The sequence below is a fragment of the Paenibacillus macerans genome, assembly GCF_050565405.1.
Classification (GTDB): domain Bacteria; phylum Bacillota; class Bacilli; order Paenibacillales; family Paenibacillaceae; genus Fontibacillus; species Fontibacillus macerans_B.
Genome location: NZ_JBNYYG010000013.1, coordinates 57,672 through 110,121 on the forward strand (window position 1 = coordinate 57,672; position 52,450 = coordinate 110,121).

The 52,450-nt window shown below is 55.2% G+C and carries 42 protein-coding genes, 1 pseudogene and 1 riboswitch (1 of these 44 running past the window's edge); of the genes and pseudogenes, 9 read left to right on the top strand and 34 right to left on the bottom strand.

Annotation, left to right across the window (positions count from 1 at the left end):
• Positions 1-570, top strand: partial view of a GH36-type glycosyl hydrolase domain-containing protein gene (locus tag ACQ4N8_RS10820; RefSeq protein ID WP_430704364.1) — the end only. The gene continues 1,872 nt to the left of window position 1, outside the view; only the last 570 of its 2,442 coding nucleotides appear in the window; its start codon lies beyond the left edge, outside the window; its stop codon occupies positions 568-570.
• 276 nt (positions 571-846) lie between these two features.
• On the opposite strand, the gene ACQ4N8_RS10825 is transcribed toward ACQ4N8_RS10820, so the two are convergent.
• A complete protein-coding gene (locus ACQ4N8_RS10825) occupies positions 847-2,364 on the bottom strand; it encodes a DHA2 family efflux MFS transporter permease subunit (RefSeq protein WP_430704365.1) in 1,518 nt (505 codons plus the stop codon).
• On the bottom strand, positions 2,357-2,773 hold the full coding sequence (locus tag ACQ4N8_RS10830) for a MarR family winged helix-turn-helix transcriptional regulator (RefSeq protein WP_430704366.1): 417 nt from the start codon (positions 2,771-2,773) through the stop codon (positions 2,357-2,359). The genes ACQ4N8_RS10825 and ACQ4N8_RS10830 overlap by 8 nt, the downstream gene beginning before the upstream one ends.
• A 316-nt stretch (positions 2,774-3,089) precedes the next feature.
• On the opposite strand from ACQ4N8_RS10830, the gene ACQ4N8_RS10835 reads away from it, so the two are divergent.
• The 3 genes from ACQ4N8_RS10835 to ACQ4N8_RS10845 all read left to right on the top strand — a co-directional run bounded on the left by ACQ4N8_RS10835 (position 3,090) and on the right by ACQ4N8_RS10845 (position 5,878).
• The gene (locus ACQ4N8_RS10835) at positions 3,090-4,340 is read left to right on the top strand and encodes a methyl-accepting chemotaxis protein (RefSeq protein ID WP_430704367.1); all 1,251 of its coding nucleotides are present in this window, start codon (positions 3,090-3,092) and stop codon (positions 4,338-4,340) included.
• 107 nt (positions 4,341-4,447) lie between these two features.
• Positions 4,448-5,329, top strand: a complete 882-nt coding sequence (sigJ, locus tag ACQ4N8_RS10840; protein WP_430704368.1) for an RNA polymerase sigma factor SigJ — start codon at positions 4,448-4,450, stop codon at positions 5,327-5,329.
• Positions 5,330-5,419: 90 nt separating this feature from the next.
• Positions 5,420-5,878, top strand: a complete 459-nt coding sequence (locus ACQ4N8_RS10845) for a carboxymuconolactone decarboxylase family protein (protein WP_430704369.1) — start codon at positions 5,420-5,422, stop codon at positions 5,876-5,878.
• A 139-nt stretch (positions 5,879-6,017) separates the two neighbouring features.
• On the opposite strand, the gene ACQ4N8_RS10850 is transcribed toward ACQ4N8_RS10845, so the two are convergent.
• From ACQ4N8_RS10850 to ACQ4N8_RS10895, 10 genes are all read right to left on the bottom strand, one after another.
• Positions 6,018-8,210 (bottom strand): alpha-galactosidase, encoded by a 2,193-nt coding sequence (locus ACQ4N8_RS10850; RefSeq protein WP_430704370.1) that lies wholly within the window; start codon positions 8,208-8,210, stop codon positions 6,018-6,020.
• Between the two features lie 101 nt (positions 8,211-8,311).
• Positions 8,312-8,998, bottom strand: coding sequence for a class D sortase (locus ACQ4N8_RS10855; RefSeq protein WP_430704371.1), 687 nt, complete (start codon positions 8,996-8,998; stop codon positions 8,312-8,314).
• A gap of 42 nt (positions 8,999-9,040) precedes the next feature.
• Positions 9,041-10,801, bottom strand: coding sequence for a polysaccharide deacetylase (locus tag ACQ4N8_RS10860; RefSeq protein WP_430704372.1), 1,761 nt, complete (start codon positions 10,799-10,801; stop codon positions 9,041-9,043).
• Positions 10,802-10,835: 34 nt separating this feature from the next.
• Entirely contained in the window at positions 10,836-12,647 is a 1,812-nt protein-coding gene (locus ACQ4N8_RS10865) for a glycosyltransferase (protein ID WP_430704406.1), read from the bottom strand.
• Positions 12,648-12,706: 59 nt separating this feature from the next.
• The gene (locus ACQ4N8_RS10870; RefSeq protein WP_430704373.1) at positions 12,707-14,020 is read right to left on the bottom strand and encodes a nucleotide sugar dehydrogenase; all 1,314 of its coding nucleotides are present in this window, start codon (positions 14,018-14,020) and stop codon (positions 12,707-12,709) included.
• Position 14,021: 1 nt separating this feature from the next.
• Complete coding sequence (locus ACQ4N8_RS10875; RefSeq protein ID WP_430704374.1) at positions 14,022-15,491, bottom strand: polysaccharide deacetylase family protein; 1,470 nt, start codon at positions 15,489-15,491, stop codon at positions 14,022-14,024.
• A gap of 176 nt (positions 15,492-15,667) precedes the next feature.
• On the bottom strand, positions 15,668-20,050 hold the full coding sequence (locus ACQ4N8_RS10880; RefSeq protein ID WP_430704375.1) for a SpaA isopeptide-forming pilin-related protein: 4,383 nt from the start codon (positions 20,048-20,050) through the stop codon (positions 15,668-15,670).
• A 172-nt stretch (positions 20,051-20,222) separates the two neighbouring features.
• A complete protein-coding gene (locus ACQ4N8_RS10885) occupies positions 20,223-20,636 on the bottom strand; it encodes a hypothetical protein (RefSeq protein WP_430704376.1) in 414 nt (137 codons plus the stop codon).
• Positions 20,637-20,848: 212 nt separating this feature from the next.
• Complete coding sequence (locus ACQ4N8_RS10890; protein WP_430704377.1) at positions 20,849-21,655, bottom strand: transglutaminase-like domain-containing protein; 807 nt, start codon at positions 21,653-21,655, stop codon at positions 20,849-20,851.
• Positions 21,656-21,671: 16 nt separating this feature from the next.
• Positions 21,672-21,750: riboswitch (cyclic di-GMP riboswitch) on the bottom strand.
• 98 nt (positions 21,751-21,848) lie between these two features.
• A complete protein-coding gene (locus tag ACQ4N8_RS10895; RefSeq protein ID WP_430704378.1) occupies positions 21,849-23,231 on the bottom strand; it encodes an MFS transporter in 1,383 nt (460 codons plus the stop codon).
• Between the two features lie 128 nt (positions 23,232-23,359).
• Between ACQ4N8_RS10895 and ACQ4N8_RS10900 the strand changes: the two genes are divergently transcribed.
• Positions 23,360-24,241: a LysR family transcriptional regulator gene (locus tag ACQ4N8_RS10900; protein ID WP_430704379.1), complete on the top strand. Its 882-nt coding sequence runs from the start codon at positions 23,360-23,362 to the stop codon at positions 24,239-24,241.
• Positions 24,242-24,356: 115 nt separating this feature from the next.
• Complete coding sequence (locus ACQ4N8_RS10905; RefSeq protein ID WP_430704380.1) at positions 24,357-24,812, top strand: sensor histidine kinase; 456 nt, start codon at positions 24,357-24,359, stop codon at positions 24,810-24,812.
• Positions 24,813-24,822: 10 nt separating this feature from the next.
• Here the strand turns inward: ACQ4N8_RS10905 and ACQ4N8_RS10910 are convergent, their stop codons facing one another.
• From ACQ4N8_RS10910 to fabF, 3 genes are all read right to left on the bottom strand, one after another.
• The gene (locus ACQ4N8_RS10910) at positions 24,823-26,016 is read right to left on the bottom strand and encodes a VanZ family protein (RefSeq protein ID WP_430704381.1); all 1,194 of its coding nucleotides are present in this window, start codon (positions 26,014-26,016) and stop codon (positions 24,823-24,825) included.
• 204 nt (positions 26,017-26,220) lie between these two features.
• Positions 26,221-27,333 carry a DUF4349 domain-containing protein gene (locus tag ACQ4N8_RS10915; protein ID WP_430704382.1) on the bottom strand — a complete coding sequence of 371 codons (1,113 nt, stop codon included), beginning with the start codon at positions 27,331-27,333 and terminating at the stop codon, positions 26,221-26,223.
• 203 nt (positions 27,334-27,536) lie between these two features.
• Complete coding sequence (gene fabF, locus ACQ4N8_RS10920) at positions 27,537-28,775, bottom strand: beta-ketoacyl-ACP synthase II (protein WP_430704383.1); 1,239 nt, start codon at positions 28,773-28,775, stop codon at positions 27,537-27,539.
• A 160-nt stretch (positions 28,776-28,935) separates the two neighbouring features.
• Between fabF and ACQ4N8_RS10925 the strand changes: the two genes are divergently transcribed.
• A complete protein-coding gene (locus ACQ4N8_RS10925) occupies positions 28,936-29,784 on the top strand; it encodes a helix-turn-helix transcriptional regulator (RefSeq protein WP_430704384.1) in 849 nt (282 codons plus the stop codon).
• An 89-nt stretch (positions 29,785-29,873) separates the two neighbouring features.
• Entirely contained in the window at positions 29,874-30,848 is a 975-nt protein-coding gene (locus ACQ4N8_RS10930) for an iron-hydroxamate ABC transporter substrate-binding protein (protein ID WP_430704385.1), read from the top strand.
• Between the two features lie 85 nt (positions 30,849-30,933).
• Here ACQ4N8_RS10930 and ACQ4N8_RS10935 read toward each other — a convergent pair whose 3' ends face one another.
• From ACQ4N8_RS10935 to ACQ4N8_RS10965, 7 genes are all read right to left on the bottom strand, one after another.
• Positions 30,934-33,735, bottom strand: coding sequence for a glycoside hydrolase family 3 N-terminal domain-containing protein (locus ACQ4N8_RS10935; protein ID WP_430704386.1), 2,802 nt, complete (start codon positions 33,733-33,735; stop codon positions 30,934-30,936).
• Positions 33,736-34,115: 380 nt separating this feature from the next.
• The gene (locus ACQ4N8_RS10940; protein WP_430704387.1) at positions 34,116-34,556 is read right to left on the bottom strand and encodes a VOC family protein; all 441 of its coding nucleotides are present in this window, start codon (positions 34,554-34,556) and stop codon (positions 34,116-34,118) included.
• A gap of 32 nt (positions 34,557-34,588) precedes the next feature.
• Positions 34,589-34,900, bottom strand: a complete 312-nt coding sequence (locus ACQ4N8_RS10945) for a hypothetical protein (RefSeq protein WP_430704388.1) — start codon at positions 34,898-34,900, stop codon at positions 34,589-34,591.
• A 35-nt stretch (positions 34,901-34,935) separates the two neighbouring features.
• Complete coding sequence (locus tag ACQ4N8_RS10950) at positions 34,936-35,562, bottom strand: NUDIX hydrolase (protein ID WP_430704389.1); 627 nt, start codon at positions 35,560-35,562, stop codon at positions 34,936-34,938.
• Positions 35,563-35,589: 27 nt separating this feature from the next.
• Complete coding sequence (locus tag ACQ4N8_RS10955; protein ID WP_430704390.1) at positions 35,590-36,048, bottom strand: YdeI/OmpD-associated family protein; 459 nt, start codon at positions 36,046-36,048, stop codon at positions 35,590-35,592.
• A 209-nt stretch (positions 36,049-36,257) separates the two neighbouring features.
• On the bottom strand, positions 36,258-36,761 hold the full coding sequence (locus ACQ4N8_RS10960) for an N-acetyltransferase family protein (RefSeq protein WP_430704391.1): 504 nt from the start codon (positions 36,759-36,761) through the stop codon (positions 36,258-36,260).
• A 150-nt stretch (positions 36,762-36,911) separates the two neighbouring features.
• Complete coding sequence (locus tag ACQ4N8_RS10965) at positions 36,912-37,532, bottom strand: class I SAM-dependent methyltransferase (protein WP_430704392.1); 621 nt, start codon at positions 37,530-37,532, stop codon at positions 36,912-36,914.
• A 291-nt stretch (positions 37,533-37,823) separates the two neighbouring features.
• Between ACQ4N8_RS10965 and ACQ4N8_RS10970 the strand changes: the two genes are divergently transcribed.
• Entirely contained in the window at positions 37,824-38,534 is a 711-nt protein-coding gene (locus tag ACQ4N8_RS10970; RefSeq protein WP_430704393.1) for a hypothetical protein, read from the top strand.
• Positions 38,535-38,613: 79 nt separating this feature from the next.
• Here the strand turns inward: ACQ4N8_RS10970 and ACQ4N8_RS10975 are convergent, their stop codons facing one another.
• From ACQ4N8_RS10975 to ACQ4N8_RS11030, 12 genes and pseudogenes are all read right to left on the bottom strand, one after another.
• On the bottom strand, positions 38,614-39,612 hold the full coding sequence (locus ACQ4N8_RS10975; protein WP_430704394.1) for a hypothetical protein: 999 nt from the start codon (positions 39,610-39,612) through the stop codon (positions 38,614-38,616).
• Between the two features lie 128 nt (positions 39,613-39,740).
• Positions 39,741-40,334, bottom strand: coding sequence for an HAD family hydrolase (locus tag ACQ4N8_RS10980; protein WP_430704395.1), 594 nt, complete (start codon positions 40,332-40,334; stop codon positions 39,741-39,743).
• Entirely contained in the window at positions 40,331-41,350 is a 1,020-nt protein-coding gene (locus tag ACQ4N8_RS10985) for an ABC transporter ATP-binding protein (RefSeq protein WP_430704396.1), read from the bottom strand. Before ACQ4N8_RS10985 ends, ACQ4N8_RS10980 begins: the two co-directional genes overlap by 4 nt.
• Positions 41,343-42,407 (bottom strand): ABC transporter ATP-binding protein, encoded by a 1,065-nt coding sequence (locus tag ACQ4N8_RS10990; protein ID WP_430704397.1) that lies wholly within the window; start codon positions 42,405-42,407, stop codon positions 41,343-41,345. The genes ACQ4N8_RS10985 and ACQ4N8_RS10990 overlap by 8 nt, the downstream gene beginning before the upstream one ends.
• A gap of 53 nt (positions 42,408-42,460) precedes the next feature.
• On the bottom strand, positions 42,461-43,687 hold the full coding sequence (locus ACQ4N8_RS10995) for an ABC transporter permease (protein ID WP_430704398.1): 1,227 nt from the start codon (positions 43,685-43,687) through the stop codon (positions 42,461-42,463).
• A 4-nt stretch (positions 43,688-43,691) separates the two neighbouring features.
• Complete coding sequence (locus ACQ4N8_RS11000) at positions 43,692-44,690, bottom strand: ABC transporter permease (protein WP_430704399.1); 999 nt, start codon at positions 44,688-44,690, stop codon at positions 43,692-43,694.
• A gap of 149 nt (positions 44,691-44,839) precedes the next feature.
• On the bottom strand, positions 44,840-46,822 hold the full coding sequence (locus ACQ4N8_RS11005) for an ABC transporter substrate-binding protein (protein WP_430704400.1): 1,983 nt from the start codon (positions 46,820-46,822) through the stop codon (positions 44,840-44,842).
• A 108-nt stretch (positions 46,823-46,930) separates the two neighbouring features.
• Entirely contained in the window at positions 46,931-47,962 is a 1,032-nt protein-coding gene (locus tag ACQ4N8_RS11010) for a LacI family DNA-binding transcriptional regulator (RefSeq protein ID WP_430704401.1), read from the bottom strand.
• Between the two features lie 282 nt (positions 47,963-48,244).
• Positions 48,245-48,769, bottom strand: coding sequence for an HXXEE domain-containing protein (locus ACQ4N8_RS11015; protein ID WP_430704402.1), 525 nt, complete (start codon positions 48,767-48,769; stop codon positions 48,245-48,247).
• 171 nt (positions 48,770-48,940) lie between these two features.
• A complete protein-coding gene (locus tag ACQ4N8_RS11020; RefSeq protein WP_430704403.1) occupies positions 48,941-49,678 on the bottom strand; it encodes a sulfite exporter TauE/SafE family protein in 738 nt (245 codons plus the stop codon).
• 120 nt (positions 49,679-49,798) lie between these two features.
• Positions 49,799-51,802, bottom strand: coding sequence for an alpha/beta hydrolase family protein (locus tag ACQ4N8_RS11025; RefSeq protein WP_430704404.1), 2,004 nt, complete (start codon positions 51,800-51,802; stop codon positions 49,799-49,801).
• Between the two features lie 424 nt (positions 51,803-52,226).
• Positions 52,227-52,450 (bottom strand): annotated as a pseudogene (locus tag ACQ4N8_RS11030) (hypothetical protein); the annotation flags it as partial.

Here is a 52,450-nt window from a genome sequence, read left to right on the forward strand (position 1 = left end):
CAACAGCCGCCGTATTCGAAATACTATTTGAACCTCGGCGAAATTTCGACTTATCCGCCGGGCTACAAAGAAAACGCCGGCATCTTCTGCCACAACAACCCGTGGATCATGATCGGCGAAACCGTGCTGGGACATGGAGACCGGGCGTTTGAAGTTTACAGTAAAATCGCGCCGGCTTACCTCGAGGATATCAGCGAGATCCACCGGATGGAGCCTTACGTGTACTCGCAAATGATCGCCGGCAAAGACGCGGTGCGCCACGGCGAAGCGAAAAACTCCTGGCTGACCGGGACGGCCGCCTGGAACTACGTGGCGATTACGCAGGCGATCCTCGGCATTCAGGCTGACTTCGGCGGCCTGAAGGTAGACCCTTGCATTCCGTCGGCATGGGACGGTTATGAGATCACCCGCGTATTCCGCGGCGATACGTACGTGATCCGGATCAGCAATCCGAACCACGTGGAAAAAGGCGTCGCCGGCATCACGGTCGACGGCCGGCCGATCCAAGGCAACGTCATAGCCCCTGTCGGCGACGGCGGCGTGCATCAAGTCGAAGTCGTGCTGGGGTAACACCTCGATTTACGATCAAAACAATGGCTGTCCCAAATACTTACCTTTGGGCCAGCCTTTTTGTTTCCTTATTCGGTATCAAACCGGATGCCAATCCATTCCTCGCTGAACTTCCAAAGCCGGGCCGCCGAGTCCGGATCGGTCGCCCGTGGACGAACGCCATCCGAAAGCTTGATCACTGCGATGAACTTATCGCAGAACGCAAATAGAAGGCCAGACGAAAAAAACCGGCGCCGATATCGGCGCCGGTCTGTCTCTGAACATGAGGCCTTCCATCTATGCCTTGGCGGGCTTCATGCCGTTTTCCTGTTGATTTTGATTATGCCCGTCTTTGTTGATCTGGACTTTACGGATAAAGAACGCCAGGACAAAGGCGACCAGCGTAATGCCCGTAGCCACGACGAAGGCGAAATCGATGCCGTTGATCGTCGCTTGCTTGGTGATCTCGGCCACCTGCTGCGCGTTGGCCGGGTCCTGCGGATTGATTCCGGCCGACACGATCAGCTCCGCAGCCCGTTCTTTGGTCCGCGACGACATGATTGTCACCAGCAGCGCGGTACCCAGCGCCCCGGATATCGTCCGCAGCGTATTGGACATCGCCGTGCCGTGCGCATTCAGTCGGGCCGGCAACTGGTTAAGGCCGGCCGTCTGGATCGGCATCATCAACATCGACATTCCGAACATCCGGGCCGTATACATCAGGATCAGATGCGTATATGTGGTGTTATCGGTAAGATTGCTGAACTCCCAGGTCGTGACTGCGGTAATGGCCAACCCGACGACCGCCAGCCAGCGGGCCCCGATTTTGTCGAAGATCATCCCGGTGATCGGCGACATGATCCCCATCAGGATCGCTCCCGGCATCAACAGCAGACCGGATTCGAGGGGCGAGAAGCCGCGGATTTTTTGCAGATATATCGGCAGCAGGATCATAGCCGCATACATGGCCATCGTGACCACCACATTGATGATCGTCGTCAGCGAAAATATGTCGTATTTGAACACGCGGAACTCGAGCAGCGGTTTCTCCGCTTTGAATTGGCGCCACAGGAACAATGCCAGCGACACGACGCCCACGACCAGGCTAACGATCACTTCCGTTTCGCCCCAGCTGGTGCTCCCGGCTTCGCTGAAACCATATAGCACGCCGCCGAAACCCAGCGTCGATAAGATGATCGACGCCATGTCCAGCTTCGGCTTAGCGACCTGTGTGACGTTTTTCATAAAAATAATGCCCAGAAAAATAGACAATACCGCAAACGGCAAAATGATCCAGAACAGCACGTTCCATGGATGATGCTCAATCACCCAGCCGGAGAGCGTTGGCCCGACCGCGGGAGCGAAGATCATCGCGATCCCCATCATCCCCATGGCCTGGCCGCGTTTCTCGATCGGGAAGATCGTCAGAAACACGACGGTCATCAGCGGCATAAGTACGCCCGCCCCGGCGGCTTGCACCAACCGGCCGATCAGCACCAGTCCGAAGCTGGTGCCGATGCCGCATACGAGCGTTCCCGCAGAAAACAGGATCATTGCCAAAATAAACAGCATTCTCGTCGTAAACCGTTCCATCAAATAGGCGCTGATCGGAATCAGCACCCCGTTCACCAGCATAAATCCGGTCGTTAACCACTGGATCGTCGTGGCTCCCACGCCCAGGTCATCCATCATTTGCGGCAAGGCGACATTCATCAGGGTTTGGTTCAGGATCGCCACGAACGCTCCGATCAGAAGCGCCATGACGATCGGCCATCTTTTTAAATTCGCTGCCGGTACAGTGGCTTCATTATTCATAGGTTTCCTCTCTCACTTTCTCTAAAGATGCGATGATTTTTCGATGAGTCAGCAGCAGATGATCGATATCCTCCTCCGCCTCGAGGACAATCGAGATCACCTTCGTATACCGGATATCGATTAGGCGATAGATCTCTCGCCCTTGGTCCGTGATTTTCAGAATCACGTTCCTCCGGTCCGTGTCCAAGCGCTTTCGCTCCACCAACCCGGCTTTGACCAGCCTGTCGACGATGCCGCTCACCGTGCTGTTTCCCATGCGCAGCAAGTCCGCGAGCTCGGTCACGCCGGTCTGCGGATTAGCCTCGATCGTTTTAAGCGCCATAAACTGGATGCCGGTAATGCCAAACCCTTCGGCTTGTTTGGATAATAACCGATAGAAAGCTCTCTTTACCTCACGGAATGATTCCACGACATCGTGCATCCTTTGCTTTTGATCCAAACGGCCCTCATCCTTAAAATTTTTATTATATCTTTTAATATTTCGTATACGAAATATTTCATAGTATATGAAACAACGATTCCGCTTATTTGTCAACCGGTATATCTTCTCTGCACAAAGTCAACATTTTTCTGTATATTTAATGAATTAACTCCTCATTTCGGGCCGATCGCATAAATTTCAACTTTAAGCATTTCTCGGAATAATTCGTCCTATACCCGCTGCGGGCGGGGTGATATAATCAATGGTATAAATCACCTATTTTATGAAGGAGGGCATGATTCCTATGTCATGGTTCAACAAGCTTCCCTTATCCGGAAAAATTACCGCCGCTTGTTATCTCGTGGCTGCGCTGTTCGCCATTCCCGTACTGCTGGTATTCGTACTTCTGGGACATATACTCATCGGCGTCCTATTAACCGCAGTTTTGGCAGCGCTTACTTTCCCGCTTTCGCGTTATCTTCGCAAGGCGCTTACCGACTCTTTTGCCGATATCTCCAGCGCCTCCGCCAAAATCGCCAAAGGGGATTTCACCAGCCGGATCATCGAATCGGGCGGCATGGACGATCTCAGCCGCTCCTTTAACAGCATGGTGGACAAGCTGCGGAAAATTTTGCAGGAGACGTCGGACATTACCCGCAAAGTTATGGATTCCAGCCGGAGCATCTCCGACCGGAACCAGGAATTGATCGAGGTCATGACCCAGGTCACCCATTCGTCGGGCGAGCTGGCGCTGGGGGCAAACGCGATTTCCGAGGACGTCAGCGGCATGAAGGATGCCATCGGTGAGATCGAGCTCAAAGTAAGCAATTACACCGAATCGACCCGTGAAATGAACCATCGTTCCGCCGAAACGCTGCAGTTGGTGCAGCGTGGGCGTGAATCCGTATCGCGGCAGGCCGACGGCATGCGAAAAAATATCGAAGCGACGGAAAAAGTGGCCGATTCCATCGAAGCTCTGGCCAAAAACGCGCAGGGGATTACCAAAATCACCGCCACCATCTCGGAAATTGCCGAACAAACCAACCTGCTCTCGCTGAATGCCTCGATCGAAGCGGCGCGGGCCGGCGAGCATGGCGCCGGATTTGCGGTGGTCGCCCACGAGGTTCGCAAGCTCGCCGAGGAGTCGACCTTATCCACCAAAGAAGTATTCAATCTGGTGCGCAGCATCGAACAAAACGTGAAGCAGGCCGGGCAAAACATCAAAATTAACGAAGAGGTCGTCCGCCTTCAAAGCGGGATGATTCGGGAAGCCGAGCACATCTTCCAGGATATCGTCCAAAGCGTTCAGTACATTTCCGATGAGATCGCCGCATTCTCGAAAGAAAGCGAAGCGATGCTGGAGAGCGCGCAGAACATCTCCTCGTCCATCCAGAACATTTCGGCGATTACCGAACAGTCCGCGGCCGGCACCGAGCAGGTTTCGGCATCCATGAACGAGCAAATCACCTCGATCCGGGCGATGGCCGACGATGCCGAAGCGATGAAAAATGCGGTGTTCCAGCTGCAAAAGACGATACATATCTTCAAGTTTTAGCGTTGTCTATCAAAAACCCGGCCCTTTCTTGATTCTGGGGCTGGGTTTTTGACGTTTTTACTATATGATAGAACTATCATTTGCATTCGTAAGGAGGACGTGCCGCTATGCCCCCATCCCTGCTGGAGCAATATTACCAGGAGCATCGAAATTTGCTCACCGCGCTCTCCTACCGATTGACCGGTTCATGGTCCGATGCGGAGGATATCGTGCAGGAAATATTCGTCGACTTGCAGCAAAACGCCAAGGAGGATGAAATCCGGTATCCGAAATCGTACTTCATGCGCGCCGTCGCGAACCGCAGCCTGAATGCGCTGAAGTCGCCGCGCCATTCCCGGGAGCTATACACGGGTTCTTGGCTTCCGGAGCCTGTTTTCGAACCGTCTCCGGAAACTCAACTGGATACGCTCTTGAAGGAGGAACAGGTTTCCTACGCTTTTATGGTCATGCTGGAACGCTTAACCCCTGATGAACGGGCCGTATTTGTCCTTAGAGAATCCTTTGCTCTTGAATATGCGGACATTGCCGAGATCATAGGAAAAAGCGAGGTAGCTTGTCGCAAGCTGCTGAGCCGCGCGCGAAAAAAGGTGAACACGGAAATGCCTAGCCAGCAACCAAGCGAAGCGGTCGTGGCCAAGTGGGTCAGCGTGTTCATCAAGGCATCGCGAACCGGGGAATTCAGTCCCTTGCTGGAACTGCTCCGCGAAGACGCCGTGATGCTCTCCGATGGAGGCGGCAAAGTCAAAGCGGCCATCAATCCGATCGTATCCAAGGTACGAATCGTCGCCTTTTGGCAAGGCATTGCCGCCAAGGGCTCGCTGCTGGGTGAACTGGTGCCGATCCGAATCAACGGGGAAATCGGGCTGGTTCATTACCGGGATGGCATTGCGCTACGCATCATCCTGTTTGAAGGGGATTCGCAAGGCCGCATTCGGCGCATCTATTTTATCGCCAATCCGGACAAAATCGAAAAAGCACCGCCCCAATAATCAACTTTTTTGCCGTTCCGCGTCACAAAATCCCCCCTTCACTTGTCTTACTTGCGTAAAACCAAATTACCTAGTGGAGGGATTCTTCTCATGAGAACCAGAATGGATCATTACAAGGCCAACCCGGACATCTACCGGGCCATGAGCCAAATGGAACGCCAGGTGCAGAACAGCGGCCTGGACCGTATCTTGTACGAGCTGATCAAAATCCGGGCCTCGCAAATCAACGGCTGCGCCTTTTGCCTGGATATGCACACTTCCGAATTGCGCCAACTGGGCGAAAGCGAACAACGTATCGCTTTAGTTAGCGTATGGAGGGAGTCCCCCTGCTATACCGACCGGGAACGAGCCGTGCTGGAGTTGACCGAGTCCGTGACGCGTATCGCCGATCGCGGCGTGCCGCAGGAGATATACGATCGGGTTCGTACCCATTTCAGCGAGAAAGAAATGATGGACCTCATTTTTGCAATTAATGTGATCAACTGCTGGAACCGCATCGCAATCTCCACGGGAATGTACCCTGGATGCCGCGACGAGCAGCCGCAATAAACCGCCGATGTGCCCGGGGGCCTTCTTTGTGGCGGCACAGGCGGAGTGCCCCGCGTTTTTCTTCCAAGGACTTGAGAAACCCCCGCATCAGCGATTTGCTGAAGCGGGGGTTTCTGCTTTGGAACTCGAGCCGTACAGCTTACGATATGGCCTTCAAGCGCAGCGTCATGCTGCTGAAATCGCCGCGCACCGAAGCCACGGACAACCCGGCGGACATCAAACGGTCGCCGCCGAGTACTTGGCCGGTGCCGACCACCTCGTAGTCTTGGGCCGGATCCAGCCCCTCCAGCTTCACGCTGCGCAGCGGGCCGTTCGGCTCGGCCAGTACGCGGAAATAGCAGAGCAGCGCTTCGCTTTTGTCCGGGCTAACGAACATCCACGATGTTTCGTTGCCTTCGAACGGGCTTTGCAGACGGTATAAATCCCCTTGCTGCACAAGTCCGCGAATCTCTTTGTACAGCCCGATTTGCCCTTGGGCCGTCTCCTTCTCTTCCTCCGTGAATCGGGTCAGATCCAGCTCATAGCCAAAGTTTCCGGACATCGCCACATCGCCGCGGAACGTGAGCGGAGTCGTCCGCTCCACTTGGTGGTTCGGTACAGCGGACACATGCGCGCCCATCGTCGATACCGGATACACGATGCTCGTGCCGTATTGGATTTTCAAGCGCTCCACCGCATCCGTATCGTCGCTCGTCCAGGTTTGCGGCATGTAGTACAGCATGCCCGGGTCGAACCGTCCGCCACCGCCGGAGCAGCTTTCGAACAAGATGTGCGGAAACTCGCCGGTCAGGCGCTCCATCAGCTCATACAAACCCAGCATATAACGGTGGACGATCTCCCCCTGCCGTTCCGCCGGGAGGGCCGCCGAACCGACTTCCGTCATGTTCCGGTTCATGTCCCATTTCACGTACGTGATCGGCACCGTGGAGAAAATGCCGCTCAGGCGCTCATACAGGTACTGGCGCACGTCGCTGCGCGACATGTCCAGGACCAGCTGATCGCGGGCTTCGGTGCGCCGCCGTCCCGGGACATGCAAGCACCAGTCCGGATGGGCCCGGTACAAGTCGCTGTCCGGGGACACCATTTCCGGCTCGAACCAAAGTCCGAACTGCAAGCCGGTTTCCCGTACGCGGCGGGCCAAATCCGCTAGCCCCTCCGGTAGCTTGCGGCGGTCTTCGAACCAGTCGCCCAGCGAGCTGTTATCGCGGTCCCGGCGGCCGAACCAGCCGTCATCGAGAACGAACAGCTCGATACCCAGCTTGCTGCCCTCCTTGGCGATCGCTTCGATTTTGTCCGCATTGAAATCGAAATACGTCGCTTCCCAGTTGTTGACGAGAATCGGGCGCTCCTGATCGCGAAACTGCCCGCGGCATAGCCGCGTCCGGTACAGCCGGTGATAAGTGCGCGACATGCCTCCGAGCCCTTCGGAGGAGTAAACCATCACCGCCTCCGGCGTTTGGAAGCTTTCCCCCGGCTCCAACTTCCAGGTAAATTCGAACGGATTGATCCCGATCGACACGCGGGTCGTCCCGAACTGCTCGACTTCCGCTTCGGCGGTAAAGTTCCCGCTGTAGACCAGGCTGAAGCCGTATACTTCACCCTGCCGCTCCGTCGCGTCCGGACGCAGCAGCGCCAGAAACGGATTCTGCATGTGCGAGCTCGATCCCCGCCGGCTGCCGATGCCGGTTGCGCCCGGAGCCAGCCGCCGCCGCTGCACATGGCGTTCGCGGGCCCAAGCTCCCGACAAGTACAGGGCGTCGTAAGCTGCATCCGGAAAATCGACCGAGGCGCTGAGCGCCCGCTCCAACTGGATCGGTTCGCCGCTGTTATTGCTGAACCGGGCCGATCTGGCGATGGCGTCGAAATCGGCAAACGCCGTATAGCTGAGCACGACCGTCAGCCCGGAAACGCTATCAAACAATTCCAGCTCCAATGTTTCCGCTTCGCTTTCGCTTTCCGCGTAAACGGCCGGCAGCCCTTCGAGCGCCGGTTTCCCCGGGAGAATCCGGTGAGACCGGTACGTCAGCTCGGTCGCCCGGGTTCCGTTCGAGAGCCGCACCTGATAGGCCGGATTGCGGAAGTCGCTCGTTCCGTATTGCGGGTATTCCTGCGGCAAAGAATCGAGCGAAATCGCTTTGTCGTCCGGAATCGGATTCGGACTGAACGAGGCGCGTTCCTGCAAGGTCAGTAGGCCTTCCAGATTGCTGCCGCGCCGCAGCTTGGCGCCGAAATAGGCATGCGCCGGATAACCGCGAACCAATTGAATCAAGTAGCTTGTATTGCCGGATTGCAGATGAAAAAGGCCTTTCGTTTCGTCGAAAAAGATAGGCATTTACCGCTCCTCCTGGAATGTTCTTATCTGACTTTTCTTGTACGAATCTTCTTCCATTCTACTATCTTCCCCAGGAGGAGTAACGATAATAAAGTGATCTTCTACATGGATTTTTGTGATTCTTTCCCGTTCTCAGGGAGCAGCTTGGCATGAACGATCAACCGGTGCGTCGGATTTTTCAGCGGATCGCAAGTGATCAGGGTCAAAATCCGCTCTTCCCCGTTAGGCTCCAGAACGGAGACATCCGTCGGCTCAACGATCGAGATATCGTAAACCTCGTAATCCAAACGTCCGGTTCCGGTCACGATCCCGATTCGGTCCCCGATCTTCACCTCGTTCAGACGGTTAAACAACCGCCCGTTCGTGCGCGCCCGGTGGGCGGCGATCGCCGCGTTCCCGGCTTCGCCGAGCGGCGCCGTTTCGGTCATGTGCGTCGCCGCATGTTTCATGTTCGCTTTTGTCGCGCCTTCCAACACGGGAAGTTTCAGATCGATCGCCGGGATTTCGATCGAGGCGATCGGCGTTTGCCCATCCACGTCCGGCGCCAGCGGCTCAGACTCCTCCGCCTGCAGCCCTCCGTCGCCCTCCTCTCCGAGCAAGCGCGACACCCGCTCAAAACCGGCTGCCAGCTCGGGTTCTACCGCGGGATCGCTTCGCACTTTCGCAGCCTGCTCCGCCATAGCAAGCAATTTGTCCTGCTCCCGGTCCGCTTTCCATTCCAGCAGGGCCGGAGTGATCAAAATGGCTAATCCAAGCGCGATGAACAGCAATGACAGCTTCTTTCGCACCTTTCCAACCTCCTTATCCCGAAGTGCCCAACATCCTCTTTCTTAAAAATGGTCGATCGCCCAATTGACGGCCTCATCAAACGCCTGTCTCGCTTGCCGGACAATGCCTTCCCAGCCCGAAGGCCGATTGCTGAATTGCACGGCCGGGCTTCCGTCCTCCGCATCCAGCGAGGCGATCTCCACGTTCTCGAAAACGGCGTCATAAATATCGTCCTTTTCGCTTTGTTCGCTGAATTGCGCCGCCAACGCGACCTTGCCGGAGCCGATCGAATTATCGAGCCGCCGGCGGTCCAGCAATACCTGCCCGTCCACCGCCAGCTTTAGCTCATTTCCTTGCAGCACGGCTTCGAGTCGGCGGGAATCCCGGATATTGACCGGAATTTCCGTCTTCTCCGAAGCCGCGCCGGCCGCGGTCTGCTCCCGCGTGTAGACCGAAGCTTTGTCGAAAGCCAGCTCCTCCTCTTTCCACGAAACGGGGGGCAGCTCTTGCTTATACAGGATTTCCGGCAAGCGGCCGGGACCCTTCTGCTCGACCGTAACGACGTTGTTTTCCAGGGTCAAACGTACATAACTTTCGTTTTCACGGTCGTAACGAAGATAGATCGACTGCTTACCGACGACATTGCCGGCCGCCGTCGCGGCAATCTTGACGTCCCGGAAATCCCCTTTGAGGGACAGCTTTCCGATGCCGCCCGAAGGCGATGTCAACACGATTTTGTTGCCGGCAAACTCGGCGGCTCCGCCCAGTCGTTCCCATGCGCCCGCCGCCTCCTTGTCCCCGCGGACAAACTCCACGGATTGCCCGGTATCCTTGCGAATTTTCATCAGGAGGTGATTTGTCGACCAATAGGGTTCCGGTTGAACCCGGGTCAAATCATAAACGCCGCTGTCTATTGTATTATAGGCGGAACCTTCCCGGTTGAAATGCAGCTTGAACAAACCTTTGATGTTGGCGGTATTAGCCGCCGTCACCAGCGGATTCATCCCTTCCCCAAGCTCATTCGCATGCATGATCATGTAAACGGAAGGAATGTAGCCGAGCGCATTCGAGTAGACGTCCTTCATCGCCGTATAATCGCTGTCGATCCGAGCCTCCATTTGCGTGCGGTTTTCCACCGGGATCATGTTCTCGTCCCGGATGAAGTCCATCAAGTAGTGGTTGTAATAGGCCACGTTCGCCTTATCGGTCAGCTCCTTTTCGTCCTTCATCCCGATGAACCGGCCGTCCTTGTCGAAAATGTTGATATAGCTGAGCCGATAACCGTTCGTCCCCAGTTCCCAAAAGCCGGTTTTCGCCATTTTGAGCATGTCCTTGGGCTGAACGAATTTGCGCTCGCTGTTGCCCATTTTGTCCGCGTAAGACAGAAACGTCGCTTTATAGTTGTATTTTTCCAACAGCGGCTCGGCAAACAAGCTCGAATCGTTGCGTCCGTCTTCAAAGGACAGAAACAAGGCCCGGTCCGGTAAGGGCGCGCCTTTCTCGTAGAAGTCGATGATGTCTTGCTGCGATATCGTCCGGTAACCCTGGTCGTGCAGCGCCTCAAGCTGCTTGTCCAGCTGTCTTTTTGCCACCAGTTTCGCCGTTCCGTTTCGCCCGACGCCGAAATAAGACAAAGCGATGAAGCCCTGCTTCTGGCTCCAGGCCGCTTTATCCGGCTCCACGTATTGCTTGACGTCGAAAACCGCATGGTACAGCACAGTTCCCAAGACCAGCAATATTGCGGCCTGCAGGATTACGCGAATGCGTTTCCGGCGGTTTTTCCGGCGGACGTTCAAGGCGGTATTTCGTTTCCTCTGTGCCATGGCTGCCATTCTCACCCCAAACCCGTATCAGTGCTTAAAAAGGCAATCCGATCCCCTTCTGCTTGTTTTTCTTTCTGGCTTCCTTTTTGCGTTTGGCTTCAACGTCCTGCGGCGTCTCCCTCGTTCCCCAGGTGGATTTCCAAAAGGTGACCCAGGCGACGGGCATTTGCCACAGCAGAACGAACTCGTAGAACAGGCAAAAGACGAAGCCGAACACCCACAGCCTGCTCTTGCGGAACAGCAGATGCGCCAAACTCATTAACATCGCCATCATCAGCAGTCCCGTCAGAAACGTGCCCGGAAAAATGCCGTAAACGGCCGGCACATATACGAGATTGTACAGCACGACGACCGGCGCGGCGATCGGAACGATCAGCCCGATATAGAAAAACAGCGCCATGAACGGCTCCTTGCGCCATATAAAACCCGCCGCCCGCAGCGATTCGCGCAGCCAGGAACGCTTCCAGCGCATTTGCTGCTTCAGGAAAACATCCATCCGCGAAGGGACGATCGTGGAGCAGATGGCCGAGTCCTGATAACCGGTTCGGTGCGTTTTCAAAATAAAATTGGTCATGCTCCGGTCGTCGCCGAACGTGGCGGGTTGACCGAGAAATTTCTGGTTCAGCCACGCCTCGGCATGCTTCAGGATCAGCTCCTTGCGGTAACAGGACAGCGGCCCGGACAGGCAGGTGACGCTGTCGAACCACGATTCGGCGGCTTTCATGATCCGAAAGGCGATGTAATACCTGACCGTTTGCAGCTTGGTGACGGTGTTCGTGTATTTGTTTTCCACGTCCGTACGCCCGGCCACGCCGCCCATTTTCGGATCCTGGAACGGCTGGACCAGATGGCGGATCGCCGTCGGCGCGAGGAAGCTGTCCGAATCGACGAACACGACCAAATCATGCTTGGCCATCTCCACGCCTTTAACCAAGGCCATGCGTTTGCCGCCGTTTTCCTCCAGAACGGTAAACTTCAGCCGTTCGCGGGTGGAGAAGCGCTCCGCTTCGTCGTGGATCAGCTCGACCACGTTCCGAATCCGCTCCGCGGATGCGTCCGTCGACCGGTCATCGACGACGATGACTTCCAGTTTGTCGGCCGGATAATCCTGATTCATGCAGCTGATGACCGTTCGCTGGATCCACTCCGCTTCATTGAAGCAAGGGATGATGATCGACACGCCCGGCGTATAATCCGGGTTTATCGGTACATCCCGGTATAGCGCGCCGAACAAATACCGCGTGATCAGGAAAGCGGCCGCGATCATACTGTATAAGTACAACACAAGATTATATTTAAAGTAGATGATGCTTTCCGCGCGCAGCAGCATGATGAAGACGATCGCCGCGAGCAAGGTGGCGCTGGCCGTGTATACTGAATACCCCCAGCGTTTCTTCTGGAAATAGGCCGTCAGCGGCTCGTCGAACTCGAAGGCGGCCATGCGTTTCGCTCCGTCTTCCCCGGGCGTTTCGAACTTCCGGGCGACGGCCGCATCCAGCTTCACCTTCCCTTCGAACCCTTCCGGCATAGTGCCCGGGGGAATGCGGAAGCGAAGCTTCGCTTTGTCCCCTTCTCCCAGGCGCACCGTCTCCGGCAGCTCAACAAGCATCCCCGTGGAGGAAATGTCCGCCGCCCGCCCCTTGCTGCCGTCCTTTTTCCGATGCCCTTTTACGGCGATCGTCACCGGAAAATCGGCTAAATATCTCAGGCTAAGCTGTTGCCAATTCAGGCTGGACAACCGGCGGGGGAACGCCTTTCGACGCCCCCTCCGGTCGGTTGAGATGCGAAGGCGCTCGGGATCGGGCACGTAAGTGAGGGTTCGTCTGTCCCCGCGCGGAACCGCCATGATTTCTTCCGTAGATTTGGGCTTCTTTCTAAACACGGTTCGCTCTCCTATCCTTTTCGTTACAGGCTCCAATAATGGAAGCCGTGTTCCTCGTAGCTGCTTTTCGGGAAAACGCCCTTGACGTCGATCATGAGTTTCGTTTGATCTGATCGGAACATGGCCTCCACTTCGGGAAGACTTAATCCGGCGAACCGGCGGTGCGGCACGGCAAGCACCACCACGTTCAAATCCCGCATGGAGGAGATATCGCTGAGCTCGATGCCGTATTCCTCGTACGCTTCCCTCGGGTCCACGAGCGGATCGGCTACCAGCGGAACGATCCCGTAATCCTCCAGCTCCCGAATGATGTCGATCACTTTCGAGTTCCGGATGTCCCGGCAATCCTCCTTGAACGACAAGCCGAGCACGCCTACCCGCGAGTGCTTCAGGTCAACCTGCAAGCGAACCATCCGTTTGATGATGTTTTGGGCGATGTATTTACCCATCCCGTCATTGATATGCCGTCCGGCCAAAATGATTTTGGAGTGGTAGCCGGCGTCCTCCGCTTTATAGGTAAGATAATAGGGGTCGATCCCGATGCAATGCCCGCCGACCAGCCCCGGCCGGAAAGGCAGAAAATTCCACTTGGTTCCGGCGGCTCGCAGCACCGCGTTGGTATCGATGTCCATCTCATGGAACAGCATCGACAACTCGTTCATGAACGCGATGTTGATGTCACGCTGGGCGTTTTCGATCACCTTGGCCGCCTCCGCGACCCGGATGCTCTCCGCCCGGTGCACGCCGGCATCGACGATCAGCTCGTACAGCCTGCCCACGAGATCCAGCGCCTCCCGGTCGTTCCCGGAGACGATCTTCACGATGTTTTCGAGCCGGTGCTGCTTGTCCCCGGGATTGATGCGCTCCGGCGAATAGCCGACCTTGAAGTCCGGCCCGCAGGCAAGTCCCGATTCCGCTTCCAGAATCGGTACGCAGACCTCATCGGTCACTCCCGGATATACGGTGGATTCGTAAATGACGACCGCGCCCCGGGCCATTACCCCGCCTACGAGCTTGCTTGCGCTGCGGACGAATTGCAAATCGGGCACGTTGCCGCTTTGTACCGGGGTAGGGACCGCCACGATAAAGCAATCTGCCCCTCGCAGCCGCTCCGGATCCGACGTAAATTCGACCCCGCAGTTCGCGATCTTTTCGTCCCCGATATCGCCGGTGGCGTCCCGGCCCTGAAGGTAGCCTTCGACCTTGCGGGCGTTGACGTCGAATCCGATGACTTTGGCTTTTTTGGCAAAAGCGACCGCGATCGGCAACCCGACGTATCCTAAGCCGACGACGGCAATGGTGGCTTGGCGCGACGCGATCTTTTCATATAGTTCCATGTCAATTCTTCTCCGCCCTGTTTGAATTCTGCTCCCGGATCAAATCCGCCATCTTCACGAATGCATACCCTTTGCTTTTCAGGCCTTGAATCACGCGCGGCAGCGCCTCGATCGTATGGATGTCGTCCAGCATGTGCAACAAAATGACGCTTCCGGGTTGTGCCTGTTCCAGGACTCCGTTTACGATGTCGTCGGCGCTGTTGGAGGAATCCCAATCGAGCGTCGTAACGTCGTACAAGGCGATGTCGGGATAACCGACGGCTGAAATCGCTTTGGCCCGTTCGTCGTCCACGACGCCGGTCGGCGGGCGGAACAGCATGACGGGCTGCTGCTGGATCGCCTCGGTAATGACTTGGTGCGCCTTGACCACGTCTTCCTGCAACTCCGCCGGAGATAAGGACGTCACTACCGGATGGCTGTAGGAATGGTTGGCGACGTCATGACCGCCTTCCACCATCGCCCGGGCCAGGTTCGGATTCGTTTCAACGCCTTTGGCCCGCAGAAAAAAGGTGGCGTGAACGTCACCTGCGGCTAAAATGTCGAGAATGCGGGTGACCGTTTTGTCGCTGCCCCAATCGTCGAAAGTAAGCGCCACGTGCTTTTGCTGCGTATCCACCTTATAGACAAGCCGGTATTTGGCGTCTTTGTAATCCGGGTTGATTTTTGCCGCGTCGTACCCGGGAATTTCCGCTAGCGGCTTACGGACCCCGCCGTGCTCGACCAGCTCGTCCAACGAAACTAGCCGATACCCGATCTCGTCGGCCGCCTGGGCGATGTACCGGATGGACGGAATGACCTGCGGGTTAATATCGGTGTTTAGCGAAATGATCCCGCCACGGTGGATGTAACGTTTGACGTAATCCCCGATCGCTTTGGCGTCCTGCATGTCCCGGTCGCGGGGGTTGATGTTGTAGCTCACTACCCCTTTCATGCCCAACTGCGCGACTACCAGCGGAACGTCCTCGGGATAGTCGCCGGACTTCGTGCGGACGTACTTCGGTTTTACCCCGGTCTGTTTCTCGATGACCTCATTGCTGAGCGCGACTTCCTTGTAGATTTGTTCGTAATCCAGGTTTTTCAGATCCAGCTGGTTTAACGTATTATTCTCGATCTCATGGCCTCTGGCCAAAATCTCGGTCGCGATGTCCGGCTCCTCGGCCACCCTCATGCCGGGCAAAAAAAACGTCGCTTTGATCCGGTAAGTATCCAGTTCGTCCAACAACCGAAACATCGTATCCCGATCGCCCATCCCGTTAAACGTCAGGGACAGTTCCTTTCGGGCAGTATATACATAGGGAATTTCCCGGCCCTTCTCTCCAGTGTAGCGTTGGATCGCGGGGATCGTGCCGGCTTGTCCGCCATTCCCCGGCGCAGGTTCCGTATCCCAAACCGGAATGCACCCGGCCAACAGCGTGAGAGAAATCCAGATCGTTGTACCTGCGATCAACGCTTTCATACGATTTAGTTCCATCAACCAACTGCTCCTTTTGCTGCATTGCTTAGCCTGTCTAAAAAAATAATTATATGATAGAAAACGATGTGACATTGTTTATTGTAATCAACGTTTCTGAACATTTTCTGAACATTGCATATAAAAAGAGCATCTCCCCGATCCGATAACCTAGATCTTGGAGATGCCCCCAATTATTATGCTTTAGTCTGAGACCGTTTTCGTCTGAGCAGTAAACCCAACAGGATCAGCGCAATACCCGACAACTGCAGCGGAAGAGGGCTGCCTTCCCCGGTTTTCGGCAATACGTTGACGCCCGGCTGTTTGCCGGTTTCTTCGACCGGCGGATTGCCGCGTGTACCGCCCAACGGATTTTCATCGTCGTCAAGTTCCACATCCGTAGGTCTGTCCTGGTCCGGCTGCGGCTTCTCGCCGCTTGTTCCGTCTGCCGGAGTCGGATCATCGGGCACCTCGACGCTACCTTCGCCCGGTTGTGGCGGAGTTACCGGCGTCCCCGGGTTGTTCGGGTTGGTTGGATTGCTTGGGCTGCCAGGTCCGCCCCCACCTGGGTTTGTTGGAGTATAGATCAGATTGTTTGTTTTTTCAAGAATCACGGATTCAGTTTGTTTATCCGTAATTTCAAACTCGATCGGAGTTTGGTCTACCACGTAACCGGCAGGCGCGGAAATTTCCACTAGCCGGTATTTGTTTGGCTCCAAACGATCCAGGTACAGCTCGCCGTTCCGGTCCGTAATGAGCTTGGACCGATCGATCGTCGTGACGGCTCTAAACTCATAATTTCCCTGTTGATCAAAGAAAACACTCTGGGCGAGCAGCTCAAAAACCGCGCCCTGGAGCTTTTGTGTCTTGGCGGCATTGGTTTTGATTAACTTCACCGATCGATCATTTTGTTTATTTTCGATGGTCAAAGCTGTAACAGGTTCCTTGACGGGAACCTCTGTTTCCGGCTTTTCAATCACAAAACCCTCCGCTTTGGTCTCCACTAAGGTATATAGACCGTACGGCAAGCCATCAAATTCAACAACACCGTTAAGATCCGTGGTTTTCTTGCCAACAACTGCATTCGTACTGTCACGCAGCTCAAATTCTATTCCGCCTAAAACGGTTTTGTCCTTGGCATTGACCTTCGTAATCACCAATTTGCCGCCCGAACCCTGTTCATTCGGCACGTCGCGAGTAATAATCTCGGTTTGATTCGAGGTAATGGTAAAGCTAATGGGCTGCGAATTTAAATTGTAATAATCAGGAGCCTTCGTTTCTACCAGTTCATATTCTCCCGGCACCAGATCACCCTTGGCGATCGTACCATCGTCACCAGACGTTAACGTCTCGATGAATTCTTTATCTGACCCGTTCTTGATGTATAACTCAAAAACGGCACCCTTCAATTTCTTGGTTGGATCGGCAGCATCCACCTTCGTAAACTGAAATCCCTGACGAATTTTTTTGTTTTCGATTTTAAAGGGCTCATCGTTCTTAAAGGCGACGGTTTTTCCTGTACTCGCGCCATACTCGGGATCAATTAAGTAACCCGCAGGAGCCGATACTTCCCTTAGTTTATATGGAATGCCATCTGTACTGTTAAATCTGTATTCTCTCAAGCTTTCCGCTTCTCCGGAAGCGTTAGTTGCTTGCAGAGTCTCCAGCAGTACAGTCCCGGAAGCATTATAGATTTGGAATACGGCGCCTTCCAATGGCTGGCCCCGATCATCCACCTTGATGACCTGGATTTTGGCGCGCCCTCCGGATGCTCCACCGCCGGCACCGGCTAACGAAACTTTGATGCCTTCCTGTTGATCTTCCCCTTTCACGGAATAAGATTGACCTGCAAATTCAACCTTATTGGTAATTCTGTCGCCATGATCTGCGTTGATATACGATTGGTATTCCAGTATAAACGCAGTTGTTAGTGCATTTTTAAAGGTGAAGGTAAAGGTATTTCCGTTAGTGGCCAATTCGTAATCATTAGGATCAACCAGCCCGGCTTTTATGGAAACATTTCCGGAATTGTCTGCAGGCAAATCCGTTTTATACAGCTTCAAGGTATCGGCCAATAAAATTTGATTGTCGGACAACGTGTCTGTCAGCTTGGAGCCTGCCACGATATAAGATTGGCTTGGGTTGATATTGACCGTCCAGGAAGCGATGTCGCTTGTCCCTACCTGCTTCCCGGTTTTGTTGACATAAACCCCGCCATGTGCCGGCGTAACGGTGGCAGATTTCTCAAACCGCAAAGGTCCGTTCTCGCCGTCGTTTAAAGTAGCATGGTTGGAATAATCATCTTCAATCGGGAACTCGCCGGCAAGGCTTGTTTTGTATACGACCCGGTAAGCTGTTTTGCCAATGTTTCCAAGCTTTAAGGTAAAACCCTTGCCATCCGGATTTAATTGAAAATCATAGCCGGCCGGATTATCCGGACTATTCGGCTGGATTTCCTCACCGATATCGACGGTATTATTTCGGCTATCCAGCACCAGCTTGTTCACCTGAACCGAACCGTCTAGATAAGACTGGTTTCCGGTATACGCATCCTTGATGACGGCATCCTGGATGTCATATAAATTGTAGTTGACATCAATCGTCCAGGTGATCGCTTTATCTTTGGCGCTGTATTCGCCTTTTTTGTTGCCGTTATCAAGCGTATAGCTTTGCGGAGTGACCGAAGCCGACTTGGTAATCGAGGCTTGCGGTACGCCGGCTTCTTTCCAGTCTAAAGTAGCATCATTTCTATACAGGCCGCCTTCCGGATTTCCCGCAGTCGGATCAAAGGTCGTTGTGAACGTGAACACATGCTCTGTGTCAATCGTAATGCCCGGGTTCAGCTTGATCACAAAACCTTTTTCATAATTGGGATCATCCGGGTTCGCCTGCAGCTGGAAATCTTCCTTATGATCCCCGCTGACTTGCAAACTGCCGGGAACCAATTTCATATGTCTTCCTGCGTAGTTCTCCGTAATTACGATATCCGACATTTCCTTGAGGTCGGAATTGAGGACCAGCTTCCACTCGATTTCCTTTTTGTTGAAGTCCTCTTTGCTTACGGTCTTCGCAAAAATATTTTCGCGAATGTCCTGTCCCGCCGATTTCTCCGTGCCATCCTTAATTTCAACCTTATTGGTGATTCTGTCGTTTGCATAGACACGGTTAATCGATTCGGTCCGGTACTCAATATCATAAGCGCTGCTAATGTCATGATTGAACTGAAGCTCAAAACCGCCAGCCGTCTTTGTGAGGGTATACTCTGACGGATCAATAGGGCCGGTACGCTTTACCGCCTTCCCGCTACCAACTTCGTATACTTGAACAGAGGTATCAGCCAACCTTTGCTTCGTGGTATCAAACTGATCTTTGAGCCACGCAGCATTGGGTTTATCGGGATCGGCCGGATCAAATTGAGCAAGCGCCTGTTGATTGTAATTGTACTCAATTTTCCAGGTAATGCTCTGCTTCACCGGATCGTAAGCATTGCTTTTCTTGTTTAGGGGCTCATTAAAGCTGATTTTCACGCTTCCGTTAGCCTCTTCTTTGTACAGGTTATCATTACCGGTAAGCACTACCTTATTAACATAAGGTCTATCCTTAAACTGTCCTGTCGTTGGCGCATCCACACTCGTTTTATACGTAACCCGGTAGGCTTCGCCGATATTGCCCAGTACAATTGGAAATGCGGCAGCTGTACGTTCCACATCCCCAGCTATTACCGATCCATCGACCTGCACCTGCAATTTGCGTATTTCAATATCGCCTTTGAGCTTCAGCCCATCCGGCAAGGTATCATCGAGAACGGCATTTTGGATTTCCTTTTCGCCTTGGTTGAAATCTACCGTCCACTCGATCTCGTCGGAGTTGAATCCGTTTCGGTTGGCTATCCCCGATTTTTTCAGCTTATCCTCTGCTGAATTCGCAAAATTCACTTCAATGGTGCCTTGCCCTACAGAGCTAAAATCGATGATTTGTTTTAGTCCATCCTCAAACTTGCTCTCATCAAAGCGAATCCATACGAAAAAGTTGCCTTCCAACCTTTGTCCAACAATACTATCATTAAAGGTAAAAGTAACTTCTCCATCCGGATTAACGGCATACTCACCAACCCCACCATCCAAATTACCTGTCAATGCTTGCCCGATTTTAAACTTATCCGGTAATTTAAAGGTAAACGTAGAGCCGTTACTATAACTGTGAGCGTCGGTTGGGAATGCCCAGGTGAAAATAACGGCCACTTCATCCTTAAAGCTTGGCCGTATATCCTCGATACGTTCCCCCTTGACGACTAACTCTCCAGTAGCCGGATCATAATCAGGCTTTTGATTGCGCATCTCCACGCTTGTAATAATATTATCCGTAATTACCGGGCCTGCAGAAGCGTCGAGAAGGACCTCAGCACCCTGTTGCCCGTCAGGATCATAAACCGCGTCAGTGACCGTATCCATGACGCTAACGGCGGCGGCATCGCTCGGGGCTCCTTCCGAATCGGCGCTGGCCAGAGTGGCTCCCGCTCCGAATATCCCTTGAAATACGAGAGCGGCGGCCATAATGATGGCCATTAATTTACGTTTCATAAGTAGTGTTTTTGCCTCCTTTATCTAAGATTGATCCTTTCAAATGGCTCTGCTCCCTACCTCCTTCTCGAAATGTTGTGGCGGGCAACATACCATCGTATTTCAGTGTTCTAAACAAATCCTCGACAATTGGATAAAATAACCGATTTTCTTTCAAAAAAAGTGACATTATTCATTGAATTGTGGTGTGGAAATCATAAAAATTGTTTTTTTTCGCCGCCTCCACTAACCAACAGCAAAAATCACGAACCTCGTCGGCCTCCCACGCTTGGCCATTACGGTAAAGCACCCGGGAATACGAAAACCTCAGCTTAATTTCGCCGTTCCATTCAAAGCGAAACCCAATTCTCCCCTTCTGACGGCGGAGCCAAAATTGAAACGGCTGTTCCTTCAAAGGGTAAAACTGCCCGTTGCCAAAAAACACGGGGCCGTCAGGCGTAGCCACGATGCCGAAACGATTTTTCCGGTAGTCCATAAAAAAGCCTCTAAGCTGATATCTTTTGCATTGCTTGGTTAGTTCTATCTCTCTAAAGGAAGCCAATTCCATACCGCGGGAACCGTCTCTAAAATGAGCGACAACATTCATAACTCCTTTACCCCTCCCTACTTGTCGGGTTGTTGTGAAATTCGTCTGCTAGGAGTATAAATATGGAGTCTATACAAAATCTGGACAAACCTAGCCGGCAGGGAGTAGGGGGGCGAACGCAAAAAACGCCGCTTCGACACCCAACCCGGCAAGCGGGTTCAAATGTGTCAAAGCGGCGCGTGCATCGCAACCGACGTTATATTGATCGTAACTTAATATACTTTCTCGACCTTATATTTCAAAGGATTTTTAATCATCGTAAAAGCGGTCGTCGTTCCTTTCCATCCCGCATCCGCCGTCGTATCGATCGTAACCCAGCGGCCGTCAACGAACACTTCGTTCCAGGCATGGTATGTGCTGACGTAATCGGAAGTTCCCATCGCCAATTTGGCCGGGATCCCCACGCTGCGCAGCATCGCCGCGAACAAGGAAGAGAATCCGTAGCAAATGTCCTTCTTTTGGATTAACGTCCGGTCGAGATCGGGCAGGTAACTCGAGGAGGCGCTGAACGCCAAGCCGTCGTCGTATTTAATGGTGCCGATGACGTAATCATAGATGATTTGCACCTTTTCCTCCGCCCCAGCCGCGTTTTTCGTCAGTTCCTTCGCGATGTTTGCCGCGCGGCCGTCCGGCTCCCACTTTACGTTTTGCGTGGAGTTCAAGAAAACCGGCTTCTCATCCTTTAATTGCAGCTTGACCGTGTCCTTGTGCACGAGGCGGTACGTGGTGCCCTTGATCTGTTCCAGAAGGCTGATCGTGTAATCCCCGTTACCCATCTGTAGCGGAAACGTTTCTCCCTTAACGCCGGGCGTTAACGTATACGTATATTTATCCTGTCCCTTAGCGATCAGCAGCTTGGTTTTGAGATTGGCTTTGACATCATAGTCGATGCCAATCGTTCCTTTGCCCACATCGTTTTTGTCGATCCAGCCTGACAATTCGGCCCCTTCTGCCCGCATTCCGCCGATTCCGGCAAACAGGCAAACGATAGCGATAACCATGGATAACCACTTTTTCATGACAAATAAAACTCCCTTCGGTAGCTGGCTGCCAATGTTCTATAGGCCCTGTAGCTTTGCGTCCCTGCCTTTCGACAGGTTTGCCATTATCGGATAAAGTTCTATAAGTATCTATCGGAACAAGCCAAGACCTTTGTTAATCGGACTTCATGAAGACGGCTCCAGAATCGTCTTATTCCGCAGGACTTTAGGCTTATCGGGATAGCGATTTCTTCATGCGGGACGGTTCGATTCGGCTGAAATAAAAATAGTAAAAAAGTAGGAGTCCGAAGTGAAGGAGGGCAAGCGACAAATAGATGTTGCTGAATACGGCGGACCCGTCGAACGGGTTCAACGGATTCCATGGGGAAGAGGAGCCCTGATCGACGGCTTTGCTGTAAAGGCTGGTCGACACCGCGCCGGACAGAAACCCCAGCATCGACAGTAGGCCCATCCCCACGCCGGTTTGTTCCTTGGGCAAGGTTCGCGAAATCATGTTCGACAAAGCCAGCTGCATAAACATCTGTCCTACATTTCCCAGAATCAAACTGGCCGCAATCCATCCCGCCGCCGCCCCGGATAACGCCGAGATGAGCACGAAGCAGCAAAGCAGCAACAGCGAAGCGATATACATGAGATAAGAATTGCCTTTCGTATCCGCCAGTTTGCCGCCTTTGCGTCCAAGGATAGCGGAAGCGACCGCGCCGGGCACCATGGCGAATCCGATCCATCCGGCCTCCAGGCCGTTCACGTCGGCCAGCAGTTGCGGCGTCAGGAATGGCAACGCATACCCGATCCCCATCGCCAGAACGGACATCAATAACCCTAGGGAGTAGCGCTTATTATGAAAGAGACGCGGCTCCACGAACGGCTGTGCCGCCGTGCGAATGCGCAGCACGAACATAAGAAACAGCAGCAGGCAGCCGATGTACAGCCCCCATCGCCCATAAGTCACGCCCAGCAGCAGCAGAGCTACCGTTCCCCCGAGCAGGCCGCCCCCCAGCCAATCGATATTAACGGAATTCCTACGCTCATCGCTTAAATATTTGCGGTATAGCGGCAGCGCGATGAGCATCAGCATCGGGATGCAAAACAACCACCGCCAATGAACTAGGCTGACCAGCAGCGCGGAAACCACCGGGCCGATCGCCCCCCCGATAGCCAGGCCGGTGGCGGTGATTCCCAGCGCATAACCGCGGCGTTCGGCGGGAAAATGGCGCACGGGGATGATCATCGCGGCCGCAGGTACGACCGCGGCCCCTGACGCTTGCAGGACCCGGCCCAGCAATACCATCCAGAACGCTTGCGCGGACAATCCGATTAGAGATCCAAGGCAAAACAGGATCAGGCCAAACGTCAACAGGTTCTTGAGCTTGAAGGCATCGGCCAGCTTGCCGTATACAACCGAACCGATGGCATAGATCAGCATGTATGCCGTGGAAACCCAACTCACCTGCGTCACGGACAGGCGGAACTCCTCCTTGATCTCGGGGAGCACGATGTTGAACATCGTGGCGCTCATCGATGACAGGATCATCGTAAAGGCGAGAATCCGGATCAGCTTCTCGCTGGCGCCTGAAGAAAATGGCTCATTCATAGATTGGTTCCTCCATATATGTGTGGTTACCGGTTATTTTACGATTGAAAATCGATAATTAAAAATATATATTAAATTATATATCCATAACTTTAAAGTTATCATTTTAATTGGAAAGGGGATGCGGCATGGAACTGCTGCAATTGGAGTATTTTCGCACGGTGGCGCATTTGGAGCATATGACCAAAGCGGCGCAGGAGCTGCATATCGCCCAGCCGGCGCTCAGCAAAACGATCGCCCGCCTGGAGGAGGATTTGGGCGTTCCGCTGTTCGATCGGCAAAACCGGAAAATTCGGCTGAATGCGTTCGGCAGGGCTTTTCTGAAAAAAGTGGAAACCGCGTTGGATATGCTGGACGAAGGACGGCGCGAAGTCGCCGATCTCGCCGGGATGGAGCGCGGCAGCATCCATTTGGCCACCAATACACTGGGGCGCATCACGGCCGCGCTTGGCGCCTTTCGGGCCAAACACCCGGAAGTCAACTTCCGCATTCTGCAGACGGCACCTTCTTCCGCGGAAGAAATGACCCTCCTGCTGGAACAAGGGGAAGTTGATTTATGCTTTACCGCGGCCTCCCTCGATCATCCGGGCGTACGCGAGCTGCCGGTGCTGAACGCGGAGGTATTTCTCGCCGTGCCTCCCGGCCACAAGCTGGAGGCGCGGCAAAGCGTCCGCCTCGTGGACGTGGCGGACGAACCATTCATCGAATATAAAACGGGCCACCCGTTCCGCGGCATCAACGAATCGTTTTGCCGGGAAGCGGGCATTCGGCCCAACATCGTTTGCGAGGTGGATGAACCGGGCGCGTTGGGCAGCCTGGTCGAGGCCGGGCTGGGCGTCGCTTTCGTACCTGCTTGCCGGAAGGACGAAATCCCGCCGTACCCCATGTTGCGCATCGAAAGCCCGGTATGCCGCCGCGTCTTCTCGGTGTCCTGGCTGGAGCGGCGGTATTTGTCCGAGGCCGCTCGCCGATTCACGCGTTTTTTGGGCGAATATTACAGCGAATCGTAAGTCACTGCTTGTTGCGCCGTCGCGTCCGCGTGAGCACTAGTCCGCCTGTCAGCACCGCGGTAAAGAGCGGCAAATATTTGATGCGCCGCAGCCAGCGGAGCTGCTGCGGCGCATCGTGGAGCGGGTCGGCCTGGAAGCGGAGGAGAAACACCTTCTGATCACATTCGCCGAGTACGCAAACAACGCGACGATACCGGCCGATTCGGGCCGGATGGCGCAAGTATTGCTCAACCTGTTGATCAACGCGGTGCGTTATACGCCCGAAGGCGGGCAGATCACCATAACGCTGGGTGAAGAAGAACCGCCCTCGCCGCGTCATTCGTCCCGCATGTTGGTGATACGCATTCAGGACACCGGTCCCGGAGTCGCCCCCGAGCATTTGCCGTATTTGTTCAACCGCTTTTACCGCACGGATGAAGCGCGGTCCCGCCACGCCGGAGGCATGGGATTGGGGCTGGCCATCGCCAAGGAATTCGTCGCGAGCCACCGGGGTTCGCTCACCGCGGAAAGCCGCCCCGGCGAAGGAACGGCTTTTATCGTTAAGCTCCCCTTTGCCACGGATCCGGCTTGAGACATTCGCGTCAATGCCGACCGCGTTTGGATTCGGCACGCGCGGTCTGCTTCAAGGTGATTACGTGCCGGGTTCGGCTGATTTTCTCGTAAAAGAGCATGGGTTCCTTTTGGAAAAAACGTTTGGCCACGTGGATGAAAAACCATAGGTTCATCGCCATTACGCTAAGGCCAAGGAACACCCGAAGCAGGGATGGCATGGCGTCCGGCGGGAAGGCCAACAGACGGTTCAGGCCAAACACCAGCCAATATAGCAGCCCGTAGCGGATCACAAGAGAAACCAGTCCGATTCTCTCTCCTTCGCTTCTGGACAACAAACGGTGCCCCCCGGCCGCAAGCGAACCGCGAGCTTTGAGCCCGCTTTCGTCCGCGGGGATTCCCGTCAACTGGATGCGCACCAGCCATTTGCCCAAGGTCCTCCCTCCGGTCACGTAAGCCAGCAGCATGAAATACAGCCCCGTGGATACAAAGTAAGCACCCGGAACCCCTAGCCTATAAATAATGGTCATCAAAGCCGCCCAGACGATAGAGTCAAAAAACAGGGCAAGCCCGCGGCGGGTGTAGGTCACTCGTTTGGTCGCCAAATCGACGCCTTGGTCGAGTTGCTCGATGCGGGGCATAAACCGGGACAGCCATAAGGCGATCAGGAAGCCGATCATGCCGCCGAGCGTATTGGTCATCAGATCGTCGATATCGAACACCCGGTAAGGATTGTCGTATAAGCCGTATATCCCGGTGAGCTGCGTGACTTCAAAAAACAAGGATAGCAGGAACGACAGGATCAGGCTGCGGACCGGCCCGGTCCGGAAATAGTAACGAAGCAGCATCCCGAACGGGATGGTAAGAACGACGTTAAAAGCCACCTGCAGAAAAGCCCGCTCCTTAAGCAGCCGCCAGTAGGTCGACGGCTCTCCCTGGACGATCGACGTCTCTTTTAAAATGTCTTGGATAAAGTTAAAAGGGATCAGTTGCAGCGCACCGTCGCCAAGCGGCGGGTTATGCCGGCTGTGAGGCAGCGGCAGCATCACGAGGAATACGGCGTTCATCAGATACAGCAGGAACAGGTATAATACCAGTGCCCGCACCTTGTTGACGTAACCGTGCCGGCGGTATTGCACGACCAGGAACGGCATAGTAAAGAACAGCGCTGCAAACGGAAACGCTCCGAAAGCATACGTAATGGGAAACAGGTAAGTCTCGATCATGGAAAGTTTAGCCCCTCTATATCAATAAGTTGGTCATTATCTTATCATAGAACGTATGAAACTCCGTTTAAGTTTTGTTTAAGAAATGCTTAGTATTCCCATAACTCTTGATAAAACGCGCAAAAGCGCGAGCCGCCGGAGTCATTCATCCCCCGAAAACCCGCGCTCTGCGCCTTGCAAACTTCCTCATGAAAATCTTATTTCCTACTCCGATTTCCCGTTCGTATCAACCTCATCGGCGGCTTGCCGGGTCTCGTCGCCGGTCGCCTCTGCTGCTTGAAGCGTCGGCGGCTGCAGCCGCGGGCGCCGGCGGTCGCGCTCCGCCTTGTTCTTGCGGCGAACCAGCCAAATCGGAACCACGATGATCGCCGCGATGATCAGAACCGGAAGTGCGCCCGCCAGGAAAACGATCAGCCACTGCACGAGCAGCGAAAGCACGTCGATGCTGCCCGCCAGGGCATTTTTGATCCGTTCCAGCAGCGGCGTTTCGCCGTCGTTCGCCACCGTAAGCTTCGATGGATCCGGTTGATACACACGGATTTCTATTGTCGAATAAGCGACGTTGCTATCGATGTAACGCATTCTTCCTTTAATCTGCTCGATTTCCGTTTGAATCCGCTCCAGCTCACCTACGAACTCCACCAGCTGTTTCGTTTGGGTCGCTTCCTCCACGAATTTCAGATAACGGGCTTCCATCGCCTGCTTCACCTTAAGCCTGGATTCCAGGTCCACATACTCTTCGGACACATCCTGGCCTTGCATGCTGCGCTGCATCGTCTCCGGCTGAAGCTTTTCAAGGCGGTCCAGAAACGAGGAGAATCCGGCCGACGGCACCTTCAATACAAAGGTCCCGCCCAATTCATGCTGCGACTGGTTTTCGGAGAATTCGACGATATATCCGCCGGTCAACGTCACGAGATTTCGAATCTCCGATTGCGCTTTGGAATAGTCCTTCACTTCCATGACGACGTTCGCCCGGTAGATCAGTTTTTTGTTTATCCCGGCGTCCGTGAACGAACTGCCAACCCCGGTCGTCGTATCCTTAGCGACATTTCCGGCATTGCCCGCTGCCGGATCCTGCGCGCCGGTACCCTCCGCCGGCGCTTCGGCCGAGCCTTTCGAGCTCTCCTCGCCCCCGCCATCCATTTTCGACTCGCTTTCCAGCGATTGCACGGCCATATCCGCCGTCTCCGCAGCTCCGTTGCCGGCTGCCGAATCCGATGCGGCATTATTGCTCGCGCTCCCGCATCCGCCAAGCAGCAACGCAAATAAAACGATTACACTAAACGCCGCAACTTTCCTTCTCCATTTTTCCATAGGATGACCCCCTATTTATTAGGAACTTGAGACTTTCCGCACGGGCGGCTATTGTAAGTTTATCGTTCTATATCCCGTTATGGAGCCGTCTCTTATCTATCCTAACGCAGGAAAGGCCTGGAAAGTTGCCGCGTCCACAAAGTAAAGCCCCAAAACGAAAAAAAGCCGAGCCCCGCCATTCAGACGCGAGGCTGGCTTGTGTCTTATTCATGAAATCTGCGCAAGACAATGACCGCATTGTGGCCGCCGAACCCAAACGAGTTGGACAAACCGATATCGAGATCGGCCCGGTGCGCTACGCCCGGCACATAATCAAGATCGCATTCCGGATCCGGAGTCGTAAGGTTGATCGTCGGCGGTATGACTCCCTCGTTCAACGATTGTATCAAGGCGATCGCCTCCGCCCCGCCGGCCGCCCCGAACATATGGCCGGTCATCGACTTGTTGGCCGTAATCGGAACCCGTTTGGCGTACTCGCCAAACGTTTTTTTGATTCCTTTCGTCTCGCCGAGGTCGCCGACCTGGGTGCTCGTCGCGTGGGCGCTGATCACGTCCACCTGATCAGGAGACAGTCCCGCCGACGCAAGCGCCCGCTTCATCGCCTGATAAGCGCCCTCCCCTTCCGGGTGCGAGGCTACGACGTGATACGCATCGGAGCTGGCGCCGTAGCCGATCACTTCGCCATGGATCCGCGCTCCTCTCCGCAGCGCGTGCTCCAGCGATTCCAGGATGACGATGCCGGCGCCTTCGCCCATGACAAAGCCGTCACGGTCCGCATCGAACGGCCGGCTGGCTTGCTCCGGCGCTTCGTTTCGCTTCGATAACGCCGTGGAGTTCCCGAAGCTCGCCAGCGCCAAGGGATGCACCGCCGCTTCCGTGCCCCCGGCGATCATCACGTCGGCTTCGCCGCTCTTGATCAACCGGAACGCCTCGCCGATCGCCGTATTGCCGATCGAGCAAGCGGTAACCGGCGACAACGTTGCGCCCAAGGCGCCGAAGCGAATGCTGATCTGCGCCGCCGCCATGTTCGAAATCATCATTGGCACCAGGCTGGGACTGACTCGGCCCGGTCCACGGTTTTCCAACACCTTCACGTTCTCCGCCAGCGTTTCGATCCCGCCGATCCCCGAACCGACGTACACGCCGAATCGTTCCCGGTCCAGCTTCTCCGGCTGCAGCCCGGCGTTCTGCACCGCCTGCTCGGCGGCATACATAGCGTATTGGACGAAACGGTCCATCTTGCGCGCTTCCTTCCGCCCGAACAAACCCTCGGCATCAAAATCCTTCACTTGTCCGGCGATTTGCGTGCCAAACTCCGACACATCAAACCGGTCAATCTTCGAGATGCCGGATTGCCCCTCTTTCAAGCGGCTCCAAAACATATCCACATCATTACCCAGCGGGGACAAAATCCCCATCCCGGTGATCACGACCCGTTCCATTTATAGCCCTCCTTCAGGCACCTGTGCATCGATTCTTCGCACGCTGCGCATTTCGTACTTATGATCCCTATTGTACCCCCCAAATATCCTATTACAAGTTTTTAGTTATCCTAGTATAATTGGTAATACTATAGACAGAGAAGGAGGCGAGCTTAACGATATGAGCACGGAACCAAGGCTGGAAGCCCTATCCGAATTCCTGAAAACGCAACGCGCCAAGCTGCATCCCCATGCATTGGGTTTACCTACGGGAGCGAGGCGCCGGACGCCCGGCTTGCGCCGCGAAGAGGTCGCGCAATTGGCCGGCGTCAGCACGACCTGGTACACCTGGCTCGAGCAAGGCCGGGATATCAAGGTATCCGCTTCGGTGCTGGATGCCATTGCCGGTGCCTTAAGGCTGAATGCCGACGAACGCAAATATTTGTTTGACCTTGCGCTCGACAACGGGTTTCATCCCGATTTGGTCGCCGAGAAGGAACCGGTGATCACCCCCTCCCTGCATAAAATTTTGCAGGAGCTGAAATATTGCCCGACCATCATCTCCGACCGCCACTGCCATATCGTCGGCTGGAACCCGGCGGCCGCGCACGTGTTCGTGGATTTCCGCCGCATTCCGGACCAGGAGCGAAACTTGATTTCTCTCGTGTTCGCCAAAAAGGAGCTGCGCTCCCTGGCCGTCAACTGGCCGCATTTCGTGAAGGGGTTCCTGGCCATCTTCCGCGCCTATTACGGCCAATACGTCGCCGATCCTTGGTATTCGCGGTTCATCGAGGACATGACGAAACGCTACCCGGATTTCAATGATTTATGGAACCAAAGCGAAGTGAGCGCCGCGCCCGAGGTAATGATCGAATTCCGCCACGCCAAAGCCGGCAAAATGCTGTTTAACCTGACCTCGCTGCAGGTTCAGGGAGATGCGGACCTGCGCTGCAGCATCTATACCCCGATCGAAGGAACGGCCACGGAGGGCAAATTGAAGAAGCTGCTGGAGGGTTCCGCTCAGGATTAACTTCTAATTTTAAAAATAGTTATTGTGATTTTGTGTGATATTGATTATCATTATCATAAATATCAATTATCGCAGAAGGAGAATCACAAATGAACAAGCTTCTCATGCCTATCCTGTTGTTGTTCGCGCTCGTGGTAAGCGCCTGCGGCAACGAATCCGCTCAGCAAGACAATCAAGCGGCCGCAAACACGGCGGCGAACACAGCAACGGACACGGCAACGAACGCAGCGGCGAACAACGCAGAATCATCCGGAACCGTCACATACCAATCCGAGAACGGCCCTATCGAAATTCCGGCAAATCCGAAACGGATTGTCGCCTTGACCAACGCTCCAAACGTGTTGGCCTTGGACGGAAGCCTTATCGGGGTTGACAAATGGACAAAGGATAACCCCCTGTTTACGGACAAATTAGCGAACGTTGCTACCGTATCGGAGGAAAATCCGGAGCAAATTTTCGCGTTGGAGCCGGACCTCATCATTGCCGGGTCTCACATGAAGAATCTCGACAAGCTGAAAGAGATTGCGCCAACGATCATATATACGTGGGGCAAATTGGACTATTTGACCCAGCAGGTGGAAATCGGCAAAGTGTTGAACAAAGAGACCGAAGCCCAAGCGTGGGTAGATGATTTCACGACTCGCGCCAAAGCCGTAGGCGAACAGATTAAAGCCAAAATCGGCGCTGACGCTACCGTATCCGTTTTTGAATACGACACGCAAAACTTCTATGTATTCGGGAATAACTGGGCGCGGGGTACGGAGCTTTTGTATCAGATGATGGAATTGAACATGCCGGAAAAAGCGAAGAAAGATGCCTTGGGGCCGGGCTACTATACGCTGTCGAACGAAATTCTTCCGGAGTACGCCGGGGATTACATCGTCCTTAGCCAAAACAAAGAGGCCGTCAACGACTTTTTGCAATCCAACACCTGGAAGAATATCCCGGCCGTCAAAAACGGGCGCGTCATCGAGATCGACACGGCGGCTTCATCGTACAGCGACCCGATTACGCTGGAATATTTGCTGGAAATCTTTAAGGAAGGGTTCCTCTCCTTGCCTTAATGGAATGATTAATACCTGCCTACTCTGTCTATCCACAGAAAACGGGATGAGCCTAGCTATCACGCTTAGGGCTCATCCCGTTTTTTTATTTCATCAACTCGATCCAGCCGATTTCCAGGCCGGGCTTGATATAATCGAACTTCAGCTCGTAATAGCCTTCCGTCAGCTCGAATCTCAGCAGCTTTTCGGTAATCCAGTTGCCGTCCGTTCCATTGGTTTGCACGGTGGTCAACAGCTCGCCGTTCAGCACCAGGTTGCAAGCGGATTGGGACAGGTTGGTCGCCGCATACCGCATATTGGCCACGATGCTGTAAACGCCGGCTTCGTCCACCCGCACAACGACCGAATCATTTGTTCCCGGAACGATCTTCGCGCTTTCCGTTTTGGACAACGCATGGATTCCGGTTCCCGCCGGGGCCTCCAGGGGGTGGCTTTGGGCATGGAATACGAGGATTTCGTCCGGCTGCTTCGGCTCGCGGGCGAAGACCGGGGCATTCATGATAAACCGGCAGATATTCATGGCGCATCTTTGCAGTTCACCTACCGTGAGCGTCCCGTTCGCCAACGCTTCCAGCGTATTGTCGCCCCGCGAATTGATCTCCGCCCCGTTGTTGTTGACGACCATGTACAGATCGTTTTGAGCGCGCACCATGAACGACGTATTTTTCAGGTCGGCCGGGCCGCCTTCGGCGCAATCGTTCATGACCGCCCACCAATCCGTCATGACGATGCCTTCATATCCCCATTCGTTACGGAGAATGGTCGTGTTCAAATCGTAGTTGGAAGCGGCCCAATGGCCGTTCACCGGATTGTAGGAAGTCATGATCGAAGTTGCCCCGCCTTCTTTGACCGCCGTTTCAAAGCCTTTCAAATAGATTTCCCGCAAAGCCCGCTCGGAAACGACCGTATCGACCTTGGACCGCGCCTGTTCCTGGTTGTTCCCGGCAAAATGCTTGACGGTAGCGGCCGAACCGCCCTTTTGGATGCCGCGGGTGACAGCAGCCGCAAAACGGCCGGTCAAATACGGATCCTCGGAAAAATATTCGAAATTTCGGCCGTTAAGCGGATGGCGATGAATGTTGATCCCCGGTCCAAGCAGCGTATCGATTTCGTTCTGCAGCAGCTCTTCTCCTTCCATGACGTACAGCGATTCCACCAAGTCCACGTCCCAGCTGGAGGCCAACAAAGTGCCGATCGGCAGTTGGGTGGCCTTCAAGCCGCTGTCCATGCGGATGCCGGATGGGCCGTCGGCGGCGCAGGCGACCGGAATCCCGAAATCAAGCAGGCTGTCGCCGACTCCGCCGAAAGCGGCCGCCGTCCCCGGCGTTACCTTCGGGCTGCTCATGCCTTCGCCTCGAACGATCGTGGCCAGCTCCTCCGAGCTCAACTGGGCTACGAACTCCTCCAGGCTGGCCTTTCCCGCCTGAACGTCCTTCAGCACAATCCCCCGCTTCCCCGTTTGCGGGTAGGTTGCCGGTAAACCGCTTTCGATGCGCTGCTGCAGCGAAACGGTGCGCCGCGGCGCTTCCTCGTAGACCATTTCATAGGTGCCGTCCGGCTTGCGGCTTCCCGGCTTCAAGCGCGTAAAGCTTTCCACCGGAGCCAAGGCTTCGTTCAACCGTTCAACGACCAATAGCTCATTCAGCACGAATGCCGGTTGTCCATCGAAGCTGATCCTGTCGAGCGCGCGAATGCTGTTGCCCGCGTAGAGCTCATAAGCCCCGGCTTCCAGCACGTAACACGATTTATGTCCCGTCGCTCCCCCGTCGTCATAAGACGCCATCGTCTTCACCGGCAGGCGAAGCGATAGAACTTCCGTCGCTCCCGGCTGAAGCAATTTGGTTTTGGCAAAGGTCCCCAGGACTTTGACCGGTTTGCCCAGCTTCCCTTGCGGCGCTTCGCAATACACCTGAATGACTTCTTTGCCCGCATACGTATCGCCGGTGTTCGTCACCGCCACTTCGAGCTCAAGCAGCGCGTTCGCCCCTTCGCCGGATCTTTTGGCCGACTCCACCTTCCAGGTAAAGGAGGTAAAGGACAGGCCGAAACCGAACGGAAATTGCACTTTGTCCGGGCAAAAGGTTTCGAAATACCGGTAGCCGACGTAGATGTCTTCCTGATACAAATTCCGCGTCTCCCCGCCGAAATTCGCCGTCGAAGGATAATCCTCGATGCGATAGGCGATCGTATTCGGCATCTTCCCGCTAGGGGTTACATCTCCCGACAACAAATCCGCGACCGCATGGCCGCCGAGCATTCCGCCCTGCCAAACATATAGTACGGCCCGGATCCGGGCCTGGTACGCTATATCCTCGATCCAGCTCATATCGATCACGTTCGCTACATTCATCACTACGGCGACTTTCTCAAAATGCCGCGTCACGGCCGCCAGATTTCGGATCTCCTCCGCCGTCAACCGATAGCTGCCTTCCGTATCGGCATTATCTTTATCCTCGCCCGCCGTCCGGCCGATGATGAAGATCGCTTTATCCGACGCTTGTCTCGCAGCCGCGACCAGCTCGTCCGATAACGGCATTTCCTTCTGGCACCAAGGTTCGGCAGCCCAGCCGCCCCCGCCGTTGTCAAACGGGTTTTCGCCGATCCACGCTTCGTATTGCTTGGCCAGTTGCTCGTTGACCTGGATTTTGGGATTTGCGCGGAGCCCCTCCAGGATATTGACAACGTATTCAACGTTCACGGCACCGCCGGACCCTGTACCGCTGCGGTAATAATCGATTTGGCATCTTCCGAAAACGGATACAACTTCATGTTCCCGAATCGGAAGCATCCCGCTTTCGTTTTTCAGCAGCACTCCCCCCTCCGCCGCCGCAATTCTGCCGTATTCGGCGAATCCCCGTAAAGGAATGCCCAGCTTGGATTTGTTCATCTCTTTTGTCCTCTCCTATCCGTTTAAAGCTCCCGAACGGGATATCCCGTCGAAGGTCCTGCCTTTCACTATACCAAAACAAGCCGGTTGTTGGATAGAATAACGTGCATATGGCCAAAAGGATCAGGCGAGAAATATATACGAAAAAGCGATGCACATAAGGAAACGTAGGCTCCATGACTGACACTTAATATATCTAAAAAAAATTTCGCTCCAGGGGATTTCCGGATCGTCATTTCGATAGGACGGTTTACCGTCCAGCGCTTTTTTTCGACTCACCGGCCTTCCTCCGCCAGCACGCTCATCAGGATCAAATCGTGGTAGACTCCGTTCTTGAATACCTTTTGGCGCAGCTTCTTTCGCTTGAAAATGAATTACGGCTAAAAGCCGGGTTTCAACTCGTCCTGCGAATCCCAGATGGACCAGGAAGCCTCCAACAAGTGGCCTTCAGGATCGCGGAAATAAAAATATTTGCACTCGCCGTCGCCCAAAACATGGATGCCGTCCGCTTCTACGCCGTTCGCCGTCAAACGCCGGTAAGCCTCGTCGATATCCGGCGCGTACAGGGTAAACAGCGGAAACGGCTTTCCGTTCCGCAAGATTTCCATGCGCTGCTTATCGGCAGTGTGAATTAACAGCAAAGCGATGGCCTGCATATGGGGATGATGGAGCACGGCGAGCTCCGAGCCGCGGTCCGTAAATCGGTTGACCAGTTTGAACGACAGCAGGCGGGTGTACCACGCTACGGAAGCGTCTAAATCGGTTGTCGGCACATGGACGTGACCGATCCGATGAAACAGGTGCTTTTTTCCCAAAAACACTTCCTCCTCTTTACACCGGTTGGATGGACGGGTTACGCGAACAAATTCGCATAAATGATGATCCCGATATAAGGAACGACCCATAACAAGGGCAACAGGTTCCACCGAACCGCCGGCTTGTATTTACCTTTGGCGAAAAAATACCAGCTGAGCAGCAAAGCCAGCAGTAATCCGCCGGGATACAGCTGAAGATAATAAAAAAACGCTCTCATTCCCCAAGCGACGGCGCCCGGCGAGTGAAACAGATAAGAAGAAATACCTAGCACCACCAGCCAAGCGACCGAGAACAATGCATAGACGATTTGCGACAAAATCAAAAAGATCAGGGTGCCGCGTTTGGACATGTTGGGCGACCGCCTTCCTTGCAGAATGTTAGAACCTAATCAAACCAAACCTCGGTTTCGTGCCGCAATGAGAACATGCGTTGCACCTGCTTCAGCGTGTTTCTTTCCGTGGAAAGAGGCGGTACTTCATCCCTGCCGAAAAAGCCGACCTCCAACGTCTCCAGGCCGGGTTCCGCCTTCCCGCCTGCAATTTCGCATAAAATAAACATTTTATAGACGTGGAACGCTTCCGGAGGGTGCTCGTGAAATTTCTTGTCCAATACGCCAAGCATTTTGACGGGAACGACTGTAAGTCCCGCCTCCTCCTTGACTTCCTTTACGACGACCTCTTTCGGGGATAGGCCAATGTCCGCCCAGCCCCCCGGAAGCGCCCAGGCTCCGTCAATCCGCTCCTTCACAAGCAAAACCCGGTCATCCTGAAACACCACGCCGCGGACGTCCACCTTCGGAGTGGCATAACCGGTTTCGCTGGCGAACAGCGCCCGGACCTTCTCCGTTTCCACCTCCGTATACCGGTTCATGATGTCCACGCTCATTTCCCGCAGCATTTCAAAGCGCTCGAGATCGTAAATATCCTTCGAGTAGGCAAGGCCCGCCTGACTGATCGCCTGAATTTGTTTCGCCCACTCCAACCACTGCAATTGCGAGATCGAATCCGCCATAACATCCTCTCCTCTCGTATCCTCTCTTCAATCCGACTTGCGAAGGGCGTTGATGATTGCGTTGATGCGGCTGACCCTGGTTTCCGGCTTTTTGGCGCCAAGCACCGACTCGACTTGATTTTTGCGTTTCGTATAAGACAGCTTGCCGAATGCCTCTTCCAGTCCGTTCATGCTTAATTCCTTCCGAAGATCTTCCGGAATAGGAACGACCCGCGGCTCCTCATCCTTAGTAATCGTGACTCCGAGCCTATCTCCTGGCTTCTTTCCTAGCTGTTCCCTTATTTTTTTAGGAACCCCGAGGCAATGTTGGGCCATCCCCATTTTGGCCAATGATCCTCGATATTCCACGCTGTCGTCGAAAACAGCCCTGACTTTGACTTGCCCAAGGGTATCGAATTCCTGCTTTACGGAATAAGGAAACAGAATATAGGCGGCATCCATGCCCTCATGCTGCAACATTTCCGTTTGGAAGCGGTAGGTCTTCATCTCGAATCGCTCCTTAAATCCATTGTACGATCGTACCGATCAAGTAGGCGGCGGAAAAATATACCGATATTTTACTAGGTTTCCGGCCATAAAGATAGTAACGAGGCGGCGAAACAAAAGGGATACTCCGATTAGCTGCCAGCCAGCCCGGAATATCCCTTGTACTGATTACGTCTAAGGCGTCGACGTTTTTTCGTTGCCGTGCTTAGTTAGATTTTCTTCACGTATTTGGACATGTTCGTGCGGGTATCGAACAGGACTTCTTCTTTTTCCTCGGTATACGCGAATCCGTTTGATTGATAAAATAGCGTGCCGATGCCGTTCTCACGCTCGCACCATGCGTATATTTCCACCAGCGAGGGATTCATGCGGATCAATTCTTCCAGCAGTTGCTTCCCGATCCCTTTGCGTTGGTGCTCTTTCAGGATATACAGCCTGGTCAACTCGCTAACCCCGTTCTCCGGCTCCGACAATTGGCCGAACCCGACGATCTCCTGTTCCCACTCGGCAACCAAAAACTTGCGAGTCTTGCTCGTCTCATCCTGCGCAATGCTCTGTTCCAAACTGCTCTTCGCATAAGCATGATTCAAGAACGTGGCGATAAATAGCTCCGGGTAAATCGTTTCATACGTGCTGTTCCAGGTTTCTACAGCAACCTCGCGGATGCCGTCGATATCGTTCATCCGTGCCGGACGGATCAGCAATGAATCCATCAGCTTCAATCCTTTCTCTCTGTAAATAACTTGACCCAGCCCTAGGTTCGCCCTATCTCCAGCCGGGTCGCATGCCTGATAAGAACCTGATAAAAACGGTTTGCCACAAATCTATGATACACTGCCGCCGACGGGGAATGCTACCCCGAATCAAGAAATCGCTTTCTTTTTAACAATGTAATCGACGAAGCCTTGTCTGATGCGTTCCCCTTCATATATTCTTTCAAGCACCCTGTCTTCTTTGTATAAGATCTCCATATTCCTGAACAGCTCGTCAGGTTCCCCCGGCTCGTAATAGGAATGGATCACCGGCACATCGTCGTCGAACTGCTCATGCTCGTGGTTTCCGACGTCGGGGCCTTGTCCGCAGCGAAAATCGTTCGTGGTCAGAAAATTGACGAACATTAATCCTCCGGGCATCAGTACGCGGTCCATTTCTTGCAAAGATTGCTTGACCTCAGCTTTGCGCATATGGAAAATGGAGTTGTAAGAGTAAACGAAGCCCATCGATTGATCGGGGAAATCCAGCCGCCGCATATCGCCCTGACGGATGTTCAGGTCCTGGCCCTTCGCACGGCCGTAGGCATTGGCGATTTCGCATTGCGCCGGGTCGAACTCGATGCCGTACGTTGCGTATCCGTAAGCCTCAAACAAACTTAAAGGGGGCATGTCGCCTCCCGCGCCGCAATCGAGGATCCGCCGGGGCATCTCCGTTTCCTGGCAATACATTAAATAACGGTACAAGGGCACTTGTTTGAAAATATCCAGCATGAATGTCACACTCCGCTATGCAATATTTTTCACATAAGCAATCAAAAGAGTTCAGCTCCTCATAATTATATATTAAATCGGAGATAGACATGGAGGCCGCTTGGAATTTTTTTTGAAATAAACAAGGATTGGGGCGAAGTTCATGAAAAAAGAAGGGCTCCTTGCCGGACTGGATGCAAATTAGTATAGCAGCCAAGCATTCCTTTTTCGTTTTGCCCCTTTTTTAATACCGGGTTAAAAAACGACTGCTATGCTTGTGAAGATCAATAGAAATCAGAGGAGGCAGTGAACATGCTGGAGAGCAACGTCAATTGGCGGGAACTGGCTTACCATTATATCCCGCGAATGCTGATCGATGAACACGAACCCTTCCGTCCCATCCGGGTCGGGGTGTCGGTGCTGACGGAAACCGGGCCTTCCCCTTCGTTCAAGCGCATGCTGGAAGTCGACGGAAAGCGCGTCGGAGCCGTGATCGAATATGCGGTATATTGGGATTACGATATTACGCATCTCTATGATCTGGAGCATATGTGGATTTACTTGTCGCCGCAGGGGGCCGTCGTCGATTGCGAAGCCAGCTTCCACGGCACGTATTTGAAAGGCGTTGCGCCCGGCAAAACGAACGTTGGACCCGACGGACGCATCAGTTTGTACTGCCAGCCGGGTAAACACGCCTACTCGCCTATGCGCGAGCTGTTCGACCTGCTGCCGAGCCTGCATGAAGCGACCGGCCCGCATGCGGGCAAAGACGGCGTGCTCGAACCCGAGATGCTGCACGGCACGTTCAAAACGCTGCCCGATGCCGACCAACTCGCCGCCGAACACCTTCGCGGCTTCCGCTTCGAGATGGCCGGCACCTATATGCCGTTCGAATGGACCCCCGACATGCTCGTGTCCTGGGAGGAATTGAAACGGGAAATTCCATCCCGGATGAAAGCCCTGCTGAATTCGCTGCGCGAGCAGAAGCAGTCGGGAGAGGCTAGTCCGGAATATATCGTGTAATGAGAGAGCGCAACACTCGGAAAACAAAAACCTTCCGGACCGCGGAAACCCGGGTCCGGAAGGTTTTTTATCATGAGGATCAGCGATAAAGGTTGCGGATGTAGTCCCGGGCAAAATTCCCGAGGTTGCCGAAGTAAATCGAGATGAGCTTGGCCGGATCGTTGGCCAGTTCGCCGCCCAGCAGGTCGCCGCCGTCGTTCTGATCGTCCCAGCCCCAAGGAGCGTTGGCGCCGCCTTGGCCATTGTTGCCGTTGAACGCGCCCCAGCCGGAGAACGTTTGCGGGTCGTTGCGGTGATCCCAGAAGCCGCCTGCGGCAAAGGTGTCGACGAGCTGATACTTGACGTCGCGATCGTTGCCGTTTTCCGGCGCTTCGCCGGCGCCGCGGCTCGGATAATAGTAGACGACGTCCGTATTCGAGTAGTTGGAGCCGTCCCACGCCTTGATGCCGTGCGCTTTCGCTTCCTGGAAGGTCACCGGATGATCGGCTCCGTCGTAGCCCTGGAAGCGGACTGCGCCATCGATCGTCTCCTGCCCGTTCGTGAAGCTGGCGGAGTCCGGTTTAAAGGAATAGAAATCTTTGTGGAACGTCGTTACCATCGCTTCCAGTTTGCCGTATTCCGAACCGTCCTTGCGGACGACCGACAGCAGGCCCTCCATGTCGTTCTCATGCTCGTCGAGGCCGAGGAACGGGAAATCCGTCCAATCTCTCGGGTGATAGAAGCTGTACAAAATGAACCAGTGCGTCGGCGTTTCCACGATCGAATAATAAGCCGTGCCTTTCAGCCGGCTCGTATCCACGGCCTGGTTTTCCCAGTTGTTCGAGGCATTCCAGTCGCCGTCGAAGTCGATGGCGGACAAATAATCCGCGTCGTAATCCGTGCTGTCCGTATCCTGAATATGCACCGGCGCCCACCGGTAAGCCAGGTCGAAATCGCCGGCCGCCTTTGTCGTTCCTGCCGGAATCATTGCGCCGGTCAGCGCAAGCGTCAGCATCAATGCGGAAAGAATCGCTTTCTTCGTCCATGTCGTCCGTCTTTGTTTCACTTTGGTCCAATCCTCCTCTTCATCTCCATCCATGATTTGTCCAACCTTCGGTCATGCGCTCGCTTTGCCGTTTCTTCCATATGCGCGATCTGGATGATTACGTTCCATCGTTACCCTTACCGTTTCCGTGCTTGCTCGATACGCTTGCGGCCTCACCCCCCTCAAAAGATATTTGCTGCGTATCGTTTCTCCGCTTCCGCGTTAAGCCGTTCCGCCAGCTCGAGCAGCTCCAGCGGTTCGTGAATGACATAATCCGGCCGTTCGCTGTCATCGTTGGGAGTATGCGGGTATCGCGGCGTCCAGGCCAGGAACACCGAGGTGATTCCCAGCGCGTTGGCCCCTTTCACGTCGCGGCTCAGGTTGTTGCCGACCATCACGATCCGGCCGTAATCGGCCTCGGTCAAATCCAGCGCGCCTACGGCTGCTTTGAACATGCGGCGATCCGGTTTGCTGACCTTGATCGTTTCCGAATAAATCATCGTATCGAAATAGTCGTAGATGCCGTTTTCCGTCAAAATATTTTTGAAGGACTGCGCCTGCCCGTCCGCGACCAACGCCAGCGTATAGCCGCTTTCCGCCAGCGTGCGTACCGTTTCTCCCGCGCCGGGGATCAGCTCCGCCTGCAGCACGACCTCGTTCTCGTCCTTGATCTCCGTGCCTTCGTTAATCAGCGTGTCGCCGCAGTCGAGGAATACGATCAGCGTTTTCCGGTGCATTGCATCGGCCGGGAACACGGGTTCATGTGGCTTCGTCATAGAATCGCCGCCTCCTTTGATTCGGATTGGACGCCTTCGAGCGCGAGCTCGGAGGCGTAATGGCAAGCCGCCAGGCGGCTGGTCGAAACCTCGCGCAGCGCCGGCGCTTCCGCGCTGCAGCGTTCCGTGCGGAAGCGGCAGCGCGGATGGAACGGACAGCCGGAAGGCGGGTTCGCCGGATTCGGCACCTCGCCCTCCAGCAGAATGCGCTCGTGTTTGCCGTCCGGATCAGGCACCGGCACGGCGGAAAGCAGCGACTCCGTATACGGGTGCAACGGACGCGCGAACAGCTCCTCCTTCGGCGCCAGCTCCACGATCCGGCCCAGATACATCACGGCCACCCGGTCGGAGATATGCTCGACGACGGACAGATCATGGGAGATGAAAATATAAGTCATCTGCAGTTGCTCCTGCAGGTCTTTCAGCAAATTGATGATTTGCGCCTGGATCGATACGTCCAGCGCGGACACCGCCTCGTCGCAGATCACCAGCTTCGGCTCGGTGACGAGCGCGCGGGCGATGCCGATCCGCTGCCGTTGGCCGCCGGAGAAAGCGTGCGGGTAGCGGCGGAGGTACGCCGGGTTCAGGCCGGTTTTCTCGGCGATGGCCGCCACCCGTTCCTCCAGCTCGCGCCGGCTCAGCTTGAAATTGGCCCGCAGCGGCTCGCTGATGATATCGAATACGGTCATGCGCGGGTTCAGCGACGAATACGGATCCTGAAAAATCAGCTGAATATCCTTCCGCAGCCGCTTGAACGAGGACTTGTCCGCCGACAGAAAATCGATCGTTTCGCCGCTGCCGGTCGTGTACATCACGCGGCCGGCGCTGGCCTCAAGGCCGCGGGCGATGCACCGGCCGAGCGTCGTTTTGCCGCAGCCGGACTCGCCGACCAGGCTGAACACCTCGCCGCGGTTCACTTCGAACGAGACGTCCGCGACGGCGCGTACGGGCGATGATTTGCGTTCCCCGGGATACTGCTTCGATAGCTGTTCCACATGCAGCAGCACGTCAGTCATGGTTGATCGCCTCCTCCTCTCTCTTGCGCTCGCTTTCGCCCTCGTAGAGGAAGCAGCGCACTTGATGATCCGCGGCCACCGTCGTCTCCGGCACGTGACGCCGGTTGCAGACGCCTTCGATCCGCTCGGGGCAGCGGTCATAGAAGCCGCACATCGGCGGCAGATCCAGCGGCAGCGGCACCGTGCCCTCGATCGAGGCGAGCCGCTCCTTGGCGCTGCCGATGCGAGGCACGGAGCGCAGCAGGCCCTTCGTGTAAGGATGCTTCGGGTTCCGGAACAATTCCTTCACCGGGGCGCGCTCCACGATGCGGCCCAAATACATGACGGCGACCTCGTCGGCGGTTTCGGCCACGACGCCGAGGTCGTGCGTAATGAACAGGATCGCCATGCCGAGCTCCCGCTGCAGCTGCTTCATGAGCTCCAGCACCTGCGCCTGGATCGTCACGTCCAGCGCGGTCGTCGGCTCGTCGGCGATCAGCAGCGAAGGCCGGCACGACAGCGCCATGGCGATCATGACGCGCTGCCGCATCCCGCCCGAGAATTCGTGCGGGTACTGGCGTAGCCGCTGCTCGGCGTTGCCGATGCCGACCCGCTCCATCATGTCGAGGGCGATCCGCTGCGCTTCGCGGCGATCCCGGGTGCGGTGCAGCAGCACGTTCTCCATGATCTGATCGCCTACCGTATGCAGCGGCGACAGCGCGGTCATCGGCTCCTGGAAGATCATCGACACCATGCCGCCGCGCACGGCGCGCAGGTCTTTGCCGCCCGGCTTCAGCCGCAGCAGGTCGAAGCGCCGGCGCTCGCCGCCGGTACTGCCGGCCTCGAACCCGGCTTCGCCGGCCGCGCCGTCCGGCGCCAGCCAAATCTCGCCGTCCAGCTCGGCATGCTTCGGCGTCAGCGCCAACAGCGCCCGGCCGGTGACGCTTTTGCCGCAGCCGGATTCGCCGACGAGCGCCAGCGTCCGGCCGCGGCCGATCGTCAGATCGACGCCGCCCACCGCCTGCACCAAACCTGCGCCGGTACGGAAGCCGACGCGCAGGTCTTTCACCTCCAGCATGGGCGGCTCCTCCCGTCCGGACGGGCGGTCCGTGTCTCGACAGGCAATGGCCGTTACATCGGCATCGGTTTGCTGTTGTTCCGGTTGAACCATTTCCGCTTCTCCTTTCGTTTGGCCGATTTCAATCCGCCTTCATGGCTGTAAGGGTCCGCTGCATCGCGCAGCCCGTCCCCGAAGAAGTTGAACGCCAGAACGGCAACGATGACGAAGAGGAGCGGAATCAGCTTCCACGGATACAACGCCACGTTTTCGATCTGCTGCGCCTCCTGCATCAAGACGCCCCAGCTGGTCGCGGGCGAGCGGATGCCGAGCCCGAGGAAGCTCATCGCCGTTTCGCCGATGATCATCCCGGGGATGGCCAGCGTGGCCGCCACGACCAGATAACTGATAAATCCGGGCACCAGATGCACGAAGATGATCTTCAAATCGCCGACGCCGGCGATTTTCGCGGCCGTCACGTAATCCTCGGAGCGCAGCGCGATGAATTTGCTTCGCACTACCCGCGCCAGGCCGGTCCATTCGATAAACGCCATGATGACCGTAATGTAGAAGAACATCTCGATGACGCCGATCCTCGGAGGGATCGCCGCAGCGAGCGCCATCCACAGCGGCAGCGTCGGAAAGGAGCGAACGATATCGATGAACCGCTGAATGACCGCATCGACGCGTCCTCCCGCATACCCCGAAATCCCGCCGATCAGCAGGCCCAACACGAAGCTGATCGACACGCCTACCAACGGAACGGTCAGCGACACCTGGCTGCCGAGCACGACCCGGGAGAACAAGTCCCGGCCCATGCCGTCCGTTCCGAACAGGAACACCCGGCCCGGCTCATCGACGCCGAACAGATGCACGTTCGTTTGAAACAACCCGAGGAACGAGTAAGGCTCGCCGCGCACGAACAGTTTGAGTGGATACACCTGCGAAGAATCATCCACGAACCGTTTGCGCAGCGTTTCCGGATCCCGTTCCGATTTCATGCCGTACACGAACGGCTGCAAGTGGAATTTCCCCTCAGCGTCGACGAAGCGGATCGCGGTCGGAGCGCTGTTCATATACTCGCTGCTGTAGCTCTCCAGCCCTTGCGGGGCAATGAACGGTGCAAACAACGCCGCGGCGTACATCGCGAGCAAGAGACCCGCGCTGATCCGCGCCAGCTTGTGCCGCTTGAGCTCGCGGTACATGAGGCGCCAATGGGACGCCGCCTGGTCCGTTCTCGCCGCCCGGTGGCCGCGGGCGTTCAGAAACCGGTGCATGAGCGCTTTTGCCATAGTCACCATGCGCCTACGCCCCCTTCCGTTCCAGCCGGATGCGCGGATCGAGCAAGGCCAGCAGAATGTCCGAGATCAACGTACCGATCAAGGTGAAAACGGCCATCAAGAGCAGCCAGCTCCCGGCCAGGTACATGTCCTGGCTAAGCAGCGCTCTGTGCATGACCGGCCCCTGCGTCGGGAGGTTCAACACGATCGCGGTGATCGTCGAGCCGGTAAATATCGTCGTCAGCGACCAGCCGATCGTACTGATAACCGGATTGATCGCCGCCCGCATGGAATACTTCACCAGGATGCGCCATTCCGCCAGCCCTTTGGCCCGGGCGGTTACAATGTGCGGCTTGGTCATTTCATCGAGCATTTGACCGCGCATGACGCGAATCAGTTCGCATGTATTGGAAGTTCCGATCACGATGACCGGAATGATCATATGCTTGAGCAGGTCCAACCACTTGGCGTAGCTCCACGGCGCTTCCGCAAATTCCGGGGAAAACAGGCCCAGCATCGGGTCGCCCCATAAGCGGAACGACAGGAACATCAAAATGATCGCAAACAGGAAATTCGGCGTCGCCATGCCGAGGAATCCCGCCCCGGTGGACAAATAATCGAACCAGGAATACTGCTTCACCGCGCTGAGCACGCCGATCGGAATCGCAATGATGTACGTAAACACCATGGTGAATATCGAAACAAGCAGCGTAATGCCCATGTATTGCCCGATAATGTCCGAAACCGGACGATTATAGCTGAGCGAATAGCCGAAGTCGCCTTCGGTGAGGATGCCCCAGATCCAGGTGAAATACTGGGCATACCAAGGCCTGTCCAGGCCGTAGGCCTCGCGCAGCTGCGCCAGCGCCTGGGCGTCCATAATTTCGCCGCTGGTGGACATTTTCGCGGCGTACCCACTGATAAAGTCGCCCGGCGGCAATTGGATGATGAAAAACACGATCATGGATACGACGAGCGCGACGGGAATCATCACCAGCGTTCGGCGTGTAATATATCGAACCATTGAGCGTTGGCTCCTTTCGGTCATTCACTGCAAAAGCCAAGAAGGGAGCCCGGCGTATGGGCGGCTTGATGTTGTCAGGCTCCATTTCGGGCTCCCCTCAGGCATGCTGTTGTTCCTTGCTGCTTGTCTCTTCGTTCGTGCGCTTTAGCTTACTCCAGGAAGAATTGGGCCGGATGCGCGTGTCCCAGACCGCGGAACTCGTCGGAGAACACTAGCTCTGGCACGTTTTTCAGGTTGTTTTTCGCCACCACGAGCACCGGAGTCGGTGCCGTATAGCCGATCACCCATTGATTCTTTTGATGCAGCTTGATGATTTCGTCCGTCCACTTCTGCACTTCTTCTTTCGTTTTGGACGCCTTGACCTTATCCCAATCCTCCAGGATTTTCGCTACGTCGCCCTCCGGCTTCACGCCTTCCTTGCCTTGCGAAGACGTGTACAGGCCGTAATGGCCGAACCATGGCGTTATGACGCGAAGCGGCACGAGTTCGTCCGGACGGAAGGCCACGTTCACCACGGTGACCGTTTTGACCGACACCGGGATTTTGTTCGCGTACTTGAGGTCGAAGAAGCTGCCTTGATCGACGATTTTCACGTCGGTCTTGAGGCCGATCGCCTCGTAATATTTGCGGACCAGCTCGATGAATTTCTCGTTGTCCGCCGCATCTTCCTGATAGATCGTCAGCGTCAGATCGGACCCGTCCCCGAAGGTGCGGAATTTCTTCTGCGCGTCCCATTTCAGGCCGATTTCATCCAGCAGCCCGGAGGCGCGGTTCGTATCGTATTCGACCCATTGCCGCGACCAGCCCTCTTGTTCGTTGGGAAGCCCGGCCGGTACCGAAGCCTGGCTTGGCTCGCCGAGACCGTTCGTGATGATTTCCGACACTTCCTTGCGATCCACCGCTAGCGACAGGGCCTCGCGGAACCGGATATCCTGGAACAGCTTCCGCAGTTTCGGATCCTCCGTCGTTTGGTTCAACTGCACGCCGGTGCTCGACCAGCTTGGCGTCGTCCACGGAATGACGCGGTAGCTGCCTTTCTGCTCGTTTTCCTTCAATACCGTGAAATCAGTAAAGTCAAACGTCGACGCTTCCACGTTGCCGGCCATCATTTCCAGCAGCTTATGGCTCTTGTCCTGCATTTTGGTCAAGACGATACGGTCCATGTAAGGCAATTGGTTGCCTGCCTCGTCCGTTTTGAAATAGTAAGGGTTGCGCTCCATGATGAAGCGATCGCTGTTCATATCGTTGGACGCTACCCAAGGGCGCAGCGTCGGGCGCTGCGGGTACAGCCAGTAATAGTAGCCCGTCCAAACGCCGAAGTTCTCCAAATCCTCGAAGCCGTATTCCTTCGCTTTGGCCAACGCGGCTTCCTCGCCAATGAATTCCGGAAGAATCGTCTTGTAGTAATGGGCCGGCGCAAAAAACCACTTGTTGTCGATGGCCAAACGCTCCAGGAACATGACGTTGGAGTGTTTAAACTTCACTTTGACCGTGTAGTCGTCCACTTTGGTCACTTCCGCGCGCGCTTTCTCGCCCGTTACCGGATCCACCGAGTAGTAGCAGTCGTACAGCGCTTTGCCGAAGGTTTCGGGAATCAGCATATGCTCCCAGTAAAAAAGCACGTCGTCCGCCGTAAACGGCACCCCGTCCGACCATTTCATCCCTTTGCGGAGGTAGATGGTATATTCCGTCGCATCCTCATTGACATCGTAGCCTTTCGCTACGTTCGGCTCGACGCCGGTGCCCTCCTGATTGAACCGGAACATGGCTTCTTCGGTCACCATGCCGATGCCCCATTTGTCGTCCGGACCGTTCCAGGGATAATGCCACTCGCCGCCGTATTTTCCGACTTTCTCGACGACCGGTTCGATCATAATGTCTTCCTTCTCCGGCATGCGTTCCTCCACCGGTTTTAGCGTGCCGGCCTTGACCAGCTCCGCCAACATCGGCGCTTCGTTCAGTCCGGCCGCACCAGCCGACACGACCGTCGTGCTCGTGGTTTGCGCCGCCGCGTTCTCCGGCTGCTTGTCCGTTTCACCGGCGCTGTTTTGCGCTCCGCTGCCGAAGCAGCCGGATAACAAAGCAGCGGTCAGCACCAACGTCATCCCCATGACAGATATCTTTTGCCGCAACAAAATCTCCCTCCACTCTCATGATCAAACTTAATCTATTTTCACGCTGACCCTTTGGCTTAGTGACCGGATCAGACGGGAAAACCGTCAACTTCTACCGAAGCCCGCTTAGCGCGATCCGCTCGGGACCGGTCCGCAGGAAGCCCGCTCCACCAGCTTGCTTTGGATGATCACTTGCTTGACCAGCGTTTCCTTGGCCTGCAGCTGCTCGATCAGCAGCTTGGTCGCCTCCTGACCGAGAATCTCCCCGTTCAGCTCGATGCAGGTCAGGGGCGGGTTGAATTCGTTCGGGTACACCGTGTTGTTGTTGAAAGCGATCACCGACAGGTTGCCGGGAACGTCGAGGTCAAGCTCAGCCGCGGCACGGTATACACCTAGGGCGATCTGATCGGTATCGGCGATCACCGCGGTAATTTCCGGGTGTTTCTGCAAAAACCTCTTAGCCGTGCTGTAGCCATATTCGACCGAGCTGACCGATTCGTCGCGGAACACCGCGTAATGCTCATCGGGAGTCAGGCCGATGTTGGCGTAAGCTTGAAGATAGCCGGTTTTCCGGTCCTGGCTGACCGTGTGCTTCTTCACCGCATTCACCAAAAGAATGTTCCGGTGGCCTAACGACAGCAAATAATCGGTGGCCGTTTTTGCAGCCAGGATGTTGTCGTTGTTCACATAAGACAGCTTCGCTTCGTACCTAGTCGGCGGCTTGCCGATGATCGTCATTACCCGCTGGCTGGCGAACCTCTCCTGAATCCGGGGATCGACCGCCATCGGATCGAGGATAATCTCGCCGTCCACCGGCTCCGAGGTCATTTGCGTGACCTGCTTCCGGTATTCGTTCGGCAGCGTGTCGATCAACAACCGGTAACCCTGCCGGTTGCATTCCTTCAACACCCCGTTGAAGAACGAAATGTTGTACTGGCTGAATTTGACTTTCTCGCTGTCCATCACCACGCCGATGATCCGCGTTTCCTTGGTGACCATGCTGCGGGCAAAATAATTCGGCCGGTAGTTCAACTGCTCGGCCGAGATCAATACCTTCTTCCGCACCGCTTCGCTGATCGCCCGTTTGCCGCTGAACACGTTCGACACCGTGCTTTTGGACACGCCTGCCACTTTCGCCACATCGCTCATATTTGTCATTCGCGTTTCCTCCGCTTCCATTCCAAATGTTAAACTAGTTTTGTAAATGGGATATTTCCCCTATGTTTACTTTCACGTCTTTTTAGGTAAAGTTGGTAAACGGAAGACGGCGGATTGTGTAAACTAGTTTTATTCGCGTCGCAGGGACAAAAAAAACCTCGCCGGCATGGCGAGGTTGCGTTTAGCGGAAATATGTACGGGGGTGTTTGGGTTGGCAGCGCTTGGCGTACCGAACACGAAAAACTGCACTTTCGCAGGAATTCCTTGGAATCGCTTTTTAAGTTACGGGGATTTCACCCATCGTTTGCCCAACTCATGGCCGATCAGCACGAGCGGGACTACCAGCAGCCCTACGGGAACGCTTAGCAAAATCTCGCCCCACGTGATTAGGCCCTCCGACAGCAGGCGCACATACAGAAGCAGCGTATACGGCAGCACGACCAGTACGGCGGTCACCACGCCCGGCGTGTACATTTTCAGATACAGCGACTGGCCCACGTGCGTGAACACATGCAAAAAGAACAACGTATTAAAGGATAAAAAAACAAAGAACTTCCCTTGCTCCGCAGCCATCAGCGTAAACGGAATGAACACGACGAATTCCAGCAACACGGCCACGGCAAACTGGCTGCTGGTGATGTCGAGCATCTTCGTTAACGAGCGCTTCAGGCCCGCCGGAACCGATGCCGCCACCTTATGCCGGTTTTGCTTCGCCCAAGGCCCCACCCAAATGATTTCCTCCATGTCGTGGATCACGAAAGCGACGATAAACAGCCAGACCAGCGATTGGATGCTTAAGTTCTCCACTCCATCAACCCTCCTTTCGCACGGGATTCCAACCGACGGCAATTTCCCTCTTTGCCTCGTTTTCGATTCGAAGCTCCTTTTTTAATAAAAGGCTTGCCCCGCCGTGAGCAAAGCCAATAATCCGCCGTCCCTCTCTGGCCGCCGTGATCCTGTTGTCTTCAGTCAGCAAACCTACCCCGCCAACACGCCAAGGATCGTCCACAGTCCGGACGCGATGATCAGCCACAGGGCGATTCGTTTAAACAGCTTCTCGTTCAGCTGCTTCAGCACACGGATGCCGATAAACACGCCGATCAGCATGCCGGGAACGAACCATGACGTATAGACGAGCGCTTCCCGGGTCAGCAATCCGCTGTAAAGATAAGTCAAGATCGTCACGATATTGAGGAAAATGCCGTACACCGTAATATTTGCCCGGAATGTCTCCTTGTCCACCCCTTGGTTCGATAAAAACAAGGCAACCGGCGGCCCGCTCATGGAGATGCTCCCGTTAAGCAGCCCGCTGAGCGCGCCCACAGGCAAATAGGCCAGCTTGTCCCGCTTGACCGGAAACGACTTGCCCGACAGCAGCAGCGCAGCTACGACGATAATGACTGTTCCCGTCGCCAGCTTTAAGATATCCCCGTCCATGATCAGCAGCAAGTACGTCCCCAGCGGAGCGGCCAGCAGGCTGGAGAGGATCAGGATCCAGATTTTTCGGATGTCGGCGTGCTTATAGCAGCCCGTGAACACTATGATATTGGTGCACAGGCTTAAAATCACGACGATGGGGACGGCCTGTTGCAGCGGGATGATTTGGGCCAGAATCGGCGTAGCGATAAGCGCAAAGCCAAAACTCGTAAGACCTTGTATAAATCCGGCGGCCAAAATAACGACGGCGCCTAACGCGATAAGTACGGATAAATCCATGATGTCGGGCTCCTTCTGGCGTGAAAATAGCTGCTTGGCCATGCTCCGTTTACTTTACCACCCTCGGCCGGTTTCTTCCATGCAAAATCCTCCAAGCCGGCCGGAAGCCCGTCACCCTTTTCACTCCGCAGGGTGCAAGAAACGCTTGAACCATGCCGAGATTTCCGTCAGCCGGCGGATCCGGTGCTCCGGTTTGCCTGAACGGGACAACTCGTGGTTTTCGCCTTTGAACAGGCATACCCGCGAGTCTACGCCATGCATTTTCAAAGCGGTGAACATTTGCAGCGCCTCGGCGTACCAACAGCGGAAATCCTCATCGGAGTGAAGGAACAGCGTCGGCGTTGTGACCCGGTCGGCATACTTCAGCGGGGATTGCTCCCACATGCGCTCCACTCCGTCCCAAGGCGTCGAAGCCGTTTGGTCGGTGGCGAAATAATACCCGATATCGGTCGTGCAGCACATCGAAATCCAGTTGGAGATGGAGCGCTGCGATACGGCGGCGGCAAAACGATCCGTATGCCCGATGATCCAGTTCGTCATAAAACCGCCGTAGCTGCCGCCGGTTACGCCAAGCCGTTTCGCGTCGATCGCGGGATAAGCCGCCAGCGCCCGATCGGTAAACACCATCAGATCGTCGTAATCGATCGTCCCGTAACGGCCGCGAATATCGGCGAAATCGTCCCCCCGCCCGTCTCCGCCCCGCGGGTTGCTGTACAGCACGAAATACCCTTCATTCGCCCACAGCTGCATTTCATGGAAAAACACGGTACCGTAAACGGTTTTCGGCCCGCCGTGGATGTTCAGAATGGCCGGGTAGCGGCGGCTTGCGTCGTAATCCTTCGGCAGCAGCATCCACCCGTCGATCTCCACGCCGTCCTGGTTAACAAAGCTCAGCGGCTGCGGCACGGCAACGTATTTGCCCTGAAACGCTTGGTCGTTAAACCCGCTAAGCCGCGTTTCCTCCCCGGAGGATAGATCCAGCCGGTACAACTCTTGCAGCCGCTGCTCCCGCATCCCCACGAACACGAAGACGTCCCCGTTCTTCGCAAAGGCATCCATGGATCCTTCAGCTCGGCTGAGGAATTCGGTTTGGCCATCATACGAAATTTTGCAGAGCCGGGAACAAAAACGGTCGGTAACAAGACTATAGACGTCGTGCTCCTCCACCTTTAAGCTTCTGCCTTCGCCCAAGCGGCAGTCCGTGGCCACCGTGTTTCCGAGCGACAGATCGGGGTCGGCAAACCGGGTGATTCGTCCTTGCGAATCGATTCGGGAAAACGTCGGGTTTTCGTTGATCGAATATTTCCGGCGCTCCGAGGCGGCAAATATGATGTCCTCTCCCAGGAAGTCGGCCGAGCGGAACTGGTAGGTTCCGGCCGGAATCCGTTCTTCGGCCCGGACGGCGCCAACGTCATAGGTCCAGAGCGATTCGGTCAGCTCCATCCTGTCCGAAAACTCCGTTCCGGCGTACAAGAGCTGCGTTTGCTCCTTGTTGCTCCTCATAAAAGATACGTCGAACAGCTCGCCGGTCACTGGGGTCAAGCTCTCGGCGGCGGCATCATACAAATAGAGGCGGCTGCGCTTTTTGTTGGAGACTCCCTCTCCGTTATGCCAGAATGGAATTTCGTCCAGGACGGTATAATCCTGCTCGGCATCGTAAGCTTTGCGCGCGTTCTCCTTCTCTTCGCCGGCCAATCCCGAGAACGTGCGGTGCACGTGATCATATTTGGCGCGGACCGCCCAAAGGGCGCCTTGCAGCGGCAGCATCTCGCTCACCTGGAGCGGGATCGTAAAGGCCTTCAGCGCCTCGCCGCCATCCAGTCGAAGGGTATAGAAGTGAGTTTGAGGCTCAAGCGGATGAGGCTCTTGCTCATGATGCTCCCGGTTCGCTTGAATAAACAGCGTGTCATCGTCCAGCCACCTGACGGAGCCCACGTCGCCCATCCCCGTATACTGGCGCGCAACGCCCCCGGACACTTCGCTGATCCATAGGTCGGAAAGGTACCCCTTGTGCTCCTTATTGCTGATTTTTACGCAATACGCGGCATATTTGCCATTTGGAGAAAGCTCCACGCCCGACAGAAAGCGGTATCCGGTAAAACCGTTCAGCTGCAATGCTTCCATCCCTTCAACTCCTTATCCGGTGTTTTTTCCCATTCTACTACGCCGGCCCAGAGAACAAAAGAAGCGGCGGCAGATCACCACCCGCTGTCCGGTCGCTTTGCACGATTATCCCGTTTGATCAGGGGGTATGTAGTAGAGAAACAAACAAGCTCGGGAGAAGAACGTACTTTTGTGGAGAATCAGATAGATTCGAAATAATTAGACGGGCTTAGGGCAAAGAAGCAGGGTTAGGAGAAGGAAGCAAATTTAGGCGAAGTGAAACAGACCGGTCGGGAGATGAAGGACAAGGACACGAGGGAAACGAAAAGACCGTGATTTCTCTACAGCCTAAACCCTTCCGTCTGTGCAACGTCACACCGCTCATGCTAACCCACCAATCAAGTTGATCTGCATTAAGCTAACCCCCACCTTTCAAGCGCCTCGATCAGGCCGAAACCGCAAGCGGCTGATTCGGTTGGTGCGCGATCAGCCGGCGGTAAGGGATCGCCGGAATCCCCACACACATGCGCAGCAACGCCTGCCGCATCGTTTCTTCCGTTCCGGGTAGGCGCAGCCGGAGGCGAACGGTGTACTCGTTCAGATACGCCTGCAGATGCTTCACGCCCAAGGCTACATACGTACTCTTCAGCGATTCCCACGCCTCTCTAA

Excerpts from the sequence above, each read along its gene's own strand:
- ACQ4N8_RS10825 (WP_430704365.1), bottom strand. The coding sequence starts at position 2,364 with ATGAATAATGAAGCCACTGTACCGGCAGCGAATTTAAAAAGATGGCCG.
- ACQ4N8_RS10835 (WP_430704367.1), top strand. The coding sequence starts at position 3,090 with ATGTCATGGTTCAACAAGCTTCCCTTATCCGGAAAAATTACCGCCGCT.
- sigJ (WP_430704368.1), top strand. The coding sequence starts at position 4,448 with ATGCCCCCATCCCTGCTGGAGCAATATTACCAGGAGCATCGAAATTTG.
- ACQ4N8_RS10845 (WP_430704369.1), top strand. The coding sequence starts at position 5,420 with ATGAGAACCAGAATGGATCATTACAAGGCCAACCCGGACATCTACCGG.
- ACQ4N8_RS10850 (WP_430704370.1), bottom strand. The coding sequence starts at position 8,210 with ATGCCTATCTTTTTCGACGAAACGAAAGGCCTTTTTCATCTGCAATCC.
- ACQ4N8_RS10860 (WP_430704372.1), bottom strand. The coding sequence starts at position 10,801 with ATGGCACAGAGGAAACGAAATACCGCCTTGAACGTCCGCCGGAAAAAC.
- ACQ4N8_RS10865 (WP_430704406.1), bottom strand. The coding sequence starts at position 12,647 with ATGGCGGTTCCGCGCGGGGACAGACGAACCCTCACTTACGTGCCCGAT.
- ACQ4N8_RS10870 (WP_430704373.1), bottom strand. The coding sequence starts at position 14,020 with ATGGAACTATATGAAAAGATCGCGTCGCGCCAAGCCACCATTGCCGTC.
- ACQ4N8_RS10875 (WP_430704374.1), bottom strand. The coding sequence starts at position 15,491 with ATGGAACTAAATCGTATGAAAGCGTTGATCGCAGGTACAACGATCTGG.
- ACQ4N8_RS10880 (WP_430704375.1), bottom strand. The coding sequence starts at position 20,050 with ATGAAACGTAAATTAATGGCCATCATTATGGCCGCCGCTCTCGTATTT.
- ACQ4N8_RS10885 (WP_430704376.1), bottom strand. The coding sequence starts at position 20,636 with ATGAATGTTGTCGCTCATTTTAGAGACGGTTCCCGCGGTATGGAATTG.
- ACQ4N8_RS10890 (WP_430704377.1), bottom strand. The coding sequence starts at position 21,655 with ATGAAAAAGTGGTTATCCATGGTTATCGCTATCGTTTGCCTGTTTGCC.
- ACQ4N8_RS10895 (WP_430704378.1), bottom strand. The coding sequence starts at position 23,231 with ATGAATGAGCCATTTTCTTCAGGCGCCAGCGAGAAGCTGATCCGGATT.
- ACQ4N8_RS10900 (WP_430704379.1), top strand. The coding sequence starts at position 23,360 with ATGGAACTGCTGCAATTGGAGTATTTTCGCACGGTGGCGCATTTGGAG.
- ACQ4N8_RS10910 (WP_430704381.1), bottom strand. The coding sequence starts at position 26,016 with ATGATCGAGACTTACCTGTTTCCCATTACGTATGCTTTCGGAGCGTTT.
- ACQ4N8_RS10915 (WP_430704382.1), bottom strand. The coding sequence starts at position 27,333 with ATGGAAAAATGGAGAAGGAAAGTTGCGGCGTTTAGTGTAATCGTTTTA.
- fabF (WP_430704383.1), bottom strand. The coding sequence starts at position 28,775 with ATGGAACGGGTCGTGATCACCGGGATGGGGATTTTGTCCCCGCTGGGT.
- ACQ4N8_RS10925 (WP_430704384.1), top strand. The coding sequence starts at position 28,936 with ATGAGCACGGAACCAAGGCTGGAAGCCCTATCCGAATTCCTGAAAACG.
- ACQ4N8_RS10930 (WP_430704385.1), top strand. The coding sequence starts at position 29,874 with ATGAACAAGCTTCTCATGCCTATCCTGTTGTTGTTCGCGCTCGTGGTA.
- ACQ4N8_RS10935 (WP_430704386.1), bottom strand. The coding sequence starts at position 33,735 with ATGAACAAATCCAAGCTGGGCATTCCTTTACGGGGATTCGCCGAATAC.
- ACQ4N8_RS10945 (WP_430704388.1), bottom strand. The coding sequence starts at position 34,900 with ATGTCCAAACGCGGCACCCTGATCTTTTTGATTTTGTCGCAAATCGTC.
- ACQ4N8_RS10950 (WP_430704389.1), bottom strand. The coding sequence starts at position 35,562 with ATGGCGGATTCGATCTCGCAATTGCAGTGGTTGGAGTGGGCGAAACAA.
- ACQ4N8_RS10955 (WP_430704390.1), bottom strand. The coding sequence starts at position 36,048 with ATGAAGACCTACCGCTTCCAAACGGAAATGTTGCAGCATGAGGGCATG.
- ACQ4N8_RS10960 (WP_430704391.1), bottom strand. The coding sequence starts at position 36,761 with ATGGATTCATTGCTGATCCGTCCGGCACGGATGAACGATATCGACGGC.
- ACQ4N8_RS10965 (WP_430704392.1), bottom strand. The coding sequence starts at position 37,532 with ATGCTGGATATTTTCAAACAAGTGCCCTTGTACCGTTATTTAATGTAT.
- ACQ4N8_RS10970 (WP_430704393.1), top strand. The coding sequence starts at position 37,824 with ATGCTGGAGAGCAACGTCAATTGGCGGGAACTGGCTTACCATTATATC.
- ACQ4N8_RS10975 (WP_430704394.1), bottom strand. The coding sequence starts at position 39,612 with ATGGATGGAGATGAAGAGGAGGATTGGACCAAAGTGAAACAAAGACGG.
- ACQ4N8_RS10980 (WP_430704395.1), bottom strand. The coding sequence starts at position 40,334 with ATGACGAAGCCACATGAACCCGTGTTCCCGGCCGATGCAATGCACCGG.
- ACQ4N8_RS10985 (WP_430704396.1), bottom strand. The coding sequence starts at position 41,350 with ATGACTGACGTGCTGCTGCATGTGGAACAGCTATCGAAGCAGTATCCC.
- ACQ4N8_RS10990 (WP_430704397.1), bottom strand. The coding sequence starts at position 42,407 with ATGCTGGAGGTGAAAGACCTGCGCGTCGGCTTCCGTACCGGCGCAGGT.
- ACQ4N8_RS10995 (WP_430704398.1), bottom strand. The coding sequence starts at position 43,687 with ATGGTGACTATGGCAAAAGCGCTCATGCACCGGTTTCTGAACGCCCGC.
- ACQ4N8_RS11000 (WP_430704399.1), bottom strand. The coding sequence starts at position 44,690 with ATGGTTCGATATATTACACGCCGAACGCTGGTGATGATTCCCGTCGCG.
- ACQ4N8_RS11010 (WP_430704401.1), bottom strand. The coding sequence starts at position 47,962 with ATGACAAATATGAGCGATGTGGCGAAAGTGGCAGGCGTGTCCAAAAGC.
- ACQ4N8_RS11020 (WP_430704403.1), bottom strand. The coding sequence starts at position 49,678 with ATGGATTTATCCGTACTTATCGCGTTAGGCGCCGTCGTTATTTTGGCC.
- ACQ4N8_RS11025 (WP_430704404.1), bottom strand. The coding sequence starts at position 51,802 with ATGGAAGCATTGCAGCTGAACGGTTTTACCGGATACCGCTTTCTGTCG.